Below are 57,127 nucleotides of genomic sequence, written 5' to 3'. Positions count from 1 at the left end.
TGGTCCCCACCCTGGAACGCCCGGACGTCGAGGCCGCCAAGGGCGCGACCTGTTTCGGCATCGTCGACTGGTCCGACGGCGCCGACCCCTACGCGGTGGCCGGCCGGCTGCTGCAGCCGGACGGGCGCTTCGGGATCTCCGACTCCACCTGGTCCATGCACCTGCTCGGGCTGCAGGAGGCGCTGCCGGACACCCGGTACCGGGCGCTGAGCCACAGTCTGCCCATGCTGCGCGCGGTCAAGGACGCCAACGAACTGGGCCGGCTGGCCGCGGCCGGTGCCGCCGCGGACGCCACCTTCGGCGAGATCCTGCACGTGCGCTTCGCCGGTCGGCGGGAGAACGACGTTGCGGCCGACCTGGCCCGGCTGCTCCGCGAGTTCGGCCACGAGCAGGTCGACTTCACCGTGGTCGGGTCCGGTCCGAACGGCGCGAACCCGCACCACGAGGCGGGTGACCGGGCAATCCAGCCCGGCGACGCCGTGGTGCTGGACTTCGGCGGCCTGAGGTACGGGTACGGCTCGGACACCACCCGCACGGTGACCGTGGGCGAGCCGAGCGCCGAGGTGCGGCGGGTGCACGAGGTCGTGCGGCTGGCCCAGCAGACGGCGTTCGAGGCGGTGCGGCCGGGCGTGTCCTGCGCCGAGATCGACCGGGTGGCCCGGGGCGTGATCACCGAAGCCGGTTACGGACCGCAGTTCATTCACCGGACCGGGCACGGCATTGGGGTGACAACGCACGAGCCCCCTTACATAGTGGAAGGGGAGGAGCTACCGCTGAAGCCGGGCATGTGCTTCTCCATCGAGCCCGGCATCTACCTCTCCGGCCGGTTCGGGGTGCGGATCGAGGACATCGTGACGGTCACCAGCGACGCTGGCCAGCGGTTCAACAACACCGACAGGAGCCTGCACGTCGTCGAGTAGCCGCGAAAAGTGACCGTTATCACTTCTGATCCCTGCATGGGTGCAGCTCGGTTGCGAACTATCGGGTTAACTCGGATGTGGCACTCCCGGTCCGATTCGTTGGACCATGTTCGCCAAAATCGTCGCGGTCGCCACTGCCGCCGCCGCAGCAGTGACCCTGTCCGCCACCACGGCTAGTGCCGCCCCGCGCAAGACCACCAAGGCGAAGGCCGTCAAGGTGGTCAGCTTCGAGCAGCGACTGAACGACGCCGTCAACCGGGTGCCGGGTGCCCGCTCGGCTACCTGGATCGTCGCCGACAAGGGCGCCTGGGGAGCGACCGACCTGTCCCGCGGTGTGGTCTACATCGCCCCGCGCACGCCGGCCACCCGGATCCTCGACGTGGTCCGGCACGAATGGGTGCACGTGCAGCAGGGCCGGATCTACGGCGGCATCGACGCCGCCCGAGCCGGCCTGGCCCACGTCGGCGGCATCGAGATCATCGCCGACTGCGGCGCCAAGGCGCTCGGCGCCAAGTGGACCCACTACACCAAGCGGTGCAACGCCGCGCAGGTCTCCGCCAGCAAGCGCGTGCTGGCCGGCCAGCCCGGCTGAGCCCGGTCCGGACCAACGCCCCGGTCGCCCTTCACGGCTCCCTGAGCCGAGCGGCGACCGGGACGTCGACCAGCGCCTGGTAGACGACCTGGCGCAACTGGGTGCGCAGCGGGTAGGTGCTCGACGGGCGGAGCTGGGTGAAGAAGACGGCGGTCAGCTCCTCGGCCGGATCCACCCAGAACGCGGTGCTCGCCGCCCCGCCCCAGGCGTACTCGCCGGCCGCCGACGGGGTACTGGCCGCGGCCGGGTCGAGCAGCACGGCGAAGCCGAGGCCGAAGCCGACGCCGCGGAACGGCATCTCGGCGTGCACCGGGCGGCCGTAGGTCTCCAGGTCGACACCGCCGGGCAGGTGGTTGCGGGTCATCAGGGCGAGGGTGCGGGTGCCGAGCAGCCGGGTGCCGTCGAGCTCACCGCCGCGGAGCAGGAACTGGGTGAACCGGTGGTAGTCGGCCGCGGTGCTGACCAGGCCGCCGCCGCCGGACAGGAAGGTGGGCGGGTGGTCCGGCGCCCGGCCGAGCAGCGGGTCGGGCACGGCGCGCCCGGACTCCGGGTCGGCGACGTAGAGGGCGGCCAGCTTGTCCTTGGCATCGGCGCCGACCCAGAACGACGTGTCGGTCATGCCGAGGGGTGCCAGCACGCGTTCGGCGAGGAACTGGTCGAGCGGCTTGCCGGACAGCACCTCGACCAGGCGGCCGAGAACGTCGGAGGCCACCGAGTAGTTCCACTCCGCGCCGGGCTGGAACAGCAGCGGCAGCTCGGCCCAGCGCGCGCAGCAGTCGGCGAGGGTGAGGCCGGTGCCCGCGCTCCATTCGAACCCCGCGGCCCGGTACATCGCGTCGACCGGGTGCGTGTGCAGGAAGCCGTAGGTCAGGCCCGCGGTGTGGGTGAGCAGGTGCCACACCCGGATCGGCTCGGTGGCCGGCACGGTCGTCGGGCGCAGCGCCGATCCCATGGTGTAGACCCGCATGTCGGCGAACTCGGGCAGCCAGCGCGCGATCGGATCGGTGAGCAGGAACGCGCCCTCCTCGTAGAGCGTCATGGCGGCCACCGAGGTGATCGGCTTGGTCATCGAGTGGATCCGCCACCGGGTGTCGAGCTCGACCGGCAGTCCCGCCGCCAGGTCCCGCTGTCCGTACCGGGTCAGGTGCACGATCTGGCCGCGCCGGGCGACGAGCATGAGCCAGCCGGGCAGCTGTCCGTCGTCGACATAGCGCGCGAGCAGCCGGTCGATGCGCTCAAGCCGTACCGGGTCGAACCCGAGCTCGGCCGGATCCACTGTGACCGTCAGCGCCGTCATCCGTTGCCTCCCAACCGTTGAAACTAGAATTGAATTCAACTACACATATGCCCGTGACGATCGCACCGGGAAACGGGTTGTTCGGCGTGCGCGGCAAGACCGTGCTGGTGACCGGCGGCACGCGCGGGATCGGACTGATGATCGCCCGCGGCTTCGTCGAGGCGGGCGCGACCGTGGTCATCTCCTCCCGCAAGCCCGACGCCTGCGCCAAGGCCGAGGCCGAGCTGGCCGAGCTGGGCAGCTGCGTCGCGCACCCGGCCGATCTGTCCACTGAGGACGGTCTGGCCGGGCTGACGGCCCGGCTGGCGGAGCTGACGCCGCGGCTCGACGTGCTGGTCAACAACGCCGGTGCGGCCTGGGGCGCGCCGCTCGGCGAGTTCCCCGACTCGGCCTTCGACAAGGTGCTCAACCTCAACGTGAAGGCGGTGTTCTCGCTGACCCAACGGCTGCTGCCGGCACTGCGCGCGGCGGCCAGCCCCGACGACCCGGCCCGCGTGATCAACATCGGCTCGATCGACGGCCTGGTCCGCTCCTGGTCGGACAACTACTCCTACGTTGCCAGCAAGGCCGCCGTGCACATGCTGACCCGGAAGCTGGCCGCCACCCTCGCGCCCGAACACATCACGGTCAACGCGATCGCCCCCGGTCCGTTCCCGAGCAAGATGACCGCATGGGCGCTGGACGATCCGGACCTGCGGGCGGGCGTGATCGGCGGTGTTCCGCTCGGCCGGCTGGGCACTCCGGAGGACATCGCCGGCACGGCCATCTTCCTGGCCGCGCGGGCCGGCGCCTACCTGACCGGAACCGTGATACCGGTCGACGGCGGCATCAGCGGCACCCGGTGACCCACCACAGGTTCGGGTGATCATGGCCCCCTTCAAGGAGATTCTGAGCTGCGACGAGCTCGGCCAGGACCGGTTCCGGTTCGCCGCCGTGCCCAGCGAGCTGCCGAGGACGTTCGGCGGCCAGGTCGTCGCCCAGGCCCTGATGGCGGCGGCGCGGACGGTGGCCGCCGAGTACCCGGTGCACTCCGTGCACGGCTACTTCCTCGCGCCGGGCCGGCCGGACGAACCGAGCGAACACCAGGTGATCCGGATCCGGGACGGCGGCAGCTTCCGGGTCCGGCAGGTCAACGTGGTCCAGGCCGATCGGCCGATCTTCACGATGACGGCCTCGTTCCACCGCGGCGACGAGGGTTTCTCGCATCAGATCGGCATGCCGCAGGAGCTGACCCCGGACGAGATCGCCGAGCTGGACCTGGTCAGTGGCCGGACGATGCGGCGGCTGCCGGACTGGCACGACTGGGAGATGCGGTTGGCGCCCCGCCCGGCGGACGCCGCACCGGTGCCGGCGGTGCAGCGGCTGTGGATCCGGCACGTCCCGCCACTGCCCGACGACCCGGTCCAGCACGCCTGTGCGCTTGCCTACCTCAGCGACATGGCCATGCTGCGCGCGGCCCGGCTGCCCCATCCCCGCCGGGCCATCCAGGGCGCCTCGCTGGACCACGCGATCTGGTTCCTGCGCCCGGTCCGGGTGGACCAGTGGCTGCTCTACGACCAGGCGTCGCCGTCGGCGGAGCTGGGCCGGGCGCTGACCCAGGGCCGGTTGTTCGACGCCCGCGGGGCGTTGGTGGCGGTGACCACCCAGGAGGGCGTGTTCCGCATCGACCGCACCGCACCTGCCGATATCCCCCAACGAAAGTAGCCTACCGTCATGTCCACTCAGTACCGTCTCGACGGGCGCATCGCGATCATCCGGCTGGACAACCCACCGGTCAACGGTCTCGGGCACGCCACCCGTGCTGGCATCGTGCGCGACCTGCGGCGGGCGCTGGACGACGATGGCGTCGACGCGGTCGTGCTCACCGGCCGGCCGGGTTTCTTCTCCGCCGGTGCGGACATCACCGAGTTCGGCACCGCCAAGGCCGGCGCGGAACCGAACCTGGGCCAGGTCATCGCCGCGCTCGAGGAGGCCGCGAAGCCGGTGGTGGCCGCGATCGACGGGAACTGTCTCGGCGGCGGGCTCGAGCTCGCGCTGGCCACCCACTATCGGGTGGCCGGCGAGGGAAGCAAGCTCGGGCTGCCCGAGGTGAACCTGGGCCTGGTGCCCGGGGCCGGGGGAACCCAGCGGCTGCCCCGGGTGCTGGCCGTCCGGGTGGCCGCCGAGATGATCACCAGCGGAAACCCGCGCACCGCGGCGGAACTCGGCGCCGTTGCGGGGCAGCGGCTGCTCGACCGGGTGGTGGCCGGCGACGTGGTGGCCGCCGCGGTCGGGTTCGCCACCGAGATCGCCGGCGTGCGGCCGCTGCCCCGGGTGCGGGACCGGGACGTCGAGCCCGGCGCGGCCGAGGGGCTGGCCGCCGTGCGCGACCGGCTGCACGCCCGGGCCCGCGGGTTCGAGGCCCCGCAGGCCGCGCTCGACCTGGTGGCGACCGCGACCACGGCGCCGGTGGACGAGGGGTTGACCGCCGAGCGCGACACGTTCCTCCGGCTGGTGGGCAGCGCGCAGTCGGCCGCGATGCGGTACGCCTTCTTCGCCGAACGGGCCGCGCGCAAGATCCCGGACGTGCCGGCCGGCACACCCGCCCGGCCGGTCGATGCGGTGGGGGTGATCGGCGCCGGCACGATGGGCGGCGGCATCGCGATGAACTTCCTCAACGTGGGCATCCCGGTCACGATCCTGGACGCCGACCAAGCCGCGCTGGACCGCGGGATCGGTGTGGTCCGGCGGAACTATCAGGTCCAGGTGGACCGGGGGAAGCTGACGCCGGAGCGGCTCGAGGAGCTGATGGGCCGGCTGACCCCGGCCCTGGACTACGCCGCGCTCGGCGGAGCCGACCTGATCATCGAGGCGGTCTTCGAGGACATGGCGGTCAAGCACGCGGTGTTCGGCCGGCTCGACGAGGTGGCCAGGCCGGGTGCGATCCTGGCGTCCAACACGTCCACATTGGACATCGATGAGATCGCCGCGCGGACCGGGCGACCGCAGGACGTGGTCGGAATGCACTTCTTCAGCCCGGCCAACGTGATGCGCCTGCTCGAGGTGGTGCGCGGGGCCCGGACCTCCGACGAGGTACTGGTCTCCGCGCTCGCGGTGGGGCAGCGGATCGGCAAGACCGGCGTGGTGTCCGGGGTGTGCGACGGCTTCATCGGCAACCGGATGCTGGCCGGCTACCGGGACGCGGCCATGGCCCTGCTCCGGGCCGGCGCCACGCCGTCTGATGTGGACGATGCGATCGAGGCTTTCGGCTTCGCCATGGGCCCGTTCCGGGTGGGTGACCTGGCCGGCAACGACATCGGCTGGGCGATCCGCAAGCGCCGCTACGCCGAGGATCCGGCACTGCCCCGGGACGAGATCGCCGACGCCCTGTGCGAGTTGGGCCGGTTCGGCCAGAAGACCGGAGCCGGCTGGTACGACTACCCGTCCGGCCGCACCCCGGTCGCCAGCCCGGTCGTGACCGAGCTGCTGGAGAAATACTGGCAGCAGAACGAAGTCCGGCCGACCACCCCCGATCCAGAGGAGATCGCCCACCGGCTGGTGTTCGCCCTGACCGACGCCGGCGCCCACATCCTGGCCGAGGGCATCGCCCAACGCGCCTCCGACATCGACGTGGTCTACCTGTCCGGCTACGGCTTCCCCCGCTACCGTGGCGGCCCCATGTGGTACGCCGACCACATCGGCCTGCCCACGGTTCTGGACTCGCTGCGCCGGTTCCACGGCGACGACGGCTGGACCCCTGCTCCCCTGCTGACCGAACTGGCCGGCTCCGGCGGCACCTTCACCGGCCAGCGCTGAACACCTACGGCAGCACCTTCCCGATCTTTGCCTGGATCTGCGCCGCACGGCCCGGGTTTCCGATGCGGTCGAACAGATCCGCGGCGAGCTGCCAGGCCGTGACCGCCTCGGCCGCCTCACCGGCCGCCAGGTGCACGTCGCCGAGCACGTCGCCGGCATGGGCCTCGGCGGACACGTTCTGCGTGTCGCGGCAGACCTGCACGGCCTGCCGCGCGTAGTCGACGGCGTCCGGTTGGGTCCGTTCGCTGGCGATCTCGGCCAGCGTCACCCACGCCTGCACGGTGATCTCCAGATCCGGGATCGCCTCGGCGATGAGCAACGCCTGCTGGGCATAGGCCATGGCGCTATGCAGCTCACCTTGGTCACGGTGGACCGCGCCGAATACGGCGAAGGTGCTGGCCTGGGCCGACTGGTCGCCGATGCGCTCGGCGAACCATTTGGCCTGGTGCAGATTGAACAGCGCGTCGCCGTGCCGCTGCAAGGTGCGCAGTGCCGCACCGATCTGGCAGTGCGACCAGGCCAGACCCGCCTCGTCACCTATCTGTCTGGCGATCTCCAGACAGCGCTCGTAGAGATCCACCGCGCCGGCCGGGTTTCCGCGTTGCATCTGGAGCCGGCCCAAGTGGTACAGCGTGGTGGCCTGCGCCCGCTCGTTCCCGTCGGCCTGCGCATGGCGCAGGCTGGTCTCCAGACAGCGCTGCGCTTCGGCGTGGTCGCCGAGAATCATGCACACCTTGCTGAGGCCCTCGAGCGAGGACATCTCACCCTCGCGATGCCCGGCGGCTCTGGCCGCCGCTACCGCCAGCTCGAGAACCGTTCGGCTGTCCTGGTAGAAGCCGTGCCGGTCGAAGTAGATCACCACGGTGTCGGCCAGCCGCCAGGCGTAGTCGTGGTAGTGGCCGGCGGCGAACTGGATCGCGGCGATGAGGTTGAAGCGCTCCCGGTCGAACCAGGAGGCTGCCTGTGCGGCACTGGTGAACCCGAGCGGCTCGACACCGGGCTCGGCCGGAAGTCCGTCGAGGGTCAACCGGTGTGGATAGAGCATCCGGTTGGCGTGCTCGGCGGAGTGCAGATAGAAGGTCAGCATCCGCCGCTCCGCGGCCGAGCGCTGCTCGGCCGGCTCGTCGCGCTCGGCGCAGCTGGCCGCGTACTCCCGGAGGAGATCGTGGAACCGGGAGCGGTCGAGGATCACGGGCCGTTCCAGCAGGTGCGCGCCGACCAGCGTGCCAAAGCTCTGCTTGGTCTCCATGGGCGTTCGGCCATCGCACGCGCGCGCGACGTCGATGCCGATCTCGGAGCCGGGGTGCAGACCGAGCAGGCGGAACAGCCGTCGTTCGGGCGGCGCCAAGCGTTGATAGGACAGGGAGAACACGGTGTGGACGGTGGCCGATCCGTCGCCGTGGTCGCCGATGTCCTGGAGCAGCGCGCGGCGGTCCAGGTGCCGGGCGAACCCGGGAATCTGCTGGACTCCCAGTGCGGCGATCTGGTCGGCCAGGATCGTGATCGCCACTGGTAGGCCGCCGCACAGGCGCACCAGGTGGTCCTGGTCCTCCGGACCGATGTGCCGGTCCTTGAGTGGGGCGGTCAGCAGTGCGGCGGCCTCGGCGTCCGGCATGGGTTCCACCCGGACCCGGCGGGTCGCGGTGCCGATGCTCAGGTTGGTCAGCCGCTGCCGGCTGGTCACGATGACCACGCAGCTGGTCAGCAGCGGGATCAGATCCTTCACCTGTTCGGTACCACGGGCATTGTCCAGGACCACCAACATTCGGCGGCGTCCGGTCAGCAGCCGGCTCAGCGCGAGCCTGCGGGACCGCGGGTCCACGCTGCGGTCGGGTGGGTGGCCGAGTGCGCTCAGGAACTCATCGACCACTGTGGACGGTGGGACCGGAGCATCGTCGGAGAAACCGTTGAGGTTGATGAAGAGCTGGCCGTCCGGGAACCGGTGCTGAGCGAGGTGGGCCCAGTGCACCGCGAGGGCGGTCTTGCCGACCCCGGGGATCCCGTCCAGGACCACCACGCAACCGGTGGATTCCTCGGCGGTTTTGGTCGTCGTCCTGAGATCCAGCTCCTGGAGCAGGCCGGCGCGGCCGACGAAGTGGTCGACGTCGTGCGGGAGCTGGCGGGGCGGCGCCGCCGGTTCGGGCAGGCTGAGCGGGTCGGGTTTGCCCGCCCGGTTGCGCAGGTTCTCCTGATGGCGGCGCAGGTGGTCGGCTGCCGGCTCGTCGCCGTTGTCGAGTAGCCAGCGGCGGAATTCGAAGTAGTAGGCGTCGGACTCGGCGGTGCGGGAAAGTCCATGGAGTGCGGTCATCCGCAGCTCCGCGAGGCTGATGGCGTGCGGGTACTCCTCCTGCAGGTCGTTGAGCCGGCCGAGCACCTCGCCGTACTCGTTCAAGGTCAGCTGTACCTCGAGCTGAAGCGTGTTGGCCGGCAGGTACTCGTCGTGCAGCAGCCGGATGCGCCGGGTCTCGGCTCGTGGTCCGGAAAGGTCGTCCAGCGGGCGGCCGCGCCACAGGTCGATCGCCTGCACGGCAAGGACAACAGCATCCCGGGACCGGCCGTCCTGCAGCACGGCACGGACATCGGCCATCCGATCACGGAACCGGTAGAGATCGATCTCTGCCCGGTCGACCTCGAGCCGGTACGCGCCGTCGTCTGCGGCCAGGACGGAGTGCGCTTCCGCGTTGGGAAGACACCGTCGGATGCGGGTGGCGTAGCTCTGCAGTGTCGCCATGGGATGGCGCGGCGCCGTCTCCTCGTCCGGCCATATCCATTCCTTCAGTGTCGCAACCGAAACCCGGCGGTTCGGGTGGATCAACAATGCGCCCAGGAATGCGCGCAACTGCGGCGCGCCCCAGCCCTCGTCGACGATGCCGTCGACACGTAAAGCGGTTCGTCCGAGAATGCCAAAAGCAGTGTCCACCACCATCTCCCCTGGCCGACCTGCACACAACCCCTCGAGTGTCTGGCACCGTGACCTGATCGTTTCACGACTTGTGACTTTCCGAAATCTCCTTGTTACCTTGCGTAGTTCGTTCGGAGTAATGACCGTCTCTTGCAAGGTGATTGAAAGTCCGGAGCACTTTGCTGATCTTGGGTTGGCACGGTCCGTCGGGCTGCCCAATTGTTGTCAAATTTCGTGATGAATTGACCGGTCCGCTGACCGGGAACAGTCCTGCGCGCGGAACGGTCGCCGTCAGGTCGCACCCCCATGCTGGTCGTAGGTACCCGACTGGAGACCTGTGGGGAGGTGGTCGGTGATGGGAGAGGCGGTCTGGCTGAACGGACCGGTAGGCGCGGGCTCGGAGCACCGTGTCTTACTTCTCGGACTGCGCACCGTCGTGGTGGTGGTGGTGTTCACCGTGCCGCCCGGCTTGAGCGGGGTGGCACCGGGTGGAGCGGCGATGGACGGAGCCGACGCGATGCCGGGTTCGGCGGCCGGGGACGGCGCAGCGGTGCACAATTCGGTGGCCGGGGCGGAACTGGGGACCACCGTTCAGGCCGGGGTGATCCACGGCGGGGTTCACGTGCACGTGACGCGGCGCGGGTCCTGATACGGAACGCAGTTTTTCGATTCCACGATATGTTGCCAAATACAGGACATTACGGCGTTATCGCTGCTCCGCGACCCGGCAGCATGATCGGAACTACAACGTTGGCATTTGTCCATTGTTCACAGTAGAGTGCCCCGGGTGAAACAAGCTACGTCACCGGGACGGACCGCCCGGACGCCCGCACACGCGGTGGCGTTGGTCGCCGTCCTCGCACTGTCTGTGTCACCTGCAAGCTCGTCCGATGGTGACCTCTTATACGCGTCCTACAACCGCGAAGACGCGCACGACTACCACGACGTGCGCCCGGTCGGCATCCGGACCAACGCACATGATTATCACGGAGTGCAATGTGCACCAGGCGGACCCGCTGCCGGCGCGGTGTCGGTGTAGGTCGCACATCGTTCCGTGTGATCCCGGCAGAAATGCCGTCAGGCCGCTGGCGGGGGGCGGCATAGCGTCGAAGGCGTGGTCGATTACATGACGTCCGGCGCCGGGGGCTTTCAGGTCGTGCAGGAGGAACTGCACGGCGCCGTTCGGGAACTGCCCAACCAGGCCAAGGTCCTCGACGACACCCGGCAGGCGCTGGTGGCCCGCCAGGTTCCGGCCAGTGCCTTCGCCAACGTCGATGCGTCCGCACAGGCCGGCGCCGCGCATGCTCGCACGGTGGAGGACAACGCCCGGGCGTTGGCCGCGTCGCGCGCCGAGCTCGACCGGATCATCAGCGAGATGCGGGGCACAGCCGCCACCGTCCGCGACTGGGACAAGGCCAAGGCCGACCAGCAGGTCGCCCAGGGCGCCGACCGGATCCAAGCCGGCGGCGACGGGAGTGCCGGGGATGGCTCGGCCGGTCGGCCCACCCCGGCCATGCTGAACGAGGCGAACCGGCAGAAGGTCGCCGACGCGCGCGATCAGGAACGGCAGGTGCTGGACGAGCTGCGCCAGGGGATGTCGCTGCACCACCAGGGATCTGAGGCGGACCGCGCCCGGGCCATCGCTGATTCCGAGCAGCGGATCCAGGTGTACGACCACCTGCTCGCCGGCGACGCCAAGATCCTGCGGTTCGATCCCGCCGGCGACGGCCGGATCGTGACCGCCGTCGGCGAGCTCAACGCCGACACCCGCAACGTCGCGGTGTTCATGCCCGGCGCCGACAACAGCATGAACACGTACCCCTACCAGGAGGAGATGGCCCGCACCTTCGTCGACCGCGGCGACGCGGCGGGCGGGATCACCTCGGTCGTCTGGATGGACGGCAGCTTCCCACCTGTGCGTGACCCCGGCTCCCTGCGGCCGCTTCATCTGGACGGTCTCATGCTCACGTCGGCCGAGCAGCTCGGCGCGGATGTGCGCCAGTTCGTCAACACCGAGCTGCGCCCCATGGTCGGAGCGGACACCCGGGTCTCGGTGATCGCGCACAGCTACGCCGGCGCCGCCCTCGGGTTCGCCGATCGGGCCGGTCTGAACGCCGATGCCGCCTACTATCTCGCGGTTCCCGGCATCGGAATTCCCGATCCGGCCAACCTCAGCAACGACTATGGCACCGTCCGTTATGCGACGGTCGCGCCGAACGACCCGGTCGGGCTTTTCCAGGGCGGGTGGTTCCACGGCGCGAGCCCGGCCGACATCCCAGGCGTAGTAGTTCTCGATGCCGGTCGGGACCGGGAAAACAACGTGGTGAGCATGTGGGACGTGCACAACAGCATGTACGACCCGGGCTCCGAATCATGGGTCAACGTCTACAACGTGATCACCAACTGGCCGGACGTCACGGCCACACCCTGAGCGCCCCTGGTGGGGACGGCGCTAGGACGGTGAGCCGGCTTCCAACTGGGCGAGGAGGGCCTTGGCTTGTTCGGCGTGCGGGGGTTCGGAGAGCACGTCGTAGCGGGTGGCGACGATCTGGGTGGTTGAGGTGAAGTCGCGCTGGCCGCGGAGGGAGGCGTAACCGGCGGCGGCGAAGGCCATGCCGAACAGGGCGCCGGTGACGAGGCCGATCAGCAGCGGCGTGAAGAAGTCGCCGGTGCTGAACAGCGCGAGCAGGAGGCCGACCCAGAGGCCGAGCCAGGCGCCCGACGCGGCGCCGCCGGCGAGGACCCGGGCCCAGGTCAGGCGGGCGGTCACGCGTTCCACCACCATCGGGTCGACGCCGACGATGGTCACGTGCCGCACCGGAAAGTCGTTGTCGGCCAGGTAGTCCACCGCACGCTGCGCTCCGGCGTAGGTGGCGTAGGAACCGACCGGCCAGCCGCTCGGCGGCGTCGGCAGACCGGCCAGGCCCGGGGAGGCGAACTTGGTCCTCGTGGTCGTCGGTGTAGTCATGGTGCGGTACCTCCAGACGATGTCCGTTCGACAAGTACCCACCCCGGACCCGGTCGAATCCTCTACGCGTCCCCGCGGACTCCGCGGATCAGGTTCCGGAACCACAGCGCGCTGGACTTCGGGGTCCGCTCCTGCGTCTCGTAGTCGACCCGGATCAGGCCGAACCGCTTGGCGAAGCCGTAGGCCCACTCGAAGTTGTCCATGAGGGTCCAGACGAAGTAGCCGCGGATGTCGGCACCGTCCTGCCGGGCCTTGGCCACCGCGGCGATGTGTGCGGACAGGTAGGCGATCCGCTGCTCGTCGTCGATCGAGCCGTTCTCGTCCGGTACGTCCTCGAAGGCGGCGCCGTTCTCGGTGACCACCAGCGGAATCCCGGGGTAGTCGCGGCTGAGCCGGACCAGCAGGTCGGTGAACCCCTCGGGCACGATCTCCCAGTTCATCGCGGTCACCGGGCGCCCGGTGGTGACCGATCGTTCCACCGGGAGACCGGCCGCGTCGAACCGGTTGCCCGCACTGTCCACACCGGACACGTAGGAGGCGAAGTAGTAGTTCACGCCGAGCACGTCGAACGGGGTGGCGATGATGTCCAGATCGCCGTCCTGGACCGGAATGTGCACCCCGCGCGCGGCCAGGTCGTCGAGCACGTCGGCCGGGTAGCGGCCGCGGGTCAACGGGTCCAGCCAGATGCGCACGCCGAGGCCGTCGGCCCGGCGGGCCGCGTCCCGGTCGGCCTCGCTGTCGGTCGCCGGGAGCACGTGGCCGGTGTTCAGCGTGATGCCCAGCTCGACCGGCCGGCTCGCCGCCTCGCGGATCCGGCGGGTGCCGAGGCCATGGCCGAGCAGCAGGTGGTGTGCCGCGTGGATCGCGGCCGAGAAGTCCTGCCGGCCGGGAGCCTGCCGGCCGATGTGGTAGCCGAGCATGGCTGAGCACCATGGCTCGTTCAACGTGGTCCAGCAGCGCACCCGGTCGCCAAGCCGGTCGAACACCAGCATCGCGTAGTCGGCGAACCGGTAGGCGGTGTCCCGCACCGGCCAGCCGCCCGCGTCCTCCAGTTCCTGCGGCAGATCCCAGTGGTAGAGCGTGAGCCACGGGTCGATGCCGGCGCCGAGCAGCTCGTCCACCAGCCGGTCGTAGAACGCCATCCCGGCCGGGTTCACCGGGCCCTTGCCGCCCGGCTGCACCCGCGGCCAGGCCACCGAGAACCGGTAGGTGTCGATGTCCAGCTCGCGCATCAGCGCGACGTCCTCGGGCATCCGGTGGTAGTGGTCGCAGGCCACGTCTCCGATGTCGCCGCCGTCGATCGCGCCCGGCACCCGGCAGTAGGTGTCCCAGATGGACGGTCCGCGGCCGTCCTCGTCGACGGCGCCCTCGATCTGGTATGCCGACGTGGCCACCCCCCACCGGAAGGACGCCGGCAGGCTCGCGATCAGCTCGCGCTCGGCCTCGGCACCCACCAGTGCAGCAGTCGTGTCCAAGATCCCATCCTCCTCCGTGTCGACCCTACGACAGGGCACCCCTCCGCACGCGTTCGGCGTGCAGCCAACAGGCGACGGTCCGGCCGGGCCCGGCGTCGTCGGCCGGCACGGCCAGCTCCGGAACCGACACCGCGCACGGGTCGAACGCGCGCGGGCAGCGTGGATGGAACGTGCACCCGGTCGGCATGTTGCGCAGGTCCGGCGGCGAGCCGGGAATCCCGACCCGCTCGCGGCGCGGGCCGCGCAGCGCGGGGAACGAGCTCAGCAGCCCGGTGCTGTACGGGTGCAGCGAGTCGCGGTACAGGTCGGCGGCCGGGGCCGTCTCCACGATCCGCCCGCCGTACATGATCGCGATCCGGTCGGCGAACTCCACCAGCAGCGACAGATCGTGCGTGATGAACAGCACGGAGAACCCGACGTCCGCCCGCAGTGCGCGCAACTGGGCGAGAATCTGCCGCTGTACCACCACATCCAGCGCCGTGGTCGGCTCGTCCAGCACCACGACCCGCGGTTCGAGGGCCAGCGCCATGGCGATCATCACCCGTTGCCGCATCCCGCCGGAGAGCTGGTGCGGGTAGGCGTCCAGCCGGTCGGCGCTGATCCCCACCAGATCCAGCAGCTCCCGGGCCCGCCGCCTGCGCCCCGCCCCGGTGGTCCCTGGCCGGTGCGCGGCCAGCACGTCGCACAGCTGCATGGCCACCGTGTGCACCGGGTTGAGCGAGTTCATCGCGCCCTGGAACACGATCGACACCTCGGCCCAGCGCAGCCGGCGCAGTGCCGCGGGGGACAGGGTGAGCACGTCCACCGGCGCTCCGGCGCCCGGGTGGTAGGTCACCGTGCCGGACCGGATCACCCCGGGCGGCGGGAGCAGCCGCAGCATTGCGTAGGCCAGCGTGGACTTTCCGCTGCCGCTTTCCCCGGCCAGGCCCAACACCTCGCCGCGGTGCAGGGTGAGGTCGACCGACCGGACGGCCCGGACCGCCTGCTCGCCGAGCCCGTAGTCCACGGTCAGGTCGCTGATCTCCAGCACCGGCGCGCCGATCACGCCTTCACCTCCGGAATGACCGGGGTGAGCCCAACCTTGCCGGTGGACACGTTGCGCAGCCGCGGGTTGACGAACTCGTCGATCCCGAAGTTCAACAGTGCCAGGCCGGTGCCGAGCAGGGCGATGGCAAGACCGGCCGGCACGAACCACCACCAGGCGCCCTGGGCGAGCGCCTGCTGGCTCTGCGCCCAGAACAGGATCGTGCCCCAGTTCCATTCGGAGACACCGGAGATCCCGATGAACGCGAGGGCGATCTCGGACAGCACCGCGAAGATCACTGTGTCGACGAACCGGGCCGCGATCACGGCGGTCAGGTTCGGCAACAGCTCGAAACCGATGATCCGCCAGGTCGGCTCGCCGACCGCGCGGGCCGCCTCGGTGAAGTCCCGGCGGCGCAGGGACATCGTCTGCGCACGCAGCACCCGGGCGCTCCATGGCCAGGTGGTTGCGCCGAGCACGAGTGCGATGGTCAGGTCGTCGGCGTCTTCGATGATCGTGGCGATCATGATCACCAGCAGCAGCACCGGGATGACCAGGACCACGTTGGACAGCACGGAAAGCAGCTCACCGGCCACGCCCGGCAGATAGCCCGACGTGACGCCGATGACCACGGCGAGCACGGTGGCGACCAGGCCGGCGACCAGCCCGACGAACAGCACGCTGCGGGCACCGACCAGCATCTGGCTCAGGATGTCCTGTCCGAGGTGGGTGGTGCCCAGCCAGTGCGCGGCCGACGGCGGGGCAACCAGGTCGGGGCCGCGGGCCGACGGGTCGTAGGGCGCGATCATCGGCCCGATCGCCGCCAGCAGGCCGAAGCACCCGAGGATCACCAGGCCGATCCCGGCCTTCCGGTTGGCGATGAACCGCAACCGGCGGCGCCGCACCGGCGGGACCACGGCGCTGGGCGGCTCGGGTGCGATCGCGGCGATGTCCGCGGTGGGCAGGGCCATCGGTTAGCCCTCCCTGCGGGTTCGGGGATCGAGCAGCATGTACACGAGGTCGGCGAACAGGTTCGCGACCAGCACGGACAGCGTGAGGATCAGGAAGATGCCCTGCAGCAGCGGGTAGTCCTTGGCGCCGACCGCCTGGAACAGCTGGTACCCGACCCCGGGGTAGGAGAACACGATCTCAACCAGCAGCGTGCCGCCGACGATGAGGCCGAGCTGCAGCGCGAAGCCGGACACGTTGGGCAGCAGGGCGTTGCGCGCGGCGTAGCCGACCATCACCCGGCGCTCGGGCAGCCCCTTGGCGTGCGCAACGGTGATGTAGTCCTCGGCGTTCACGGTGATCATCATGTTCCGCATCGAGAGCACCCAGCCGCTCATCGAGGTGATCAGGATGGTCAGCGCGGGCAGCAGGGTGTGCTGGACCGCGCTGCCGATGAACGCCCAGTCCCAGGACGGAATCACACCCGGGTCGAACCCGCCGGAGGCCGGGAACGGTCCGCCCGGGCCGGCCAGCAGCGCGATGGCGATCAGGCCGAGCCAGAAGTACGGGATCGAGGAGAGGAACGTGGTGACCGGCAGCAGCGCGTCGGTCCAGGAGCCGCGCCGCCACCCGGCAAGTACGCCGAGTCCGGTGCCCAGCAGGAAGGCCGTCACGGTGGTGAAGCCGACCAGAGCGAGCGTCCACGGCAGGCTGTCCGAGATCACCTCGGACACCGGGGTGGGGAAGAACGTGAAGGACAGCCCGAGATCGCCGCGCAGCAGCTGGCCCCAGTAGCCGGTGTACTGCTCAAGTAGGCTCTGTTCCTTGTCCAGGCCGAACAGGATGTACAGCGACTGGATGGCGTCGGTGTCCAGTTGCCCCTGCGCCCGGCTGATCAGCGACTGCACCGGGTCGCCCGGCATCAGCCGGGGGATGAGGAAGTTCAGGGTTATCGCGGCCCACGCGGTGAACAGGTAGAAACCTAGGCGGCGCAGGACAAAACTCACGAGCGGTCCGCCTCCCCGTACAGCCAGCAGGCGGCCCAGTGGCCGGCCTGGTCCGGGAGATCGAACCGGGGCGGGACGTCGGTCCGGCAGATCGCGAGCACGTGCGGGCAGCGCGGGTGGAACCGGCACCCGGCCGGCGGGTCGATCAGGCTGGGCGGCTCGCCGACCGCTTCCTCGGCGGGACCGGTGGTGTGGCCGGCGATCCGGTCCGGGTCCGGCGCGGAGTCGATCAACAGCCGGGTGTACGGGTGCGCCGCGTGCTGGGTGACGGTCTCGCTGTCGCCGCCCTCGACCACCCGGCCGGCATACATCACCAGCATCTCGTCGGCGAAGTAGCGGGCGGAGGCGATGTCGTGGGTGATGTAGAGGATGGCCAGGTTCAGCCGGTTTCGCAGGTCCTGCAACAGGTTCAGCACACCGAGCCGGATCGACACGTCCAGCATGGAGACCGGTTCGTCGGCCAGCAGCACCTCCGGCCGGGCGGCCAGTGCCCGGGCGATGGCCACCCGCTGCCGCTGCCCGCCGGACAGCTCGTGCGGGAACTTGTCCAGGTACCGCTCGGGCGGGGTGAGCTGCACCTGGGTCAGCAGGTCGCCCGGCGTCGCCGCGGACCGGTGGATGCGCAGCGCCCGGATCAGGTGGTAGCCCACGGTGTGCGCGGGGTTGAGCGAGGAGAACGGATCCTGGAAGACCAGCTGCACCTTCCGGCAGTAGGCCCGGAACCGCCGGCCGCCGCGGACCGACACCGGGCGGCCGTGCAGCCGGATCACGCCGGAGGTGCTGTGCTGGAGCTGGGCGAGCAGGCGCGCGACCGTGGACTTTCCCGAGCCGGACTCGCCCACCATCGCGGTGACCCGGCCGCGGCACAGCTCCAGGTCCACGTCGTCGACGGCGTGCACATGGCGGTGCCGCCGGGCGACCAGCTCGCTGACCCGGCGGCGCACCCGGAAGTGCTTGGTGAGACCCGCCGCGTCCAGCACCACGTCGGTGGTGCCGGACGCGGCGGGGGCTTCCGTCACCGTCATGCCGGCCGCAACTGCAGGATGATGTCCACCGCGTTGATCAGGGTCGGCTGGGCAGGGGCGTACGGGTTCGCGTCGTCCGGCCACCCGACCCAGTTCTTCGTGCTGTACACGCCGCCGCCGTTGGCCGCGGAGGTCGGGATCATCGGCATCTGCTCGATCATGATCTTCTGCAGCCGGTTCATCGCGACGGTTCGGGCCGCGTCGTCGGTCGCGTTGGCGTACTGCTCGAGCGCCGCCGTCGCCTCGGCATTGCGGTAGCGGCCCCAGTTCCCGTTCACGCCGGACGTTCCGACCGGCTTGTACAGGGCACCGTCCATGACGGACTGGTAGATGTCGTACGGGGTGGCGCCGTTGTTGGTCCAGTGCATGGCGCCCTCGAACTGGCCGGTGTCGATGTTCTCGGTCCACACGTCCTGGTTCGCCTTGTCCACCTTGGCCTCGATGCCGATGGTGGCCAGGTTCTCCTTGATGATCTCAAGGTCGGTGATGTAGTCCGACCAGCCGGCCGGGTTGGACAGGGTGATGGTGACCGGTTTGCCGGTCGGGTCGGTCAGCTTGTTGCCGTCGAGCTTGAACCCGGCGGCGGTCAGCTCGCGCTTGGCGCCCTCGACGTCCACCGTGACCGTCTTGCCCTTGTACTCGGGGGCGATGAACTTCTCCCCGGCCGGCGTGGGGATGCCGGTGATGTTGTCCACCTTGGGGTAGAAGTACCCGGCCTCGCCCTGCACGAAGATGTCGTCCCGGTTGATCACCATGGCCATCGCCCGGCGCAGCGCCGGGTTGTCGAACGGCGCGCGTTCGGTGTTGAGGAACAGGCCGTGCACACCGAGCACCGCGGGGAACCAGATCTTGTGGTTGGCCGGGTCCTTGTCCACGTAGACGGCCTTGTAGTTCGGGATGAACACGAAGCTCCACTCGGCCGACCCGTTGGCCAGCGCGGTGGTCTGCGCGTTGTTGTCGGTGTAGGAGGTGTACCGCAGCTCCCGGACCTTCGGCAGGTCCTGCCAGTACTCGTCCCGGCGGACCAGCGTGGTGGTCTGCGGGGTGAACGACTTCAGCGTGTAGGGGCCGGTGCCGACCGGCTGCTTGATCGGATCCTTGGCCGGGTCGGCGATCTGTGACCAGAGATGCTGCGGCACCACGGTGCTGGACAGGATCTTGACCTGGTTGACGTACTGCGGCTTGGTGAAGCTGACGGTGACCTGGTTGCCGTTCTGCGACACGGCGTCGAACGGGATCGCGTCGACGTTGATCGCGGGCGTCCGCTTCAACAGGTCGAAGGTGTAGGCCACGTCGGCGGCGGTCATCGGCTTGCCGTCGGACCACTTCACGTTGTCCCGGATGGTCAGGGTGACCGACTTCCAGTCGGCCGACCACTCCCACTTGGTGGCCAGCCACGGCTTTCCGGGCTGGTCCGGCTTGACCGCGTTGGTCATCACCAGCGGCTCGTAGATCACCCGGCGGTAGCCGAGCGAGGCGCCGGCCGACGAGCCGAGGAACGGGTTGTGGTTCTCGGTCTGCGGACCGTTCGGCATGCCGATGTTCAGCACGTCGGTGGCGGCTTGCTGCGGGTCGTCACTTCCGCTGCCGCACGCGGCGAGGATCGTGACACCCAGGGTGGCCGCGGCGGCGAGCGCGGCGAGACGGCGAATCCGCATCGATTCCTCCTCGGAGACAGGGAGAGGAGAGAGGTCTGGCCGGAGCCGAGTCAACCGGGGTGAGCCAGGTCACGTCAATAACGTCTCGATAACGAAACCAAGTCTTAGTTTAAGACGAAAACTAAGTCGTGTGGCAAGGGGCGACGATCCAGGGCCGACCTGGTTGAATCTCCGCCATGCAGTCCAAGCGCGCCACCGTCCGCGACCTGCGGCGCCACAACCGGTCGACGCTGCTGTCCACGCTGTTCTTCGACGGCCCGCTGAGCCGGTTCGAGCTGGGCGAGCGAACGGGGCTGTCCGCCGCGACGGTCAGCAACGTCACCGGCGAGATGGTGGACGAGCGGTTGATCACCGAGGCCGGCTTCGTCGAGTCCGACGGCGGCCGGCCGCGGGTGCTGCTGCGCGTCGATCCCGGGTACAGCCGGGTGATCGGGGTGGACGTGGGGGAGACCGGGGTGACCATAGAGCTGTTCGACCTGGCCATGGTCCGGCTGGCCACGGTGGACCGCCCGCTGGCCGACACCCACCCGGACCCGGTGGTGGTGTCCGCCGAGATCACCGCGGGGGTGCGGGAGATCCTGGCCCGGTCCGACATCGCCGACGACGACGTGCTCGGGGTCGGCCTGGCCGTGCCCGGCACCGTCGAGCAGGGCGACACGGTCCGGGTGCACGCGCAGACGGTCGGCTGGGACGGCGTGCCGCTGGTCGAGCTGCTCTCCTCGGCCGGGCTGGAGCTGCCGCTGTTCGTGGAGAACGGCGCGAAGACCCTCGGCCAGGCGGAGATGTGGTTCGGCGCCGGGCGCGGGGCGCGGCATGCGGTGATCGCGCTGATCGGCTCCGGCGTCGGCGCCACCGTGGTCACCGACGGAAGCACCTACCGGGGAGTCACCAGCAGTGCCGGCGAGTGGGGGCACACCACGCTGGTCTACGGCGACCGGCCGTGCCGGTGCGGATCCCGCGGCTGCCTGGAGGCCTACGTCGGCGCCGAGGGAATCCTGGACCGGTACCGCAGGGCGCGCGGCGGCCGGGCCATCCCCCGGCCGGACGAGCAGTCCCAGCTGGACTTCCTGATCGCCGCCGCGGACCGCTCGCGCACCGCCGCACGCATCCTCACCGAGACCGTCGGCTACCTCGGCGCCGGGATCGCCAACCTGATCAACCTGTTCAACCCCGAGCGGATCGTGCTCGGCGGCTGGGCCGGCCTCGCCCTCGGCACCCGGCTGCTGCCCGACATCCGCACCGCCACCGCGGTGCACGCCCTGCGCTACGCCTACGAGCAGACCTCCATCGAGCTGGGCACCCTCGGCCCGGACGCGGTCGCCGTCGGCGCCGCCACCCTCCCGGTCGCCGCCCTGCTCACCGCGGGCGCCGACCCCCGCGACCGGACGGTCCGGCGCGGCGCACCGCTATCCTGATCAGATGCGTGTGACCATCGCGGAGGTGGCCAGGCGGGCGCGGGTCAGCAAGGCGACGGTGTCGCGGGTGCTGAACAACAAGGGGGATGTGGACGCGAGCACGGCGATCCGGGTGCGCGAGGTGATCGCGGCGACCGGATACACGCCGAGCGCGCGGGCGGTGGGTCTGGCCAAGGGGCGGGCGCAGACCGTCGGAATGCTGGTGCCCAGCCTGACCTGGCCGTGGATGGGCGACGTGCTGCAGGGCGTCGCGGACGTGGTGGAGGCCAGGGGATACGGGCTGCTGCTCAACACCATGAACCGGGGCGGGGACTCGCTGACCCAGTTCGCCCGGCACGTCTCGGCCAACGCGTTCGACGGGCTGCTGCTGATCGAGCCGCCCGACACGCTGAGCTACATCACCCGGCTGCACGAGAACGGCCTGCCCGTGGTCATGATCGACGACCGGGGTCATCATCCCGGCTTCCCGTCGGTGGCCACCAGCAACCGGGAGGGCGCCTCGGACGCCGCCGCGCACCTGCTCGGCACCGGCCGGCGCCGGCTGGCCATGATCACCGGACCGGCCGAGTTCGGCTGCACCCGGGACCGGATCGACGGGTTCCGCACGATCCTGGACTCGGCCGGCGTCGAGTTCGACCGGCGGTTACAGGTGGAGGGCGACTTCACCCGGGCCGGCGGGGACGTGGCGATCCGGCACATGCTGGCCACCGGGATCGAGTTCGACGCGGTGTTCGCGCACAACGACCTGACCGCGGTCGGGGTGCTTGACGCGCTGCGCGCGGCCGGCCGGACCGTGCCGGACGACGTGGCGGTGGTCGGCTTCGACGACATTCCGGTGGCCGCGCACACCCAGCCGGCGCTGACCACGGTTCGCCAGCCGTCCAGGGAGATGGGCGAGAAGGCGGCCGCGATGCTGCTGTCCCTGTTGGCCGGCGAGACCCTGCCGGAAGAACCCTGGATCGTGCCCACCTCCCTGGTGATCCGGGAGTCCACCGCCTAGCTGGGCTTCTTGACGGTCCGATTTCGGGTCTGTTAAATGCCTCACACGGGGCTCCGGAACCGGTTCCGGAACCGGTTCCGAATCTCCCGTCCCCTGCACCCTCTCTGACGGGCAAACGACCATGAGACTCCTTTCCCCTGCCCCACGCCGTCGCTGGGGCCCCTCGACCGTGCGCCGGACCCGTGGCTCGCTGGCAAGCTCGCTCGCGGTGGCCGCCGTGACGCTGTCCGGTCTGGTCATCGCAAGCCCCACCGCGTATTCCGCGCCGCTCGCCTGCGGCACCGCCAACGTCGCGCTGAACCGGCCGGCCACCGCGTCGTCTGCGGAGAACGCGGGCTTCCCGGCCGGCAACGCCGTCGACGGCAACGCCGGCACCCGCTGGTCCAGCCAGTTCAGCGACCCGCAGTGGCTCCAGGTCGACCTCGGCAGCTCCCGGCCGGTCTGCCGGGTCGGGCTCAACTGGGAAGCCGCCTACGGGCGGGCGTTCCAGATCCAGGTCTCGGACAACGCGAGCACCTGGACCACGATCTTCTCGACCACCACGAGCACCGGCGGCAACCAGAGCCTGGACGTGGTCGGCACCGGCCGCTACGTCAGGGTGCTCGGCACCGCGCGGGCAACCCAGTGGGGCTACTCGCTGTTCGAGCTGTCGGTCAACGTGGACGACGGCGGCGGCCCGGGACCGGGCCCGGTGCGGCCGACCGACCCGCTCAACCCGGACCTCGGCCCGAACACCTTCGTGTTCAGCCCGAGCACGCCGGCCAGCGAGATCCAGAGCCGGGCGAACACCATCACCGCCCAGATGCGCACCAACCAGTTCGGCCTGCAGCGCTACGCGATGCTGTTCAAGCCGGGCACCTACACCGCCAACATCGACCTCCGGTTCTACACCCACGTGGCCGGGCTCGGCCTGTCCCCGGACGACACCAACATCAACGGGCACGTGCGGGTCGAGGCCGACTGGTTGCAGCAGGGCGACAACCCGAACAACCTCGGCAACGCGACGCAGAACTTCTGGCGGGCCGCGGAGAACATGTTCGTGCACCTGCCGGGCACCCAGATCGAGCGGTGGGCCGTGTCCCAGGCCGCGCCGTACCGCAGGATGCACCTGTCCGGTCAGGTGCAGCTGTGGAACGGCGGAGACGGCTGGTCCAGCGGTGGCCTCATCGCCGACTCCAGAATGGACGGTGTGGTCGTTTCCGGTTCACAACAACAGTTCCTGACCCGCAACAGCGCGCTGAACGGCGGCTGGAACGGTTCGGTGTGGAACATGGTGTTCGTCGGCTCGACCGGCTCGCCGGCCCAGAACTTCCCGAACCCGTCGCACACCGTCGTGGACAGCGCGCCGAAGATCCGGGAGAAGCCGTTCCTGTACGTCAACAGTGCGGGCAGCTACAACGTGTTCGTCCCGGCCATCCGGCAGAACGCCCGGGGCACCTCGTGGGGCGCCGGAACCCCGGCCGGCCAGTCGATCTCGCTGTCCCAGTTCTTCATCGTCCGGCCGTCGGACAGCGCGGCCACGATCAACGCCGCGCTCGCCGCCGGCCGGCATCTGCTGTTCCAGCCCGGCATCTATCACCTCAACGACACGATCCGGGTCACCAGACCGGACACCGTCGTGCTCGGCATCGGCCTGGCCACACTGATCCCGGACACCGGCCTGCCGGCCATCACTGTGTCCGATGTGGACGGTGTGAAGCTGGCCGGTCTGCTGATCGACGCCGGACCAGTGAACTCGCCGGTGCTGGTCGAGCTGGGCCCGGCCGGTTCGTCGGCCAGCCACGCCGTCAACCCGTCGTCGCTGCACGACATGTTCTTCCGGGTCGGTGGCGCGCACGCCGGGCGGGCCACGGTCAGCCTGCGGATCAACAGCCACGACGTGATCGGCGACCACATGTGGGTGTGGCGCGGTGACCACGGCACCGGTGTCGGCTGGACGGTGAACACCGGCGCCAACGGCGTGGTCGTCAACGGCAACAACGTGTTGATGTACGGGCTGTTCGTCGAGCACTACCAGCAGCACAACGTGATCTGGAACGGCAACGGCGGCCGTACGTACTTCTTCCAGAACGAGCTGCCCTACGACCCGCCCAGCCAGGCGGCCTGGGGCAGCAGCGGCGGCGGTGCGCTCGGCTGGGCCGCGTACAAGGTGGCCAACTCGGTCACCAGCCACGAGGCCTGGGGCGTTGGCGGCTACTCCTTCTTCAACGTCAACCCGGCGGTGGTGGCCAGCCGTGCCTTCGAAGTCCCGAACACGCCCAACGTCCGCTTCCACGGCCTGGTCGCGGTCTCGCTCGGCGGCGTCGGCACGATCAACCGGGTGATCAACGACACCGGCGCGACCGCCAACCTGGCCAACCAGGTGTCCTACGTGCCGAACTTTCCCTAGCCCCTGACGGGATTTCGTGAAGATGGTCCCCGGCAGCCCTCCGGTTTCCCTGGTTTGGGAACCGGAGGGCTGCCGGGGTCTCCCCAGCGTCGTCTGCTGCCATTCCGGTGCCGTCCGCGGTGGCGGTCCGGCTAGGCGCGCACCGGCGCCGTGCACCGACAGGGGGCCGGGCGGGCCCGGACCGGGGCGGCGGGGATCGCCGGGCGGCGTCGGAACAGCCGGAGGAGGAAGGCGGGCCTCCGGTCCGGTTCGACCGGGGCGTGGGGCAGCGCGGACTCGGCGAGCCGGCGGGTGGCCTCGACCCCGGTGGCGGGTATGAACATGACTGCTCGATTCGTGCTGTGTGGACGTTTTCGGATGCCGGCACCATCGACGGTAGGCCGGTGCAGTTCATACGTCCAATGCAATGGTGTACCGGATTTCATGCGTTGCGCGCATGATGTGCGGCATGGAGCTACGGCACCTGCGGTCGTTCGTGGTGACCGCCGAGGAGTTGCATGTCGGGCGGGCGGCGGGTCGACTGCACCTGACGCAGCCGTCGCTGAGCCGGCAGATCGCCGCGCTGGAGCGGGATCTCGGGGTGGAGCTGTTCAGCCGGGTCCGGCGGCGGCTGGGGCTCACCCCGGCCGGGGAGATCTTTCTGGCGTCGGCCAAGGATCTCGTGCGTCGCGCGGACCAGGCGGTCACCGACGCGCGCACGGCCGAGCGCGGTGAGCTGGGGACGCTGCGGCTGCGGTTCGTGCAGTCGGCGACCCATGATGCGCTGCCGCGGCTGCTCGGCGCGTTCCGGCGGGCCCACCCGGGGGTGGTGCTGAACCTGGAGACGATGACCACGCTGCGGCAGATCGCGCTGCTGCGGGCCGGTGAGATCGACGTCGGGCTGCTCCGGCTGCCGATCGACGAGCCCACCGTGGCCACCCGGGTGATCTCCCGCGATCCCCTGGTCGTGGCCCTGCCGGCCGGCCATCCGCTGGCCGCCCGAGCCCGGCTGCCGCTGCGCGCGCTGGCCGGCGAGCCGTTCGTGCTCTACACCCGCGCCTCCGGCCCGTCGGTGCATGACGCGATCGTCGGGCACTGCGTCGCCGCCGGCTTCACGCCGCGGATCATCCAGGAGGCGGCCGACGTGCAGACCATCGTCTCCCTGGTCGCGGCCGGTCTGGGCGTCTCGCTGCTGATCGCGCCGACCCCGCCGAGCGCCCAGGACGCGGTGGTGTACCGCCCGCTCACCGACCGGCTGCCCCGCTGGGACCTGGCCCTGGCCTGGCCGGCGGCCAGCACCGCTCCCGTACTTGTCCGGTTCCTCGCGGTGGCCGGCGAGGCATACTGAGGGTGACCGAGGGGAGGGCGGATGACGACCGAGTTGACAGTGCTGGGCGCCTGCCCACTTGACTGCCCCGACACCTGTAGCTGGGTGGTGACCGTGCGCGACGGCCGGGCCGTCGACCTGCGCGGTGACAGCGGTCACCCGTTCACCCGCGGCTCGCTGTGCACCAAGGTCAACCGGTACCTGGAGCACGCGGCGGCGCCGGACCGGATCACCCACCCGCTGCGCCGGGTCGGCCCGAAGGGCTCCGGCCGGTTCGAGCGGATCACCTGGGACGCGGCGCTGGACGAGATCTCCGTGCGGCTGCGGGAGATCATCGACCGGTACGGCGGCCAGGCGATCTGGCCGTACTGGGGCACCGGCAGCCTGGGATTCGTGCAGGGCCTCGGCGGCAGCCCCGGCCGGCGGTTCTTCAACGTGCTCGGCGCCTCCGACCATGCCATGACCATCTGCTCCATCGCCGGCAGTGCCGGCCTGACCTACACCACCGGCACTTCCGCGGGCATCGACCCGGAAGACCTGAGCCGGGCCAAGCTGATCATCCTGTGGGGGACCAACACGCTGACCACGGGCCACCACCTGTGGAAGTTCATCCAGGCCGCCCGGCAGGACGGCGCGCACGTGGTGGCCATCGACCCGTTGCGGACCCGCACCGCGAGCCAGGCCGACGAGCACCTGGCGCCGATCCCGGGCACCGACGCGGCGCTGGCTCTCGGGCTGCTCAACGTGGTCGTCGGCCTCGGGGCGCAGGACCGGGAGTTCCTCGCCGAACACACCCTGGGCTGGCCGGAGTTCCGGGAGCGGATCGAGCAGTACCCGGCCGACAAGGTCGCCGAGCTCACCGGTGTGCCGGCGGAGCGGATCGTCGCCCTCGGCACCCGGATCGCCACCACCCGGCCGACGGCCATCCGCGCCACCATGGGTATGCAGCGGCACGCCGGCGGCGGCACCGCACTGCGCACGCTGGCCTGCATTCCCGGTGTGACCGGCGACTGGGCCCGGCCGGGCGGGGGGCTGTCCTACTCGACGACCGCGCACTTCCCGCTGGACCGGGCCGCGCTGTACCGGGACGACCTGCGACCGGGACCGGTGCGCACGCTGTCGATGACCCTGCTGGCGCACATTTTGTCCACTGTGGACGATCCGCCGGTGCGGGCGCTGATCGTGCAGGCGGCCAACCCGGCAGCCAGCACGCCCGACCAGAACGCGGTGCGCCGGGAACTGGCCCGGGAAGACCTGTTCACCGTCGTGGTCGAGCAGTTTCCCACCGACACCGTGGACTACGCCGACATCGTGCTCCCGACGACCATGCAGACCGAGCACGCGGACCTGCACAACGGCTATGGCCACATGTACCTGGCGTGGAACGAGCCTGCGGTGGCACCGCCGGGGGAGTGCCTGCCGGCCACCGAGATGTTCCGCCTGCTGGCCGGCCGGATGGGCCTGACCGAGCCCAGCCTGTACGACTCCGACGAGCGGCTGGCCGAGCAGGCGCTCGGCTCCGGGGACCCGGCGCTGTCCGGCATCACGCTGGACCGGCTGCGCGCCAACGGGTATGCCCGGCTGGCCGTGCCGAAGCCGTTTCTCCCGTTCGCCAACGGGTTTCCCACGCCGTCGGGCCGGCTGGAGTTCCGCTCGGCCCGGGCCGAGGCGGACGGCCTCGACCCGCTGCCCGGCTACCTACCGGCCGCCGAGGTGGTCAGCGACCGGCTCGCCGCCCGCTACCCGCTGGTCCTGATCTCCATTGCGTCCCACCACTTCCTCAACACGGTGTTCGGCAACAACGCCGAGCTGCGCCGCCGGGCCGGGCGGCCCCGGGTGGTGCTGCACCCGTCCGACGCGGCCGCGCGCGGCCTGGCCACCGGCGCGGAGGTGCGGGTGACCAACGACCGCGGCGCTTTCCACGCCGAGCTGGAGGTCGGCGACTGGGTCCGGCCCGGAGTGGCGGCCACCACCAAGGGCCACTGGGCAAAGCTCACCGGCGGGTCCAGCGTCAATGCCACGGTGGACGAACGCGACGCCGACCTCGGCGGCGGCGCCGTCTTCCACGACAACCGGGTCGAGATCACCCCGGCCTGATCGCCGTAGCCGCGCCGATCGTGCCCGAACGGAGCCCGGCGCCGGGGGTGCCGGGCTCCGTCCCGTTCAGATCCGTCCCGGCCCGGCCCCGGCCAGGACCAGGGACTTGACGTTCGCCCCGGGGTCGAGGGTGTAGCCGTACGGGATCGGATTGACGCTGCCGGCCGACTCCGGTGCGCCGGAGTTGACGAACACGTTGCCGCGGTGCACCAGGTTGCCGCCCGGAGACTCGAACACCCCGACGGCCAGCGGACGCACCACGTTCTCGTAGTAGTTGTTCTCCACCAGCACACCGGCCTCGACGGTGGACGCGACCCCGTAGTCGGCGTTGGCCACGTAGTTGTTGTACACGTGCACCGGGTTGCCGAACCGGACCCGCGGGTGGCGTTCGGCCGTGCCGTCGTACCAGTTGTGGTGGTAGGTGACCCGAAGGTGGCCGCGGTCCTGCCCGCCGTTGTCGTCGTCGTGGCCGAGCAGCATGTCCTTGGTCTGCCCGAAGGTGTGGTTCCAGGACACCGTGATGAAGTCGGCGCCGCGCTTGATGTCGATCGTGCCGTCCGAGGTGCCGGAGATGGCGTTGTGGTCGATCCACACGTGGTGCGCGCCCTCTTCCACGTTGACGCCGTCGTCGTCCGAGCCGCGGAAGTTGAGGTTGCGGATGATCACGTTGCTGGACCCCTCCTCCAGGGTCAGCCCGCCGCCGGTGAACCCGGAGTTCGCCCCGACGCCGATGATCGTCTTGTTCGACCCGACCTCGACCATGCCGTCGATCGCGATCGTCCCGGTGACCCGGATGGTCTGCCGGGTCGCGGTCTCGACCACGGCCAGGAACTCCGACTCGGTGTCGACGTCGACGGTCGTGCCGCCGGTGCCACCGGTGGTTCCGCCGCCCTGCGTCGCCCAGCCGACCAGCGGGCCGGGCGGGGGCGGCGGACCCGGGCTCGTGGTGGTGGTCGGGACGGGCAGGGTGGTGGAACCCGGCGGCCCGCCGACGGTTTCGACCAGCACGTCGTCGAACGAGGCGCTGGCGTTGAACGTGGCCACTCCGGCCCGGCCGGAGCCGAACTGGGTGTCGGTGGCCTGGCCGACCTGGGTGCCGTTGACGAAGCCGCGCAACGTGCTGCCGTTGACCTCGAGGCGCAGCGTGTAGAAGGTGCCCGTCGTGACGGCGATGTTGGCGGTGGCCAGGGTGGTGGCGGAGCCGCTGACCAGCTTCCTGAGCTGCACGGTGTTGCTGGAGCGCAGCGTCAGGTAGTAGTAGCTGGTGTTGCTCTGGGCCCTGGCCAGCACCGCGGCGAACCGGTCGGATCCGTTGAACGACAACGCCTTGACCCGCGCCTGCACCGCGTAGTTGGCCCAGGTGCTCTGGCCGGCCAGGGCACGGGCGTCACTCGAGGTGCTGGACTGGCGGGCCACCTGGGAGCCGTCGGCGGTGACCGACCAGGAACCGCCGGAACGGGTCCAGCCGTCCAGGTTGCCGTCCTCGAAGTTGTCCGACAGCAGCGTGTCGGCGCGCGCGGTCGGCGCGTTGGACACCGAGACCAGCGCGAACACCATCGCGCTGACCGCCACCAGCGGTGCCGCGACCGACCAGAATCGTCTGCCGAACTTCCCGGCCGATGCTGTTGGGGGCATGGCGAAACCTCCCGGGACAGGGTGTGGGCGTGGCTGTACGCAGGATGGGTCCGATGTGGACCAACAGAGAGCTCCTGCCAAGCAGGGTAGGCAGCACGCCGTGGACAATCGCGCACACCGTGTGGACATTGGAGCGTCAACGGACGCCGAAAGTCTCCCGCTCCTCCGGGGTGAGGGTCCGGGTTGCCCGGGTCCTGGCCAGGGCCAGCACGTCCGGCAGCGGCGCGCAGGCCTCGCACCGCTGGACGCGGACGGTGCCGTCTTCGTGCGTGGTGAGCAGGTCGTAGCCGCCGGGGGCGAAGACGACGCTCTCCACCGAGGACTGGTAACCGTTGAACACCACCGGCTCCGTGTCGCCGGTGCTCGACCAGACCCGCAGGGTGGCGTCGTTGCCGCTGGTGGCGATGTAGCGACCGTCCTGGCTGAACGCGATGCCCCACACCAGGCCCTGATGACCGTGCAGCACGATCGGCTCGCCGGAGCCGTCCGCCGGCCAGATCCGGGCGGTGCCGTCGTGGCCGCCGCTGGCCACCCGCCGGCCGTCCGGGGAGAACGCCACGCTGAACGCCTGCCCGTGATGCCCGCGCAGCACCACCGGTTCCCCGCCGGCGGCCGGCCAGATCCGCACGGAGCCGTCGCTGCCCGCGCCGACCACCCGGCCGTCCGGGCCGACCGCCACCTGCCGGAACACCCCGTTCCCGGTGCTCAGCACGACCGGTTCCCCGCCGGCCACCGGAAACCGCCGTACCGAGCCGGCGGCGTCGCTGACCACGACGGACCTGCCGTCCGGGGTGAACGCGACGCTCCATACCAGGCCCTCGACCCGGCTGAGCACCACCGGCTCGGCCACGCCGAGCGTCCAGACCCGCGCGGTGCCGTCCTCCCCGGCGCTGGCCACCTGCCGCCCGTCCGGGCTGGCCGCGACGTCGAGCACCTCGCCGGTGTGCCCGCGCAGCACAACGGGTTCGCCGCCGCCGGTGTCCCAGAGCCGCACCGTCCCGTCCGCGCCGCCGCTGACGATCCGGGACCCGGCGAACCGGGCCGCCCAGGACGCGCCGTCGTGCCCACGCAGCACGGTCGGCTCGCCGGGGGGCATCGCCGACCACAGCCGCAGCGTGCCGTCGGTGCCGACGCTGGCCACCCGGCGCCCGTCCGGGCTGAACGCCACGCTCCAGACCTCGCCGCGATGCCCGTGCAACTCGACCGCGTTGGCGCTGGACTCGGGACCGTGCACCCGCACCTTCCCGTCCTGGCCGCCGCTGGCCACCATGTGCCCATCCGGGCCGAACGCCGAGGTCAGCGACCGGCCCTGGTGACCGGGCAGCTCGACGGTGGGCCGCTGCCCGGTCGGGTCCCAGATCCGGACCGCGCCGTCGGTGCTGGAGCTGACCAGGAGGGAGCCGTCCGGGCTGAAGGACAGATGCCCCTGGCTGCCCGGTTCGGCCCGCACCACCACGGGATCCCGCAGCCGGGCCCGATCCCAGACCTGGAGCACACCGTCGGAGTGCCCGCTGGCGGCCAGGTAGCGCCCGTCGGGGGAGAACGCCACGCTGTACGGCTTGCCGGTGAAACCGGTCAGCAGGACCGGTTCGGTGCCACCGGCGAGGTCCCACACCCGCACCCCGTCCTCGCCTGCGCTGGCCAGCGTCCGCCCGTCCGGCGCGAAGGCGATCTCGGAGACCTCACCGCGGTGGCCGCGCAGCACGACCGGCTCGCCGCCGTCCAGCGGCCAGACCCGGACCGTGCCGTCGTAGCTCCCGGAGGCCACCGACCGCCCGTCCGGGCTGAACATCGAACTCCACACCTTGTTGGTGTGCCCGTGCAGCACGACCGGCTCCGGCCAGGCCTGGCCGTCCTGCGGCGGCTGCCAGATCCGCACCGTGCCGTCGTCGCCGCTGGTCACCAGCCGCCGGCCGTCCGGGCTGAACCCCACGCACAGCGCCCGGCCGTGGCCGGTGGGCACGGAGGCGCGCACCCGGGAGTCCGACACCGCCTGGCGCAGCGCCGTCTGCGCCTCCGGGGTCGGCCGGGTGTCCACCGCCCTGGTGGCGAGCAGCAGGGCCAGCTCAGGGTCGAACTGGAGCTGACTGCGGGCGCTCGCGGCCAGTTGGCGGGAATAGGCCAGCTCGCTCGCCTCGGCCGAGGCCGCGGCCTGGATCAGCGCGTACCCGGCGAGCAGGCTCACCACGGTCAGCAGCACGCCGAGGACGGTCACCGTCAGCCGCACGGCCCGTCTTCGTCCGGCCCGCTCCCGGTCCCGGCGCGCGATGCTGGTCGCCAGAAAGGCCCGCTCAACGTCGTTGAGCGCGTCGCGATCCCGGTCCTGCCAGCTGGCCAGCAGGACACCCTGGTACAGGTAGGCCTCGTCGCGACCGGCGCGGTCCCACTCGGCGGCGGTGTCGGTGAGCCGGCGGTGCGCGCGCAGTGCGTCCCGGTCCGCGGCCAGCCATTCGCGCAAGGTCGGCCAGCCGGCGATGAGCGCCTCGTGCGCGATCTCCACGGTGCTCTCGCCGACGGTGATCAGCCGGGCCGCGGCGAGCCGGTCGAGCACCGTGCGGGTGGTCGGATCGCTGCCCAGCTCGGTGCGGGTCACCCGACGCCGGGTGTCCTCGGTGCCCTCGCCGAGCGCGGTCAGCCGCACCATGATGTCCCGGGCGGCGCGTTGCTGCTCCGGGGTCAGCTCGCCGTACACCCGCTCGGCGGACTGGGCGATCGCCCCGCCGAGCCCGCCTGCCGCCGCGTAGTCGGCCAGCCGCAGCGACAGACCCTTGCGCCGCCGCCAGGTCTCCCACAGCGCGTGCGACACCAGCGGCAGCGCCCCCTGCCGGCCGTCCGCCTCGGTGAGGATCGTGGTGACCAGCGTCTTCTCGACCATGAACCCGGCCCGTGCGGCCGGCTCGGTGACCGCCGCGCGCAGCTCGTCCGCGCTCATCGGCCCGACAAGGACCTGCGCGTCCTGCAGCGCCCGCACCAGCCGGGGGTGCCGGGCGCAGTGGGTGAAGAAGTCGGCCCGCAGGCCGAGCACGACCCGGGTGCGGTTGTCCGGCTCGGCCGCGGTGTCCAGCAGCGCGTCGATGAACCCGTCCCGTTCGGCCGGGTCGGGGCAGAGCGTGAACACCTCCTCGAACTGGTCGACCACCAGCAGCAGCTCGGCCTCGGCCGGCGCATCGGCGAGCAGCGTCCGGGCGGCCAGGCCGAGGTTGCGCGGCTGCGCGGCCAGCTCGGCGGCGAGCTGCCCCGGCGACACGCGCAGCAGCGCGCCGAGCCGCACCGCGCACTCGTCCAGCGGGTGCGTTCCCGGGGTGAGCAGCAGGGTCGACCAGCGCGCGCGGTCGGCCCGGGCCGCCGGGATCAGCCCGGCCCGCAGCAGCGACGACTTTCCCGACCCGGACGCGCCGACCACGGCCACGAACCGCTGCCGGGACAGCCGTTCGGTCAGCAGGGTAACCAGCCGGTCCCGGCCGAAGAACCGGTCGGCGTCCTCGACGCCGTAGGCAGTCAACCCCACGTACGGCGCCGGCTGCTCGTCGTCCGGCCCGGCCGCCTCGGGCCCGTCCACCGCGTCCAGCTCGGTGCTGGCCGCCCGCCACCGGGCCTCCCAGGCTTCCGGATCGCCGCCGCACGCCCGCACGTAGGCCAGCGTCACCGGCAGGCTGGGCAGCGCCTCACCGCGCGCCGCCTGCGCCAGGGTGGTCGGCGAGTAGTGCGCCACCCGGGCCAGCTCCCGGTAACCGGGGCTGCCCGCCCGGTGCCGCAGCTCGCGCAGTGCGGCGGCGAACCGTTGCGCCACGCCGGCATCGGGATCGAGCGGTCGTTCCGGACGCGGCATCGTCGATCACCCCCAGCGGTACGGACGGTGCGGCGCAGAACCTAACCGAGGCAGGCGATCGTTGTCGATGCCGGGGTCCTCCGGCCGGGGTTGTGCGGAGTTGTTTGTGCGGCGGGAGATCCGGGAACCGGACAACCCGGAATCGGTTAGACCTGCAGTGACGATCGTGCTGGCGGCCGTACTGGGGGTGGTCAGCACGATCCACGGTTGTCCGGCCGGCGGGTGCCCACGATGCCGCGGGGTCGCCGACCGGCACCCGGGTGACCGCCGGCACGGCGGCCGGTTGCGTCCGTGACCGTCCCACGTCGCCGCCCACCGGATTCGGTGACCCGGTTGTGAGGTTCGGTGCGGGTCCAGGTTCGGCCTCCGGTTCAGGCCGGGCCCGGCCCGCACCGGACCGACCGGTAACGTGGCGGCCCATGACCTGGGGGCGGCTGGGGGCGGGAGTCGCGGTGCTGGCGCTGACCGGTGCCGTGCTGGCCGGCGACACGGAGTCGGTCACGCTGAGTACCGGGCCGATGATGGAGCGGGCCCAGGAGTGGTTCCGGCTGGCCCCGGAGTACTCCCAGGACGCGTGCTTCCGGGCCGACGGCGGGTATCAGGGCACCGACTGGTCGGCGGTGCTCGGCGGCTGCCGGTGGCCCTACTACCGGACCGACTGCTCGGGGTTCGTGTCGATGGTCTGGGGACTGCCGTTCAGCTACGCGACGCCACGGGCCGGGTTGGACAGCGACCTCACCGACGTGTCGACGGTGATCACCAAGGACGAGTTGCGCACCGGGGACGCGCTGCTCGCCTGGGGCCGGCACGTCCGGCTGTTCGTGCGGTGGACCGACGCCGCCCGGACCCGTTACCTCGCCTTCGATTTCGGGGCAACGCCGGTCAAACACCAGGTGTACGTCTGGGCCGGGGCGGGCGAGTACGACTACGTCCCCATCCGCTACCGGGCGCCGGTGTAGCGGCCGGCGAGCTCCGCGCCGATCCGGGCCAGCTCGGTTCGCACCGAGAGCGGTTCGAGCACCTCGACCTGCGCGCCCCAGCCGGCCAGGTTCCTGGCGATGTCCAGGGCGGTCGGGGCACCCAGCCGAACCCGGGACCGGCCGTCGTCCAGCGTGGCGTCGGTGTGGCAGTGCCGGCCGAAGTGGTCGCGCAGGATGGGCACGAACCGGGTCTCGATGAGCACGGTGGCCCAGGTGCGTGAGCGCCGCCGCTCCACCTCGGCGACCACCTGTTCCCAGGCGGTGTCCAGGCGGAAGTCGGCCGGGAGCTGGAAGGTCCGCGCGGTCGGCTCGGCGGCGGCGATCCGGTCCACCCGGAACGTCCGCCGGCCGCGGTCGGTGCCGGCGACCAGGTACCAGACGTCGTCCTTGTCCACCAGACCCCACGGGTCGGCCAGCCGCTCGGTGCGCCGCCGGGCGTTGTCCAGATAGGTCAGCCGGACCGTCCGCCGGCCGATCACCGCGGCCTGCAACAACTCCACCAGCTCGGGCCGGCGCCGCCCGCGCTCGCCCCACCGGGTCGGGTCGATCACCGTCGCGCTCGCCGCGGCCTCGGCATCGGCCCGGAAGGTCGTCGGCAGCGCCCGGACCAGCTTGCGCAGCGCCGCCTTGGCGTCCCCGGAGATCGCCGCCGCCGGACCGGCGAGCAGGAACAGCGCCCGGGCCTCGGGCGCGGACAACCCGCTCAGATCGGTCCGGGCGCCGCCGACCAGCGACCAGCCGCCGCCGCGCCCAGGTTGCGGGTAGACCGGGATGCCGGCCGCGGACAGCGCATCCAGGTCGCGGCGCGCGGTGGCGACCGACACCTCCAGCTCGCCGGCCAGCTCGGCGGCCGTCACCCGGCCCCGGGACTGCATCAGCAGCAGGGCGGCGACAAGACGATCGGCACGCATGTTCTCGATCTTTCCCGAAAAAGCGCTCAATTGATGAGCACTTTAGTCCGCAGGATGGTCTCTGTCAGCCGAGAAGAGCGAGAAGGGACCGAACTGATGTTGCGAGGAATGACCACTTTCGTGCTCGTCGCCGACGACGTCGCGGCCGCCGCGGCCTGGTACACCGAACTGCTCGGCGTTGAGCCGTACTTCCGGCGCGACGCCGGGGGCAAGCCGGCCTACGTCGAGTTCCGGATCGGCGACTACCAGCACGAGCTGGGCATCGTGGACAGCCGGTTCGTGCCGCCGCGCGGAACCGGCGGGGCGGTGGCCTACTGGCACGTCGACGACATCGAGGCCGCGTTCGCCCGGCTGCGCTCCCTCGGCGCCACCGAGCACGAGCCGGTGACCGAGCGCGGCGAGGGGTTCGTCACGGCCTCGGTGACCGACCCGTTCGGCAACCTGATCGGCGTCATGTTCAACCAGCACTACCTGGACATCCTCGGCGCGCGCCGGGCTGCGTGAGGAGGTTGCCGCGGTCAGCCGACCGGCGGGGTGCCGTGCGTGTGGAACGACTCGATGGTCTGCAGGCCCCACGCCTGGCCCTTGGCCCGCTCCGCCTCGGTCCAGGTGATCGTGCGCCAGTCGGGGGCGAACACCAGGCGGGCGACCGGGTTGCACAGCTCGATCCGGTTCCCGCCGGGCTCGTAGACGTAGAGGAAGAACGTCTGCTGGATGGCGTGCTTGTGCGGGCCGGTCTCGATGTGCACGCCCCGGTCCAGGCAGATGTCCGCGGCCCGCAGGATGTCCTCGCGGGTGTCGGTGGCGAAGGCGATGTGGTGCAGCCGGCCGGCGGTTCCGGTCCGGTCCCGGGTGTACACCAGGTCGTAGGACTTCTGCTGGAAGTGCAGCCACTGCGCGCTGATCTCCCCGCTGTCCAGTTGGATCTGCTCGGTCACCCGCCCGCCGAGCAGGTCGCGGACGAAGTCGCCGTTGGGTTCGGTGGCCACGGCGAGAAAGTTGACGTGGTCGATCCGGCGCACGCACACGCCCCGCGCCGGGTAGGCCTGCGCCTGGTTCTTCAGCGCCGGGCGCAGCTCGACCGGCGGGTCGAACCACTCGGACTCCCAGTACAGCGCGTACTCGTGGCCGTCAGGGTCGGTGCACAGGTACGCCGGCCCGATGCCCGGTTCGCCGTCCATCCAGCCGATCCCGCGGCCGGTCCGCTCGATCGCGGCCACCCGGCGGTCCAGTGCCGCCTGGCTCGCCGCCCGCAGCCAGGTCCGGCGCAGGCCCGAGGTGTGGTGCGCGGTCAAGGTGAGGCTGTGGTGCTCGTAGTCGTCCCAGCAGCGCAGGTATACCGAGTCGGCGTCCCGGCCGTTCTCGGTCAGCCCCAACACTTCGGTGAAGAACCACAGGCTGCGCTCGGGTTCGGGGGTGTGCAGCTCGACGTGGCCGAGATGGGCGATGTCGTGCAGCAGGGCCATCGTGGACGCTCCTAGGGGCGGGGGAAGACCAGGCCGTCGAACAGCTTGCGGGCGGTGCGGAGCACGCCGGAGCGGCGCACCACCGGAACCGGACGGTGGTCGAGCTCCACCGTGACGTCGAGGTGCCCGGTCGGGTGCTCGATGCGCAGCGGCCGGTCCGGGCCGGGCGGCCGGGCCAGGTCGTGCGCCGTGGTGCCGTCGAGCAGCGCGGCGGTGCCGACGCTGATCGCGCCGAGCACGCCGATCGAGTCGTGCGGCCGCACGGGGATGAACGTCCGGGTGCACAGCGTCCCGCCGCTCCGGGCCGGCGCCACGAGCGTGACCTTCGGGATCGACGCGGTCTCGACATCACCGAGCCCCATCAGGGTTCCGGCGCGCAACCGCAGCGACCGGACCCGCTCGGCCAACTCCGCGTCGGCGGCGAGCTCCGCCACGGTTTCGTAGCCGGTCACGCCGAGCTCGCTCGCGGCGGCGACCACCACCGGCATGCCGTTGTCGACGCAGGTGACCTCCACGCCGTCGATGACGTCGCACCGCGATCCGGTCGGCAGCAGGGCACCGCAGGCCGATCCGGCGGTGTCGGCGAAGTCCAGGGTCACCGGTGCCGCGGTGCCGGGCACGCCGCAGATGGCGGTGTCCCCGGCGTAGTCCACCGCGCCGTCGGGCGTCGGAAACGTCGCCACCGCAACGGACTTCGAGTTGACCATGCGGATGCGCACCGTGGTCCGCTCGGCGCCCGCGGCCACCAGACCGCGTTCGACGGCGAACGGCCCGACCCCGGCAAGCAGGTTGCCGCAGTTCTGCCGGTCGGACACGGTGGCCTGCTCGACACCCAGTTGCAGGAACAGGTAGTCCACGTCGACGTCCGACTCGGCCGAGGGGGAGATCACGGCCACCTTGCTGGTCAACGGATGCGCGCCGCCGATCCCGTCGATCTGTCGCGGGTCCGGGCTGCCGAGCACGCGCAGCAGCAGGTCGTCCCGGACGGCCGGGTCCGCCGGCAGGTCGTCGGCGAGGAAGTAGGCGCCCTTCGACGTGCCGCCGCGCATCAGCAGGCACGCAATCCCTGTGGTCATTGGACTTCCGCCGCGTACTGCTCGGCGGTCAGGTACCGCACGCCGAGACCTGCCAGCCGCTCGCGCAGCCCGTACCGGTCCAGGCCCAGCTCGCCGGCGACGAACGCCGCGCGGGCGGCCTCCTCCTTGGCCACCCGGGACCTGGCCGCGTCGAGCACCGCGGCGACCTGCCGGCGTGGCACGCACAGCACCCCGTCGTCGTCGGCAAGGACCGCGTCGCCCGGACCCACCGGCTGACCGCCGAGCACGACCGGAACGTTCACCGCGCCGGCCGTGGCCTTCACCGTGCCCTGCGCGCTGACCGCGGCCGACCACACCGGAAATCCCATCGCCCGCAGCTCCGCGACGTCCCGCACGCCGGTCCCGGTGACCAGGCCGCGGACCCCGCGCACCCGCAGCGCCGTGGCCAGCAGCTCACCGAAGAACCCGTCCGTGCTCGGCGAGGTGGTGGCCACCACGAGCAGGTCGCCGGCCGCGCACTGCTCCACCGCCGCGTGGATCATCAGGTTGTCGCCCGGGGCGCACAGCGCGGTCACGGCGGTACCGCCGACCCGGACACCCTGCTGCACCGGGCGAAGTGCGCTACCGAGGTAGCCGGCGCGGCCCATCGCCTCGTGCGCGGTGGCCACCCCGAGGGCGGCCAACTCGTCCACTGTGGACAGATTGGCGCGGGGCGGGCCGGTGACAACGACCGGTGTCATGCCAGGACCTCCGTGGTTTGGGGGAAGAGGCGGACGTAGGCCTCGGCCCTGGTGCCGTGGGTCCGGCCGAGGTTGGGCCCGGCGTTGCGGTTGAGCTGCACGCCGCGGCGCACGGCCAGATCGGTGTAGTAGTCCCACATGTGCCGCTGGGCCGGCAGGCACTCCATCGCCTGACGTTTGACCTCGAACACCGGGGTGATGTCCAGCAGCAGGTTCGGCCGGAAGTCGCACTGCTCGGGCTGATGCGGCTCGAAGAAGAACACCGGGGGAGCGCCGAGCGGATCGCCCGGTGCCTCGTAGCCGATGGCCTGGGCGAGCACCCTGGCCTGCAGCGCCATCCGGGAGGCGGCCGGATGGTCGCCGTTGTACGGGTCGGCGGGCGGATGGGTGAGCACCACCGCGGGCTCGACGTCCCGGTAGACCCGGACCAGGCGGTCGACCAGTTCCGCGCTCTCCGGCAGCGGGTAGTCGCCCGCGTCGAAGAACTCGATCTCCGCGCCGAGTACCGCCGCCGCTGAGGTGGCCTCGGACCGGCGCAGGTGTTTGATCTCGTCAAGGGCCAGCCCGTCCCGCCAGGCCCTTGCCGACTCGCCGCGCTCGCCGTAGCTCAGGCAGACGACCTTGGCGCGCTCGCCGCGGGCGGTGGCCAGCGCGATGGCGCCGGAGGCACGCCAGACGAAGTCGCCCGCGTGCGCGCTGATCACCAGCAGGGATCCCGGCATGAAACCGCTCCTTCAGCTGTCGGACTCGCGCAGCGCGTCGATCACGCTGCGCAGGTGGGCGCGGGTGGCCGCCTCGGCCGTGCCCGGGTCCCGGCCGGCGATGGCGGCCACGATCGCCAGGTGCTCCTCGAGCGAGCGGGCCGGCCGGCCGGGGCGCAGCGCCAGCCGGTACTGGTGCCGGACCAGCTGGCCCTGCAACCGTTCCAGCAGCTCGTTCGCCACCGGCTGGGCGGCGATCTCGCGCACCCGGGTGTGCAGTACGCGGTTGAGCGCCGAGTACTTCATCGGCTCGCCGTCGGTGACCGCAAGGCGCATCGCGTCGCCGAGCCCGGTCAGCTCGTCGATCTCGGCGTCGGTGGCCAGTTCGGCGGCCTTGGCCGCGCACAGTCCCTCCAGCACCATCCGGCATTCGGTGATGGCCACCGCCTCCGGGACGGTGACCAGCCGGACCCGGGCGCCGCGGTTGGGGATCCGCTCGACCAGGCCGGCCGCGGTCAGGTCGATCAGCGCGGCCCGCAGGCTCGCCCTGGTCACCCCGAACAGCTCGGCCAGCTCGGACTCGACCAGCCGCTGCCCGGGAACCATGTCACCCTCGGCGATCGCCGCACGGAGCGCGGCGATCGCCGTCCGCTTGCCGGTTTCGCCTTCGTGCGGTCGCATGCCGCGGACCCTAAAACGGTGTGACAGAATCGTCAACAATATTCGCGGCAATCTTGTCGACAGGATTCGCCAGCAGGCCCAGCTACAGGCCGAGGATGCCGCGGCGGACGTCTTCGCGGTCGCGCAGTTCGGCTGCGGGCGCGCCGGCCACGATTCGGCCCTCGATCAGCAGGTAGCCGCGCGTCGAGATCTCCAGGGCGCGGTCGATGTCCTGTTCGACCAGGAGCACGCTGACGCCGCGCGCGTTGATCGCGCCGATCGCGGCGAACACCTCGTCCAGCACCACCGGGGCCAGGCCGAGGGACGGCTCGTCCAGCAGCAGTAGCCGCGGGTCGGCCATCAGCGCCCGGCCGATGGCGAGCATCTGCTGCTCCCCGCCGGACAGCGTGCCGGCCGGCTGCGCGGACCGGGCGGCCAGCCGCGGGAACAGCTCGAGCACGCCGGCCATGGTGCGCCGGTACCGCTCGCGGACCCCCCGGCGGTAGGCGCCGAGAACCAGGTTCTCGTGCACCGACATGCTGCCGAACACCCGCCGGCCCTCCGGCACGATCGCCACGCCCCGGGCGCAGACCCGGTGCGCGGGCAGCCGCAGCACGTCCTCGTCGTCGACCGTCACCTGGCCGCGGACCGACGGGTGCAAACCGGCGATCGCCGCCACGATCGTCGACTTCCCGGCGCCGTTCGGGCCGATGATGCTCACCGTCTCGCCGGCGCCGACCGTCAGCGACACGCCCCACAGCGCCCGCGCGTCGCCGTACCAGGCGTCCAGCTCGCTGACCTCAAGCATGGGACCGCTTCCCCAGGTAGGCCCGGACCACGGCCGGGTCGGCCAGCACCGTCGCGGGGTCGCCGTCGGCCAGCACGGACCCGCGGTCGAGCACCACCACCCGGGTGGCCACCGCCCGGACGACCCGCAACAGGTGCTCGACGATCACGATGGCCACACCGGAGGCGTGGATCCGGCGGATCACCTCGACGGCGTTGTCGATCTCGGCCGGGTTGAGCCCGGCCAGCGCCTCGTCGAGCAGCAGCACGGCCGGCGCGGTGGCCAGCGCCCGGGCGATCTCCAGCAGCTGGCGCTGGTGCAGGTTGAGCGCGGCCGGGGCGGCGTGGGCCAGTTTCTCCAGCCCGACCATGGCCAGGTGCCCGGTGGCCACCCGGCGTGCCCGGGTCAGGCTCCGCTCGGGCTCGCGGCCGAACATGATGGCCATGGCCACGTTGTCCCGCACGGTCATCGACGCGAACGGCCGGGGGATCTGGTAGGTGCGGGCCACGCCGAGGTGCGCGATCCGGTGCGGCGGCAGCCCCGTGGTGTCCCGGCCGGCGATCCGCACGGTTCCGCCGGTCGGGCGCACGCTGCCGGCCAGCAGGCTGACCAGGGTGGTCTTGCCGGAGCCGTTCGGACCGATCAGGCCGACCAGCTCGCCGGCCCGGATGCGCAGCGAGAGACCGGCAACGGCCCGCACCCCGCCGAAGTTCTTGGTGAGCTCGTCGCATTCGACCAGAGCGGTTTCCGCACCGTCCACAGGGGACATTCGAATGTCCAGTTCGGACGGATCGACCGGGCGGGCCCGCCGGGACGCCGGCAGCAGCGCGCGCACCCGGGGGTAGAGCCCTTCCGGCGCGGCCAGCACCATCGCGATCAGCACGCCGCCAAGGATCACCGGCTGCCAGCCGAGCAGATCGGCCGCGGTCAACCGGTCCTGCAGCAGCACGACCAGGACGGCGCCGAGCACCGGGCCGATCCAGTGCGTGCGCCCGCCGAGCACGCTCATCACGATCACGAACAGCGGCACGGTCAGGGTGAACACGCTGTCCACCGTGACGAAACCGATCTGCAGCGCGAAGATGCTGCCGCCGACCCCGCCGATCACGGCGCTGGCCACCAGAGCCGTCAGCTTGTACCGGAAGGTCGCCACGCCCAGCGCCTCGCCGACGTCCTCGGCGTCCCGGATCGTGGCCAGCGCCCAGCCGGACCTGGTCCGGGCCATCAGGAACGCCACCGCGACCGCCGCCCCGGCGACCAGCAGGTTGACCAGGTAGAGGAAATCCTGGAAAAGCCCGATCGAGGCCGGGAAGTCCGGGACGGCGACGATGATCCCCTGACCGCCGTCGATCGAGCCGTTGATCCTGGCCAGCGCGGCCAGGATGAACGGAACCGCAAGGGTGAGCAACGCGAAGATCTCGCCGCGCAGCGAGCGCAGCCGGAACGCGAGCACCCCGATGCCGAGGGCGAGCACCGCGCACAACCCGGCCGCGATCAGCACGGTGAGCCCGAAGTCCAGCCGGTGCCGGCCGAACAGCACCGCGGTGGTGTACGCGCCGACGCCGACGTAGGCCGCCTGACCGAAGCTGAAGTAACCGCTGTACCCGGACAGGATGTTCCAACTGGTCGCCTGCGTGACCCAGAACAGCATGGTGGTCAGCAATGCCAGCACGGAGACGGGAACCCCGAGGGTCTCCCGGTACAGCGACAGCACGGCCAGCGCGCCCACCGCGAGCGCGATGCCGGCCAGCCCGCGGACGATCACCGCACGGCCCGGACGAACAGCCCGCGCGGGCGTACCAGCAGGGCCAGCACGATCGCGGAGAACAGCACGAACGGCGCCGCGGCGGGGGAGAGCAGCACCGAGACCAGCCCGGACAGCGCGCCGACGAACAGCCCGGCGGCCAGCGTGCCGAGCAGGTGGCCGATGCCGCCGAGGATCACCACGGCGAACACCGTGCCGAACCATTCGTACGCGGTGGCCGGGGTGAGCGCGTTGGCCAGCGCGAACAGCATTCCGGCCACCGCGGCGGTGGCCCCGCAGACCGCGCCGAGCAGCACGCCGAGTCGCCGGTGGTCGATGCCGAACGCGCCGGCGATCGTGCGGTCCTCGGCCAGCGCGCGCAGGGCCCGGCCGGCGAAGGTGCGCCGCAGCGCCAGATGCGCGCCGGCGATGAGCGCGATGGCGATCAGAAACGCCAGCAGCGTGGTGATCGGAAAGACCAGCCGGCCGGTGTCGAGGGAGGCCGTGGCGTACGGGTTGACCGCCGCGCTCATCCGCTGGAAGTCCGCGCTCCAGATGTTGCTGACCAGCTGCACGGTTGCGATCAGCAGGCCGAAGCTGACCAGCAGCGAGTTGAGCTCTGAGACGCCGAGCCGGTCGTAGGCCCATTGCAGCGCGCCGCCTGCGACGAACATGACCGGCACGGTCAGGCCGAGGGTCAGGATCGGGTCGATGCCCCACTCGGAGGCGAACTGGAACGTGAGGTAGGCGCTGATCAGGATCAGGCCGAAGTGCGCCAGGTTGATGATCCGCAGCACGCCCCAGGTGACCGAGACGCCCGCGGCCATCAGGGCGTAGAGCCCGCCGAGCAGCAGTCCGGCTACGGCGGACTGGACTGCGATCACAGCTACCTCACCCGGTCGGGCGGCGCAGCGGTGCGGCGGCCCGGTCGGTCGGCCACACGGTGACCCAGTTGGAGCTCTGGATCTGCTTGAGGGCCTGGGTCGGCGGCCAGAAGTTGTTGACGTTCGGGTCGAAGGTGAGTTGCCCGTTGAACGTCGTGTCCGTGCCGGACTTGTGCAGCTCGTCGCACATCGCCTTCTGGTCCGTACCGTTGCTGCCCTTGACCGCGGCGGCGAGGATCTCCCACGCCGTCCAGGACGCGGCGGCCTGCGTCTCGAACACGGTGTACGGCAGCTTCGCCGCGGTGGCCCGGTTCTTGAACTCGTCGACGATCTCGGTGGCCTCCGGGCCCAATCGGTCCAAAGTGGACTTGTCGGGCTCGAACTGGGTGACCGAGAGCATCCCGTCGGATGTGCCGCCGAGGCCGAGCGGGGGCCCGGGCGCGGGGAACAGGCTGAACATCAGCGGTGGCTTGTAACCCAGCTGCGCCATGGCCTGCAGCAGGTTCACCGGGTCCACGCCGAGACCGTTGTTGACCACCAGGTCCGGCGCCGCGTCGCGCACCTGGGCGGCGATCGGGGCCCAGTCGGTGGTGGCCGGCGGATAGCGGACCTCGGCGACCACGGCCAGACCGCGTTGCTTGGCGATCGACACCGCGCCGGTCGGGTCGGCCTCCGACCCGTAGGAGATGAAGTCCGTGGACCCGTTGCGGTTGGTCAGGATCGCCACCTTCGCCGGCGGGTTGGGCAGGGTGGCCACCGCGTCGAAGAGCTGGTTGGGCACGAACTCGTTGGGCTTGGGGCCGATGGACCAGCCGGGGAACTGGCAGTCGTAGTTCATCAGCGGGGCCAGTACCGCGGTGTGCTGCGGCAGCGTGTAGCCGTGCCGCTGGGCGACCGCCATCGCGGACAGGATGTTCGGCGTGGCGTACGGGCCGATGATCAGGTCCACCCGGTCCTGGGTGATCAGCTGCTCGTAGAGCGTGCTCACCTTCGCCTGGTCGGACTCGTCGTCCCGGACGGTCCAGCGGACCTGGCGGCCGAGCAGCCCGCCGCTGGCGTTGAGCCGGTCGACGAACTGCTCGCCGGCGATCTTGTGGATGGCGCCGGTGGCGGCGAACGCGCCGGACAGCGACAGCGTCGAACCGACCACGATGGGTTCGCCGCTGCTCGGCTGCGCCCCGGAGTCGCTTCCGGACTTCGCCTCGCACGCGACCGTGAACAGCAGCAGAATCGTTGCCACCAGAGCGGATCCGCGCCGGCTGAGGTGTCTGTTCGCCCGCATCGCCCGACACCGCCCTTTCCGGGCACGACGGCTTTGTCGGGCAGGAGTGTATGCCTCTGCTTTACAAGTGTGCAATAACACTTAACGCTTACAGATCGTCGACCGGTGCCGCGCCAGTCAGCCAGTTCAGCTCGCTGTCGATCATGAACTGGCCGCCCCAGCCGGCCACCAGCGGCGGCCAGTCCCGAAAGTTTCGGACCGCTTCGTAGAACTCGGTCACCGACTTCTCCGACGGTTCCTCGTGCAGCCGCCCGATCAGATCGAACAGTCCCGGCGGCCGCTCCTCGACCCGCCCGAGCACCTCGAGGAACCACTTGTGGTACGGGTAGAGCGCCCGGTTGTGGGCCAGGATCAGCCGGCCGCCGAACAGCACCAGCTTGCTCACCGCGAGCCCGAGCAGGTAGCGGTTGTTCCGCCGCAGCGCCTCGTTCGCGTACCAGTGCCAGGCCTGGAGTTGGGCGTGGAACCGGCGCATCCGCTCGATCCGGCCCTCCTCCGGGTACCGGGCCGCGGCCCGCACCGACTCGGGCAGCCCGTCGAGGCGGCCGAACAGCACCCGGGCGTCGGCGAAGGCGAACCGGGCCGGTTCGCTGCCGCGCGCGGCCACCTCGGCCAGGAAACCGGGCCGCAGGTACTTCCCGTCGACGTAGCCACCGGGATAGGTGCACAGGTCCGCGGTGACGAAGGTGCGCTGCCCGGTCGCCACCCGCCGCGCGTGTTCCTCCTCGGTCACCAGGATCAGCACGTCGACATCGGAGTCCGGGCCGGCGAACCCGTGCGCGAGCGAGCCGGCCAGCAGCAGTCCGAGCACATCGGGCTGAGGCTCGAAGTACTCGACGATCCGCCGGATCGACTCCTCATGATGTTGGTGCATTCGGCAATGCTATGCAGGATTTCCGTTTGTTCGGACATCTGCCGCTTGTGGTGGGCCCGGTGCGCGGCGGAACATCGGTGCACACAACCCAAACCCACCTCCACGCGCCGGAAACCCCGGCGCTCCCTGCGGGAGGCAGTGTGAACCGCAAACGCTTGTCGGTGGTGGCCGGCGCCCTGATCGCCTTCGCCACGACCCTGTCCGTCAGCGCACCCCCGGCGACCGGTGACCAACCGGCGCCCGACGTACCCACCTTCGCCGAGTACCGGGTGGAGAACGTCAAGACCGCCGAGCAGCGCAGCGCGATCGCGCGCACCGGCGCCTCGGTGGACGCCGTCGAGCACGGCGGCCTCAACATTACCGCCACCCCGGCGGAGGTGGCGCGGATCCGCGCGCTGGGCTACCAGGTCGAGCGGCAGGAACTGCTGGCCCCGCCGAGCGCGGGAGACGTCACCCCGCTGGACTTCCCCTCGGCGGACGCCCGGTACCACAACTACGCGGAGATGACCGCCGAGATCAACCAGGCCCTCGTCGACCATCCCACGCTGATCAGCAGGCGGGTCATCGGCCGGTCGTTCCAGAACCGGGAGATCGTGGCCCTGAAGATCTCCGACAACGTGGCCGTCGACGAGGCCGAGCCCGAGGTCCTGTTCACCGCCCACCAGCACGCGCGCGAACACCTCACGGTCGAGATGGCGCTGTATCTGATCAGCCAGTTCACCGACTCCTACGCCACCGACGCCCAGATCCGCACCATGGTCGACAACCGCGAGATCTGGATCGTCCCGGACGTCAACCCGGACGGCGGCGAGTACGACATCGCCACCGGCTCCTACCGGTCCTGGCGCAAGAACCGCCAGACGAACTCCGGCTCCTCGAACGTCGGCACCGACCTCAACCGCAACTGGAACTACAACTGGGGCTGCTGCGGCGGATCCTCCGGCAGCACCAGCAGCTCCACCTTCCGCGGCAGCGCGGCCGAGTCGGCCCCCGAGGTCCGGGTCGTCGCCGACTTCGTCCGCACCCGGGTCGTCGGCGGCGTCCAGCAGATCAAGACCCACATCGACTTCCACACCTACGGCGAACTGATCCTCTGGCCCTACGGCTTCACCTTCAACGACCTGGCCCCCGGCCTCACCCAGGCCCAGCGCGACACCCACGCCCGGCTTGGCCAGATGATGGCGGCAACGAACAACTACACCCCCCAGCAGTCCTCGGATCTCTACATCACCGACGGCACCATCGGCGACTGGCTCTGGGGTGTCCAACGTGTCTACACCTACACGTTCGAGATGTACCCGCGCAGTGGTGGCGGCGGCTTCTACCCACCCGACGAGGTGATCAGCCGCGAAGTCTCCCGCAACCGTGCGGCGGTCCTGCTGCTCCTCGACTTCTCCGACTGCCCACCCCGCGTCATCGGCCTCACCTGCTGAGTCCCTGACCCGGCGGCCGCGCCGCTGCGCGGCGCGGCCGCCACGCGGGAGTCGGGATCAGGGCAGGGTGCGCCACCAGGCGATGAGGTCGGCAAGGCCGGTGCGCAGGTCGATGGTGGGGGTCCAGTGCAGGTCGCGTTCGGCGGCGCTGATGTCGGCGAGGCGGCGGGTGACGCTGCTGACCGTGCGCTCGGGACCGAACTCGAGGGTGTCCGGGACGCCCATCTCCTCCAGCAGGGTGCGCGCCAGGTCGAGCAGCGAGGTCTCCTCGCCGGACGCGATGTTGTAGACGCGGTCGGTGCGGTCGCTGCGCGCGGCGAGGAGGTTGGCGCGGGCGACGTCGGAGATGTGGACGAAGTCGAAGCTCTGCTTGCCGTCGCCGTGGATCAGCGGAGGCTGTCCGGTGGCGATGCGCTCCATCCAGCGGATCAAGACCTCGGTGTACTTGCCGTGCGCGTCCATCCGGGGGCCGTACACGTTGAAGTAGCGCAGGGCCACGTAGTCCAGGCCGTGTGTGGCGTGGAAGGCGCGGAGCAGGCCCTCGTTGAACGCCTTGCCGGCGCCGTAGAGGGTGTCGTTGTTGTAGGGGTGGTGGCGCTCGGTGGTGGGGAACGTCTCGGCGAGGCCGTAGACGGATGCCGTCGAGGAGAGCACGAACCGGCGCACGCCGGTGGCCGCGGCGGCCTCGACCAGGTTGAAGGTGCCGTCCACCAGTACTTCCAGGGCCTCCCGCGGCTGCTCGGCACACCGGGTGATCTTGGTGGCGGCCAGGTGGAACACGATGTCCATGCCGGCACACAGCTTGTGCATGCGCGCCGCGTCGCGGATGTCGGCCTCGATCAGCTCGACCCGCTGCGGGGCCCGGGCCAGTGCGGTGGCCAGGTTGGTCACCAGGCCGCGGCTCAGGTCGTCGACGACTCGAACGCGGCGCACGCCGGACTCGACGAGCTGATCCACGACGTGCGAGCCGATCGCGCCGGCTCCCCCGACGACCATGACGTGCCGGTCGACCAGATCCATGGGCCATTCCTCCTGATTTTCGGAAATTGTTGGATGTGCCATTTCGCGGCGGAGTGGACATGTTATCTGATGATCTGCGCCGGGCATCCTCATTTAGCCGCCGTTTCAGCACAACCACTCCAAAGTGTCCACTGTCGTCACGGGATCGGGGCTATCCCGGGAGGTCGGGCACGGTAGGTGTGCAAAATGCCGCGATTATCCCTCGTTCGGGCTACTGCGGGAGCGGTGCGCTATTCTCGGCGCCGCTTCGCTGCGAAAACTGGAGACAAAGAATGGCCGACTGGCCGGATGCCTGGCTTATCGTCCCCGTCTTCAACGAGGAACGGGTGGTTGCCGACGTCGTTCGGGATATCTGCGCGACCTTCGCCAACGTCGTGTGCGTCGACGACGGCAGTTGCGACGGCTCCTCGGCCGCGATCCGAACCACCGGCGCGCACCTGATCCGGCATCCGGTGAACCTGGGCCAGGGCGCGGCGATCCAGACCGGACTCGAGTACGCCAGGATGCAGCCGGGAGCGCGCTACTTCGTCACGTTCGACGCCGACGGGCAGCACCAGCTCGAGGACGCGATCGTGCTGCTGGAGCGGCTGCGGGCCGAGGCGGTGGACATCGTGGTGGGGACCCGGTTCCACGGCGACACCACGCACATTCCGTGGCCGCGGCGGGTCGTGCTCCGCGCCGTCGCCCGGCTCGGCTCGCACAGCAGGCGGCTCGGGCTGACCGACGCACACAACGGGTTGCGCGCGTTCAACCGAACCGTCGCGGACCGGATGGACATCACGTTGAGCCGGATGGGCCATGCGTCGGAGATCGTCGAGATGATCGACCTCGAAGGCTGGCGGGTGGTCGAGGAACCGGTGACGATCCGGTACACCGACTACTCCATCGCAAAGGGACAGTCGCTGGTCAACGGCGTCAACATCCTGTTCGAGACCATGGTGCGCGGGAGGTGAGCGGGTGGCCGTCGCGGTAGCGCAGTAGTTGGTCGGTGGGCAGCACGGCGCCACGGGCGTGGGGCGTGGTAGGCCAGGCTGGCCGCGAGGGCGGGGCTGATGGGTTGCCAGCGCACGGTGTGCCATTCTCGCGGAGCTGGATGAGGCATTGGTGCGGGTCGAGGTCGGCCAGGCGGAGGGAGAGGACGCCGCCGCGGCGGCAGGCGGTTTCGGTGTGCAGGCGCAGCAGGACGGCGTCGAGGATGGTGTCGTTGCCGCTGAAGCGGGCGGTGGTGTTGATCTCGGCGAGTTCGTCAGGGGTGAGTGCGCGGCGGGTGTTGGGCAGCCGCCGCGGCCGCCGCGACCGATCCGCCAAACCCTTCATCCCGTCCTGTTGGAGCGGTGCCGCCACGCATGCGGCGACTGCCGCGAGGTCCCGTACCGGGCCGCCACCTCCCCGATCGGCGACCACCCAGCACCTCGCACACCGCGCGGTAGCGGTACTCCACCAACGCTTCCGACTCCACCCAGACCCCCACAGTCCGCCGTGATCAACAACCGGACGAACAGGATCACCTACCGCCCAAGATCGTCAAGCAAGTCCCGATAACGATCAGTCAAGGAAGTCCTGAGACCGCACATTGACAGTGGGTATCGGAAGAACCTGGGCGGGGTGAAGCGCGTTCATCCGTGTGTTGGGGTCATGGTTGTGTGGTGGTGCGGCGTAGGAGCCAGTCGGGTTTGGTGTGGATGAGGGCGTATCGCACGGCCTGGTGTCTGCCGTGCAGGGTGAGGATGATTCGGCGTTCGGTGCGGTCGTGTTCTTCCCACCAGCCGATGTCGGCGATCTCTTTGTGTTCGTCTTCGTAGGTGAGGTGGTCGATGCTGTGGTCGGGTACAGCGATGGCGAGCCGGCTTTCGCCTGGCTGGGTGGGTAGGCCGCGGGGGACTGCCCAGGAGCGAAGGACGCCGTCTTCTTCGAGGCGGAGGTCGAAGTGGTGGCGTGGGCGGTGGTGCTCGTGCAGCACGAACGCCGGCCGTGCGTCCGCCACCATCGTCCGCCTTCCGTCGCCGCGATACCACAGTATTACGGGCGCCGGTAGGGCGTGACACCGTTCGCCGGGCAGCTCGTTGAGGCCTGCTGCCGTCGGGAGTCCGGTTCACGAGCACAGGAACGCCCGGCGTCACTCCGGAGCAGTTCGAGTTGCTCGGCTATGTCGCTCAGTGTGGCGCAGCCAGCGGGTGGAGATGCCGTGGGCGGTCACCGAGGGCAGTTCGTCACCGAGCCGTTTCCACAGGTCATCACACCCGCACCGTACTTCCACCGACTCGCGCAAGCCGGACTGCACGTACAGATTTCCGGACCGGTCACAGCGACCTGAGCGGCCGAGGCAAGTGGGCGTGGTGGCCACGTCGATAGCCGTCCCAGCTAGGACGATCGCGTCGACCCGCACCGGGAACGTGCCCATTCGCCATACAGCCGAATTACCGGACCGACCAAACACGGAGCAAGCAACACAGACGCGTGTGATCTCACCGGATTCGCGGGATTTCACTAAGACCGGTGTCCGAGGGGGGATGATCATGAAAACCCCTGTAATCCCCGGGAATCCCGGAGATTTCATGCTCCAGAGTGTACAGACGGCGGGTCGGTGGTGGTCAAGTCAGACACGCCGAGGGCGTCTGCGGCGGGGACTGTGGGGTGGCGTTGGGTTTGTCCGGTCATGGCGGCCAAGGCGGTGGCGACTTCTTGGAGGCTGGCTTTGATGTAGGTGGTGGTGGCTGGTCCGGTGGTGTCGGTGTGGCCGGCGTAGGCGCGGGCGATGCGGTAGCCGAAGTGCCGTTCCACCCAAGTCAGCGTGGTGTGCCGGAGCCAGTGGGTGGAGATGCCGTGTTCGGCGACCCAGGGCAGGTGTTGGCCGAGGCGTTTCCAGAGGTGGTCGTAGCGGCGGGACGTCAAGGCGCGGCCGTCGCGGTAGCGCAGCAGCGGATCGGTGGGGAGCACGGCGCCGCGGGCAGTGGCGTGCTCGGTCAGGCAGGCGGCCAGGGTGGGGCTGAGGGGTGGCCAGCGCGCTGGTCGAGGGTGGTTGGTCGTGCGGGCTCATGCGCAGCATCGAACGCGACGCCTTCACCCCGGCCACCGGCTACCCACCCGGCATCCGCATCGACGGCATCGATCTACACGACCGGGGTCTGGCTGGACTACCACCTCACACCCGATCCTGATGCCCGTTTTGACAATGGATTGGTCGCGCCTTAGTGGTCGCTTTCGGAAGTTCTTCGGGGTGATCATGCTGCGTGTGGGAGTTCGGTAGGGATGTCTTAGCGTTCGTGCTCGCTGATCCTGGCCAGGAGGTCGTGCAGGTCGCGACGTGTGAACTTCCACTGGAAGGGCTTGGCTGTCGCGTTGTATCGCTTCTCGAACTCGGCAAGTCGTTGTTTGACCTCGTCGAGGTTGGTGAAGTCGTTGGGTGATACGACTTTGCGTTGCACAACGGAGAAGAAGATCTCCACCTGGTTCAACCATGAGGCGTGTACCGGGGTGTGGACCATGACCGCGTTGCCGAACCGTGCGGCCAGCCGATCGATCGCTGCGTTGCCGCGATGGGAGGATCCGTTGTCCACCACCCAGAACACCCGCTTCGCCGAGGCATACGGCTCACCTGTCATGACCTGCTCGACCAACGCCATGAACGGCACGATCCCTGTCGAGGGTGCGCACCGCCCGAACACCCGAGCCCTGCTCACGTCGTAGGCGGCCAGGTACGCCACCGCCCCGCCCCGGTCGTACTCGTGGTTGACCCGCATCATCCGCGCCTGCCCCGGCGCCAAGCTCGGATGGCAGCGGCACCGTGCCTGGATCGAGGTCTTCTCATCACTGGAGATCACGTACTCCCCGCGCCCTAGCTGCTTGCCCTCCCAGCGACGCTCATAGAGGTCCAGCACCCGTCCGGCCTTGGTGGCGAAGTCCGGGTCACGCGGAAACAGCCAGGAGCGGTACTGCCAGGGTTTGATCGCGTCCCGGGCCAGCCACCGCCACACCGTCGAGGCCGACATCGCCTCGGCCACACCGTGGGTCACCGCCTCCCGGGCCAGTTCCGGACACGACCATCGCGACAACGCCACCCCCCGCACGGGCCGGTATCTGACACGCCAGCGCCTTGACCTGCGCGACTTGCACCGCGGTAAACCGCGGCGGCCGACCCGAGCGGGCACGATCGGCCAGGCCCGCCAACCCCTGCTCCGCGAACCGGCCACGCCAGGTCCGGACCGTGTCCACTGTGACTCCCACCTGCACCGCGATCGCCGTGTTGGACCACCGGCGGGCGGCCAGCAGCACGATCTGCGCCCGGACCTTGTCCCGATACGGCGTCTTGTGACCTCGGGACCGCCGGATCAGCACTCGTCGGATCGCGCCGGTCACCGTTACTGGGCAGGCCTGGGCCACGGGCATCGGGACGGGGCTCGTTTCATGATCGACAGTTCGGGGCGGCGCCCAGGATGCCGGTCAGGCACGATGTCGGTCATGACTACCCCACCGGAGTCCACCAAGATCTCTGTCGGGCAACGGTTGCGCACCCACGCCGAAACCCACTGGCCGCAGGCGGGCGACCTGGAGTTTCGCTACCGCGGTGCGTTCGTCTACGTCCAGGCACACCTGCCCGACGGCACCCTGCAGCCCCTGATCCGGCTGCGCTACGCAGGCTCAGCCCGACACTGGGGCTGCGGGCTCTACCTCGCCAGCAGTGACCGCTACGAAAACCAGATCCTGCCCTCCGGGTTCCCCAGCGGTAGCCCCGAAGAAGCCCTCGACTGCGCCTGCCGCCTCTACCTGGACAACCCATCCTGATCGAGTCCGCACAACCCCCGAAGAACTTCCGAAAGCGACCACTTAGCGTCGGCGTTCCGGCGGACTCATCCGCGGCGGCCGCCTCGACCCCCAGTCGGATCCGAAACAACTCGGCGGCGGCATCGACATCGCCCGCGAAGTCCGCAACGCCATCAAGAACAGCTGAGCAGCGGGTCCCTGCGTCCTCCTGACACCGCCCTCAACGCCATGCCCCTCAACGCCTTCGACGTCGTCTTCGGGGACGCTACCAGGGCTGATCACTACCAGCGCTGCGTCCGGGCGGGCGATGTCGCGCAAACGGGTCGGCTGTCGGAGCGCTGTCTCCTCGGTTGGCTGAGACCAGTTCCGGCCCTGGCGGACGGGCGACGACGATCAACCGAGTTTCGCGAGGTAGACGGTGTTGCCTGAGTCGCGGTTCTGCAAAGGGTTGGGGAAGCTGACGACCTCGGTGCGGACTTCGGTGAAGATCGACGACATGGCGGCGGTGAACTCGTCGTCGGGCGGGTCGTTGGACCACAGCGCGAACACCCCGCCGGGATGCAGCAGTCCGGCGAGGCGTCGCAAACCCTCGGGCTGGTAGAAGTCAGCGTTGCTGGGGTGTAGCAGGTGACGTGGCGAGTGGTCGATGTCGACGATGATCGCGTCGAACAACCGGCCGGGGGTTGCCGGGTCGAAACCCTGCCCGGAGCGGAGCATCGCGAAGAAGTCGCCGTGGACCAGTCGGCAACGCCGGTCGGCTGCCAACGCTTTCCCGCCGGGGATGAGTCCCTGCCGGTGCCATTCGATCACCTCGTTGAGGGCGTCGACGACCAGCAACGAGCCGATGTTCGGGTGCTCCAACACGGAGTGCGCGGTGTAGCCGAGTCCGAGGCCGCCCACGACCACGTGCAAAGGTTCCTGTGCCACTTCCGCGAGCGCGAGGCGGGCCAGTTCGACCTCGGCGACGGTGAACATGCTGGACATCAGGAACTCGTCGTTGAGCTTGATCTCGTGGATTTCCTTGCCGCTGCTGGGATCGCACCGTCGGCGCAGGGTGAGTTCACCCAGTGGCGTCTGGCGCCAGTCGAGTTCCTGGAAGCGGGCACTCATGCGTTGGTCAGCTCCGGGGCGGTGGGTCCGGCGAGTTGGTCGGCGCGCCGACACAGTGTGCCGGTGGTGTGGAATCGGCGCAGCCAGGGACGGGGGACGGGGGCAGTGCGTCGGCGCCGGTGCGGGCGCCGGCAAGTGCTCCGGCCCAGTGTGGGCGGTGCGGCTCAGGGCTGTTCGACAGTCTCTCGCCGCGCCATTTCGGTGAATGCGGCTTCCAGGTAGCCGCGTAGCGGGCGGCCGCGCACTGATAGCAGGTCGGCGAGGATGACGACGGCCTGCTGTGTGACGGCGGCTGCCGACGGTCGCGGTGGGACCGCGTCCCACGGGTCGTCCAGCTCCGGCGCCCGCTCCTCCCCGGTGACGGGGCCTGGCGGAGTGTCCGGATGGATCCCGAGCGCCCCGCTGAGGACGACGACCATCACCCCCGGGTCGACGCCGGGAAACCACGGTGCCGCCGACCGGGCACTGCGGCCGATGATCTCGCGGAGATCGTCGCCGTCCACACCGTCCGGGAGCACCTCCTCCAGCAGCAGCCGAACGGCGTCGCCAAGGATGACGCGCGCATGCTCGGGGTCGATGAGGAGGCAGCTGCAGGCCTCGTCGAACGCGGCCATGTCGCCGACCTGCGCGGCTGCGATCGCGTCGGTCGTCGCCGACGCGATCACCCGCGCAACCGGCGGCAGCTCGCCGAGCGTGAGCCGGGGTGCGGGTGCCATGCCGAGAACGCTACCGCCGACCGTTCCCGGCTCAGGAGATGGCGGACGGTGACGGCGCGTGCTCGTCCCACTCCAGCAAATCCTCGGCGCGCTGAGCAGCGTAACCCCACAGAGAACTTGCCCACGGCAGGTCAGGGGCACCGATCCACAGCGCTACTGTAATGCTTTCCCCGTTGCGGCCAGCGTGTTCGACCTCGATACGACGTGGGCTGACGAGCCTGACCCAGGCGAAGTCGTCGTTCGGCTTCTACCGTAATAGACATGCCAGAAGCACGTCGCTCTGGAACCGACTGCCCACCGCCGCCCTGTTCGGCGCCTCAGGCGCAACGTGCTGGCGGCGGCTGACCGAATGGCACGAGGCCAGCGGGTGGCAGCAGTTGCACGAGCGGCTGCTCGCCGTGCTGCGCGCGCTGCAGCGGGCTGATGCCCAGGGCGCCGAAAAGGTTCCGCTTTCATCGGTGGTCGCGGCCACGGCACAGAGGAGTGTCCGCTTCACGAGGACTTTCGCCCCTTCAGCGAAAGGTTTGCGGCACTGTCCGGGTGGGGTTGCCTCTCGCCATGCTCACCTACCATCGCAACGTCTGCTCCAGCATCGGGCCACGTTGATGACCAGGCGACTCGACGCCTCGCAACGGGGTTCGGCTGCACTTCCACGACCGTCGGCCATAGTGAGATTTCGCGAGAATCGCGGCATTACACCAAGACTGGTGTCCGAGGACGATCTTGCTCGTTAACTACACGCTTCGCTCTCGGAACGTGACTATGGCGCAGCAGATCGCATGGCATGCTCAGCGAGCGGAGCACCGGCGGTGGATCGAGCACGCGCATGGCACCTGGTCTCACCGAGGGTAGCCTCAGATGAAACCAGCCTGCGTCCTACTCTCGCCGTTGCCGTTAATCCGTAGCGGGCCCTTGATGCTGGTCATCCGGGTGGGATGCGTGCCTGCGGCGGGACGCACTCGCTGATAGCGGAGAAGACGGGAGGTGCGGCGTGCCTATGGTGTCGTTTGCCGGGACCGTTCTGGTGAGGCGAGTCGGGGCGGACAGGTAGAGGTCGAGGACGGTGTCCAGGCCGGTGACCTGTAGTGGCCGCAGCGTGGTTCGGCTTGGTGCGACGATGAATACCGCGGTGTGCGGCGCGGCGCGTTGGTGTGTTTCCAGCAGCACGGAGATCCCGGCGGACCTCATGAACGGCACGGCCGACAGGATTGGCCGACGCCCTCGACGTCAAGCCCATCGAACCGGTCCGAGGCGACCCCACCACCGCAGAACGGCACCCGTCGACAACGCCCGTCGGCCGGCACCGAGATGGTCAGTGATGGTCGAAATGTCGGCCTGAAGAACGTCTAGCCGGTGGATGATCTCGTGCAGACGCTCATCGACCGTCTACGCCCAGGCGTGATCCTCGACGGCAGCCGGCACCGCGGGGATGGGCTGGCCGTGCAGGACAGCCGACAAGTGCTCCGGATGTCAGCCCAACGCCGTCGACAGGGCCGCCAGCGTGCGCGGACTGCGGCGGCGCTCCACGGTGTGGTGCTGCAACTCCCGCACGACTGCCTGCGACACATGCGGGCGCTGCGCCACCTGATGCTGCCGCCAACCCAACTCCCGCACCCGCCGCCTTATCGCAGCCGCAACAGCAGCCCAGTCCTCTTCAGACACTGTGTTCCCTCCGCCATCGACAGCGCTGATATTAGCTGCGACGGACTCCGCCACGGGCGCAACTCGCCGGCGGGAAGCCGCACCCGACTCCGAGCCGAGCGATCGTCCCGAGCTAGCGGTCGAGGCGCCGCACGAATCGATGTGGCCAGCAATGGCGCGGACAGCTGCGGGGGAGTGAGCCGGTTGTCAGCTACAGCTCGCCACACGAGTGCCCAGACGACATCGAGCAAGGCCCACGAGCGACGCAGGCCGGAGCAGGCGACGAACGCAACAGACGTAGTGACGCGAGGTTAGTGGCCGGCCGTCGCGATAGCGCAGCAGCGCATCGGTGGGCAGCACGCTGTCGTAGCCCGGAGTTACCGACATCCCCGGTCGTCGGTGCGCGGGCTTGACATGCAGGCGTATGACTGCATAACGTGGGGTGTGCAACCGGACATGGATCTTGTCTTCAAGGCACTCGCCGACCGGACCCGGCGGTACCTGCTGGACCAGCTGCACGAGCACAACGGACAGACGCTCGGCGAGCTGTGCGCGCGGGTCGACATGACCCGTCAGTCCGCGACACAGCACCTGGCCGTACTCGAGGCGGCCAACCTGGTCAGCACGGTGCGCCGCGGACGGGAGAAACTGCACTACCTCAATCCCGTTCCGCTGCAAGAGATTCAGGAGCGCTGGATCGACAAGTTCGAACGTCCTCGGTTGCGGGCACTCAGCACGATCAAACGACAAGCAGAGGACGACATGACTGACAAGCCGAACTTCGTCTACGTCACCTACATCGAGAGCACGCCGGAGCGGGTCTGGCAGGCCCTGACCGACGCGGATCTCACCGCACAGTACTGGGGCCACAGCAACGTTTCCGACTGGCGGCCCGGATCGAGGTGGGAGCATCGGCGCCTCGACGGTTCCGGCATCGCCGACGTCGTCGGCACGGTTGTCGAAAGTGTGCCGCCGGCACGGCTGGTGACCACCTGGTCGGTGCCGGACCGAGAGGGCGTCGACGAGCCGTCCAGGGTCACCTTCGACCTTGAGCCGCACGGCCCGATCGTCCGGCTCACCGTCACCCACGAGAACCTT

The 57,127-nt window shown here is 70.3% G+C and carries 50 protein-coding genes and 1 pseudogene (1 of these 51 cut by a window edge); 19 read left to right on the top strand and 32 right to left on the bottom strand.

What is annotated here, in order from left to right; translation table 11 throughout:
• Together VFV67_RS07425 and VFV67_RS07420 are read left to right on the top strand one after the other, a co-directional pair.
• Positions 1-920: the 3' portion of an aminopeptidase P family protein gene (locus VFV67_RS07425; RefSeq protein WP_326468258.1), read on the top strand. Its footprint begins 214 nt before the window's first position; the window shows 920 of its 1,134 coding nt (coding positions 215-1,134); the start codon falls outside the window, past its left edge; the stop codon is at positions 918-920.
• A gap of 106 nt (positions 921-1,026) precedes the next feature.
• Complete coding sequence (locus VFV67_RS07420; RefSeq protein WP_326468256.1) at positions 1,027-1,512, top strand: hypothetical protein; 486 nt, start codon at positions 1,027-1,029, stop codon at positions 1,510-1,512.
• A 31-nt stretch (positions 1,513-1,543) separates the two neighbouring features.
• Here the strand turns inward: VFV67_RS07420 and VFV67_RS07415 are convergent, their stop codons facing one another.
• Complete coding sequence (locus VFV67_RS07415; protein ID WP_326468255.1) at positions 1,544-2,809, bottom strand: serine hydrolase domain-containing protein; 1,266 nt, start codon at positions 2,807-2,809, stop codon at positions 1,544-1,546.
• 53 nt (positions 2,810-2,862) lie between these two features.
• Between VFV67_RS07415 and VFV67_RS07410 the strand changes: the two genes are divergently transcribed.
• Genes VFV67_RS07410 through VFV67_RS07400 form a run of 3 tightly spaced genes read left to right on the top strand, consistent with a single transcriptional unit; the run spans position 2,863 to position 6,604 of the window.
• A complete protein-coding gene (locus tag VFV67_RS07410; protein ID WP_326468254.1) occupies positions 2,863-3,654 on the top strand; it encodes an SDR family oxidoreductase in 792 nt (263 codons plus the stop codon).
• Positions 3,655-3,676: 22 nt separating this feature from the next.
• Positions 3,677-4,513: an acyl-CoA thioesterase II gene (locus tag VFV67_RS07405; protein WP_326468252.1), complete on the top strand. Its 837-nt coding sequence runs from the start codon at positions 3,677-3,679 to the stop codon at positions 4,511-4,513.
• Between the two features lie 9 nt (positions 4,514-4,522).
• Positions 4,523-6,604: a 3-hydroxyacyl-CoA dehydrogenase NAD-binding domain-containing protein gene (locus VFV67_RS07400; protein WP_326468251.1), complete on the top strand. Its 2,082-nt coding sequence runs from the start codon at positions 4,523-4,525 to the stop codon at positions 6,602-6,604.
• A gap of 4 nt (positions 6,605-6,608) precedes the next feature.
• Here VFV67_RS07400 and VFV67_RS07395 read toward each other — a convergent pair whose 3' ends face one another.
• Entirely contained in the window at positions 6,609-9,524 is a 2,916-nt protein-coding gene (locus VFV67_RS07395; RefSeq protein WP_326468249.1) for an ATP-binding protein, read from the bottom strand.
• Positions 9,525-9,861: 337 nt separating this feature from the next.
• Here VFV67_RS07395 and VFV67_RS07390 point away from each other — a divergent pair, with 337 nt between their 5' ends.
• Positions 9,862-10,155 (top strand): hypothetical protein, encoded by a 294-nt coding sequence (locus tag VFV67_RS07390; RefSeq protein ID WP_326468247.1) that lies wholly within the window; start codon positions 9,862-9,864, stop codon positions 10,153-10,155.
• 465 nt (positions 10,156-10,620) lie between these two features.
• Positions 10,621-11,937, top strand: coding sequence for a hypothetical protein (locus VFV67_RS07385; RefSeq protein WP_326468246.1), 1,317 nt, complete (start codon positions 10,621-10,623; stop codon positions 11,935-11,937).
• Between the two features lie 21 nt (positions 11,938-11,958).
• Here the strand turns inward: VFV67_RS07385 and VFV67_RS07380 are convergent, their stop codons facing one another.
• From VFV67_RS07380 to VFV67_RS07350, 7 genes are all read right to left on the bottom strand, one after another.
• Positions 11,959-12,474 (bottom strand): general stress protein, encoded by a 516-nt coding sequence (locus VFV67_RS07380; RefSeq protein WP_326468244.1) that lies wholly within the window; start codon positions 12,472-12,474, stop codon positions 11,959-11,961.
• A gap of 62 nt (positions 12,475-12,536) precedes the next feature.
• On the bottom strand, positions 12,537-13,952 hold the full coding sequence (locus VFV67_RS07375) for a GH1 family beta-glucosidase (protein ID WP_326468284.1): 1,416 nt from the start codon (positions 13,950-13,952) through the stop codon (positions 12,537-12,539).
• A gap of 22 nt (positions 13,953-13,974) precedes the next feature.
• Complete coding sequence (locus VFV67_RS07370; RefSeq protein ID WP_326468242.1) at positions 13,975-14,994, bottom strand: ABC transporter ATP-binding protein; 1,020 nt, start codon at positions 14,992-14,994, stop codon at positions 13,975-13,977.
• Positions 14,991-15,944: an ABC transporter permease gene (locus VFV67_RS07365; RefSeq protein WP_326468241.1), complete on the bottom strand. Its 954-nt coding sequence runs from the start codon at positions 15,942-15,944 to the stop codon at positions 14,991-14,993. The genes VFV67_RS07370 and VFV67_RS07365 overlap by 4 nt, the downstream gene beginning before the upstream one ends.
• Positions 15,945-15,947: 3 nt before the next feature.
• A complete protein-coding gene (locus VFV67_RS07360; protein WP_326468240.1) occupies positions 15,948-16,928 on the bottom strand; it encodes an ABC transporter permease in 981 nt (326 codons plus the stop codon).
• Positions 16,925-17,953, bottom strand: coding sequence for an ABC transporter ATP-binding protein (locus tag VFV67_RS07355; RefSeq protein WP_326468239.1), 1,029 nt, complete (start codon positions 17,951-17,953; stop codon positions 16,925-16,927). Before VFV67_RS07355 ends, VFV67_RS07360 begins: the two co-directional genes overlap by 4 nt.
• Positions 17,950-19,611 (bottom strand): ABC transporter substrate-binding protein, encoded by a 1,662-nt coding sequence (locus VFV67_RS07350; RefSeq protein ID WP_326468237.1) that lies wholly within the window; start codon positions 19,609-19,611, stop codon positions 17,950-17,952. The genes VFV67_RS07355 and VFV67_RS07350 overlap by 4 nt, the downstream gene beginning before the upstream one ends.
• A 176-nt stretch (positions 19,612-19,787) precedes the next feature.
• On the opposite strand from VFV67_RS07350, the gene VFV67_RS07345 reads away from it, so the two are divergent.
• The 3 genes from VFV67_RS07345 (at position 19,788) to VFV67_RS07335 (ending at position 24,415) form a co-directional block, all read left to right on the top strand.
• Positions 19,788-21,026 carry an ROK family transcriptional regulator gene (locus VFV67_RS07345; RefSeq protein WP_326468236.1) on the top strand — a complete coding sequence of 413 codons (1,239 nt, stop codon included), beginning with the start codon at positions 19,788-19,790 and terminating at the stop codon, positions 21,024-21,026.
• A gap of 4 nt (positions 21,027-21,030) precedes the next feature.
• Positions 21,031-22,026, top strand: coding sequence for a LacI family DNA-binding transcriptional regulator (locus tag VFV67_RS07340; protein WP_326468235.1), 996 nt, complete (start codon positions 21,031-21,033; stop codon positions 22,024-22,026).
• A 208-nt stretch (positions 22,027-22,234) separates the two neighbouring features.
• Positions 22,235-24,415, top strand: coding sequence for a discoidin domain-containing protein (locus VFV67_RS07335; protein ID WP_326468234.1), 2,181 nt, complete (start codon positions 22,235-22,237; stop codon positions 24,413-24,415).
• A gap of 131 nt (positions 24,416-24,546) precedes the next feature.
• On the opposite strand, the gene VFV67_RS07330 is transcribed toward VFV67_RS07335, so the two are convergent.
• Positions 24,547-24,738: a hypothetical protein gene (locus tag VFV67_RS07330; protein ID WP_326468233.1), complete on the bottom strand. Its 192-nt coding sequence runs from the start codon at positions 24,736-24,738 to the stop codon at positions 24,547-24,549.
• A gap of 125 nt (positions 24,739-24,863) precedes the next feature.
• Between VFV67_RS07330 and VFV67_RS07325 the strand changes: the two genes are divergently transcribed.
• Both VFV67_RS07325 and VFV67_RS07320 read left to right on the top strand, forming a co-directional pair.
• The gene (locus VFV67_RS07325; protein WP_326468232.1) at positions 24,864-25,742 is read left to right on the top strand and encodes a LysR family transcriptional regulator; all 879 of its coding nucleotides are present in this window, start codon (positions 24,864-24,866) and stop codon (positions 25,740-25,742) included.
• A gap of 21 nt (positions 25,743-25,763) precedes the next feature.
• On the top strand, positions 25,764-27,818 hold the full coding sequence (locus VFV67_RS07320; RefSeq protein ID WP_326468230.1) for a molybdopterin oxidoreductase family protein: 2,055 nt from the start codon (positions 25,764-25,766) through the stop codon (positions 27,816-27,818).
• 66 nt (positions 27,819-27,884) lie between these two features.
• Here VFV67_RS07320 and VFV67_RS07315 read toward each other — a convergent pair whose 3' ends face one another.
• Both VFV67_RS07315 and VFV67_RS07310 read right to left on the bottom strand, forming a co-directional pair.
• On the bottom strand, positions 27,885-29,453 hold the full coding sequence (locus VFV67_RS07315; protein ID WP_326468229.1) for a family 16 glycoside hydrolase: 1,569 nt from the start codon (positions 29,451-29,453) through the stop codon (positions 27,885-27,887).
• 136 nt (positions 29,454-29,589) lie between these two features.
• The gene (locus tag VFV67_RS07310; protein ID WP_326468228.1) at positions 29,590-33,282 is read right to left on the bottom strand and encodes a hypothetical protein; all 3,693 of its coding nucleotides are present in this window, start codon (positions 33,280-33,282) and stop codon (positions 29,590-29,592) included.
• 419 nt (positions 33,283-33,701) lie between these two features.
• On the opposite strand from VFV67_RS07310, the gene VFV67_RS07305 reads away from it, so the two are divergent.
• The gene (locus tag VFV67_RS07305; RefSeq protein WP_326468227.1) at positions 33,702-34,241 is read left to right on the top strand and encodes a hypothetical protein; all 540 of its coding nucleotides are present in this window, start codon (positions 33,702-33,704) and stop codon (positions 34,239-34,241) included.
• On the opposite strand, the gene VFV67_RS07300 is transcribed toward VFV67_RS07305, so the two are convergent.
• The gene (locus VFV67_RS07300; protein WP_326468226.1) at positions 34,223-35,173 is read right to left on the bottom strand and encodes a YafY family protein; all 951 of its coding nucleotides are present in this window, start codon (positions 35,171-35,173) and stop codon (positions 34,223-34,225) included. The genes VFV67_RS07305 and VFV67_RS07300 overlap by 19 nt on opposite strands.
• A gap of 96 nt (positions 35,174-35,269) precedes the next feature.
• On the opposite strand from VFV67_RS07300, the gene VFV67_RS07295 reads away from it, so the two are divergent.
• A complete protein-coding gene (locus tag VFV67_RS07295; protein WP_326468225.1) occupies positions 35,270-35,677 on the top strand; it encodes a VOC family protein in 408 nt (135 codons plus the stop codon).
• A gap of 14 nt (positions 35,678-35,691) precedes the next feature.
• On the opposite strand, the gene VFV67_RS07290 is transcribed toward VFV67_RS07295, so the two are convergent.
• From VFV67_RS07290 to VFV67_RS07245, 10 genes are all read right to left on the bottom strand, one after another.
• Positions 35,692-36,639 (bottom strand): VOC family protein, encoded by a 948-nt coding sequence (locus VFV67_RS07290; RefSeq protein WP_326468224.1) that lies wholly within the window; start codon positions 36,637-36,639, stop codon positions 35,692-35,694.
• An 11-nt stretch (positions 36,640-36,650) separates the two neighbouring features.
• Complete coding sequence (locus VFV67_RS07285; RefSeq protein WP_326468223.1) at positions 36,651-37,715, bottom strand: 4-oxalomesaconate tautomerase; 1,065 nt, start codon at positions 37,713-37,715, stop codon at positions 36,651-36,653.
• Positions 37,712-38,416: a 4-carboxy-4-hydroxy-2-oxoadipate aldolase/oxaloacetate decarboxylase gene (locus VFV67_RS07280; protein ID WP_326468221.1), complete on the bottom strand. Its 705-nt coding sequence runs from the start codon at positions 38,414-38,416 to the stop codon at positions 37,712-37,714. The genes VFV67_RS07285 and VFV67_RS07280 overlap by 4 nt, the downstream gene beginning before the upstream one ends.
• The gene (locus tag VFV67_RS07275) at positions 38,413-39,138 is read right to left on the bottom strand and encodes a PIG-L deacetylase family protein (RefSeq protein ID WP_326468219.1); all 726 of its coding nucleotides are present in this window, start codon (positions 39,136-39,138) and stop codon (positions 38,413-38,415) included. The genes VFV67_RS07280 and VFV67_RS07275 overlap by 4 nt, the downstream gene beginning before the upstream one ends.
• A 12-nt stretch (positions 39,139-39,150) precedes the next feature.
• Positions 39,151-39,798, bottom strand: a complete 648-nt coding sequence (locus tag VFV67_RS07270; RefSeq protein ID WP_326468217.1) for a GntR family transcriptional regulator — start codon at positions 39,796-39,798, stop codon at positions 39,151-39,153.
• An 82-nt stretch (positions 39,799-39,880) separates the two neighbouring features.
• Positions 39,881-40,585 carry an ABC transporter ATP-binding protein gene (locus tag VFV67_RS07265; RefSeq protein WP_326468216.1) on the bottom strand — a complete coding sequence of 235 codons (705 nt, stop codon included), beginning with the start codon at positions 40,583-40,585 and terminating at the stop codon, positions 39,881-39,883.
• Entirely contained in the window at positions 40,578-42,329 is a 1,752-nt protein-coding gene (locus VFV67_RS07260) for a branched-chain amino acid ABC transporter ATP-binding protein/permease (protein WP_326468215.1), read from the bottom strand. Before VFV67_RS07260 ends, VFV67_RS07265 begins: the two co-directional genes overlap by 8 nt.
• Positions 42,326-43,192: a branched-chain amino acid ABC transporter permease gene (locus VFV67_RS07255; protein WP_326468214.1), complete on the bottom strand. Its 867-nt coding sequence runs from the start codon at positions 43,190-43,192 to the stop codon at positions 42,326-42,328. Before VFV67_RS07255 ends, VFV67_RS07260 begins: the two co-directional genes overlap by 4 nt.
• A gap of 7 nt (positions 43,193-43,199) precedes the next feature.
• Positions 43,200-44,432: an amino acid ABC transporter substrate-binding protein gene (locus VFV67_RS07250; protein ID WP_326468213.1), complete on the bottom strand. Its 1,233-nt coding sequence runs from the start codon at positions 44,430-44,432 to the stop codon at positions 43,200-43,202.
• Positions 44,433-44,562: 130 nt separating this feature from the next.
• Entirely contained in the window at positions 44,563-45,348 is a 786-nt protein-coding gene (locus tag VFV67_RS07245; protein WP_326468212.1) for a nucleotidyltransferase domain-containing protein, read from the bottom strand.
• Positions 45,349-45,488: 140 nt separating this feature from the next.
• Here VFV67_RS07245 and VFV67_RS07240 point away from each other — a divergent pair, with 140 nt between their 5' ends.
• A complete protein-coding gene (locus VFV67_RS07240) occupies positions 45,489-46,781 on the top strand; it encodes a M14 family metallopeptidase (RefSeq protein ID WP_326468211.1) in 1,293 nt (430 codons plus the stop codon).
• Between the two features lie 57 nt (positions 46,782-46,838).
• Here the strand turns inward: VFV67_RS07240 and VFV67_RS07235 are convergent, their stop codons facing one another.
• Positions 46,839-47,801 (bottom strand): NAD-dependent epimerase/dehydratase family protein, encoded by a 963-nt coding sequence (locus tag VFV67_RS07235; protein ID WP_326468210.1) that lies wholly within the window; start codon positions 47,799-47,801, stop codon positions 46,839-46,841.
• A gap of 272 nt (positions 47,802-48,073) precedes the next feature.
• Between VFV67_RS07235 and VFV67_RS07230 the strand changes: the two genes are divergently transcribed.
• Positions 48,074-48,754 carry a glycosyltransferase family 2 protein gene (locus tag VFV67_RS07230; protein WP_326468209.1) on the top strand — a complete coding sequence of 227 codons (681 nt, stop codon included), beginning with the start codon at positions 48,074-48,076 and terminating at the stop codon, positions 48,752-48,754.
• Here the strand turns inward: VFV67_RS07230 and VFV67_RS07225 are convergent.
• From VFV67_RS07225 to VFV67_RS07215, 3 genes are all read right to left on the bottom strand, one after another.
• Positions 48,717-49,118 (bottom strand): hypothetical protein, encoded by a 402-nt coding sequence (locus tag VFV67_RS07225; protein WP_326468208.1) that lies wholly within the window; start codon positions 49,116-49,118, stop codon positions 48,717-48,719. The genes VFV67_RS07230 and VFV67_RS07225 overlap by 38 nt on opposite strands.
• Positions 49,119-49,434: 316 nt before the next feature.
• Complete coding sequence (locus VFV67_RS07220; protein WP_326468206.1) at positions 49,435-49,788, bottom strand: DNA polymerase ligase N-terminal domain-containing protein; 354 nt, start codon at positions 49,786-49,788, stop codon at positions 49,435-49,437.
• Between the two features lie 566 nt (positions 49,789-50,354).
• Positions 50,355-50,738, bottom strand: a complete 384-nt coding sequence (locus VFV67_RS07215; RefSeq protein ID WP_326468205.1) for a hypothetical protein — start codon at positions 50,736-50,738, stop codon at positions 50,355-50,357.
• 56 nt (positions 50,739-50,794) lie between these two features.
• Between VFV67_RS07215 and VFV67_RS07210 the strand changes: the two genes are divergently transcribed.
• Positions 50,795-50,959 carry a hypothetical protein gene (locus VFV67_RS07210; protein WP_326468203.1) on the top strand — a complete coding sequence of 55 codons (165 nt, stop codon included), beginning with the start codon at positions 50,795-50,797 and terminating at the stop codon, positions 50,957-50,959.
• 96 nt (positions 50,960-51,055) lie between these two features.
• Here the strand turns inward: VFV67_RS07210 and VFV67_RS07205 are convergent, their stop codons facing one another.
• Both VFV67_RS07205 and VFV67_RS36735 read right to left on the bottom strand, forming a co-directional pair.
• Positions 51,056-51,859: an IS630 family transposase gene (locus VFV67_RS07205; RefSeq protein WP_326468202.1), complete on the bottom strand. Its 804-nt coding sequence runs from the start codon at positions 51,857-51,859 to the stop codon at positions 51,056-51,058.
• Positions 51,860-51,932: 73 nt separating this feature from the next.
• A pseudogene (locus tag VFV67_RS36735) lies at positions 51,933-52,187 on the bottom strand (helix-turn-helix domain-containing protein); the annotation flags it as partial.
• A gap of 72 nt (positions 52,188-52,259) precedes the next feature.
• On the opposite strand from VFV67_RS36735, the gene VFV67_RS07200 reads away from it, so the two are divergent.
• On the top strand, positions 52,260-52,583 hold the full coding sequence (locus VFV67_RS07200) for a hypothetical protein (RefSeq protein ID WP_326468201.1): 324 nt from the start codon (positions 52,260-52,262) through the stop codon (positions 52,581-52,583).
• Between the two features lie 372 nt (positions 52,584-52,955).
• On the opposite strand, the gene VFV67_RS07195 is transcribed toward VFV67_RS07200, so the two are convergent.
• The 3 genes from VFV67_RS07195 to VFV67_RS36730 form a co-directional block, all read right to left on the bottom strand.
• Positions 52,956-53,726: a spermidine synthase gene (locus VFV67_RS07195; protein ID WP_326468199.1), complete on the bottom strand. Its 771-nt coding sequence runs from the start codon at positions 53,724-53,726 to the stop codon at positions 52,956-52,958.
• A 110-nt stretch (positions 53,727-53,836) separates the two neighbouring features.
• The gene (locus VFV67_RS07190; protein WP_326468198.1) at positions 53,837-54,388 is read right to left on the bottom strand and encodes a hypothetical protein; all 552 of its coding nucleotides are present in this window, start codon (positions 54,386-54,388) and stop codon (positions 53,837-53,839) included.
• Between the two features lie 894 nt (positions 54,389-55,282).
• Entirely contained in the window at positions 55,283-55,585 is a 303-nt protein-coding gene (locus VFV67_RS36730; RefSeq protein WP_414636196.1) for a hypothetical protein, read from the bottom strand.
• Between the two features lie 900 nt (positions 55,586-56,485).
• On the opposite strand from VFV67_RS36730, the gene VFV67_RS07180 reads away from it, so the two are divergent.
• Positions 56,486-57,127: metalloregulator ArsR/SmtB family transcription factor (locus tag VFV67_RS07180; protein ID WP_326468197.1), on the top strand; the 642-nt coding region annotated here is incomplete at its 3' end.

The organism is Actinophytocola sp., from assembly GCF_035762905.1.
GTDB lineage: Bacteria > Actinomycetota > Actinomycetes > Mycobacteriales > Pseudonocardiaceae > DASYTH01.
This window is presented reverse-complemented; position numbering and strand designations above follow the sequence as displayed.

Bases quoted from the DNA above. Each gene is read 5' to 3' on its own strand.
- VFV67_RS07420 (WP_326468256.1), top strand. From the start codon at position 1,027: ATGTTCGCCAAAATCGTCGCGGTCGCCACTGCCGCCGCCGCAGCAGTG.
- VFV67_RS07415 (WP_326468255.1), bottom strand. From the start codon at position 2,809: ATGACGGCGCTGACGGTCACAGTGGATCCGGCCGAGCTCGGGTTCGAC.
- VFV67_RS07405 (WP_326468252.1), top strand. From the start codon at position 3,677: ATGGCCCCCTTCAAGGAGATTCTGAGCTGCGACGAGCTCGGCCAGGAC.
- VFV67_RS07400 (WP_326468251.1), top strand. From the start codon at position 4,523: ATGTCCACTCAGTACCGTCTCGACGGGCGCATCGCGATCATCCGGCTG.
- VFV67_RS07390 (WP_326468247.1), top strand. From the start codon at position 9,862: ATGGGAGAGGCGGTCTGGCTGAACGGACCGGTAGGCGCGGGCTCGGAG.
- VFV67_RS07380 (WP_326468244.1), bottom strand. From the start codon at position 12,474: ATGACTACACCGACGACCACGAGGACCAAGTTCGCCTCCCCGGGCCTG.
- VFV67_RS07365 (WP_326468241.1), bottom strand. From the start codon at position 15,944: ATGGCCCTGCCCACCGCGGACATCGCCGCGATCGCACCCGAGCCGCCC.
- VFV67_RS07355 (WP_326468239.1), bottom strand. From the start codon at position 17,953: ATGACGGTGACGGAAGCCCCCGCCGCGTCCGGCACCACCGACGTGGTG.
- VFV67_RS07350 (WP_326468237.1), bottom strand. From the start codon at position 19,611: ATGCGGATTCGCCGTCTCGCCGCGCTCGCCGCCGCGGCCACCCTGGGT.
- VFV67_RS07345 (WP_326468236.1), top strand. From the start codon at position 19,788: ATGCAGTCCAAGCGCGCCACCGTCCGCGACCTGCGGCGCCACAACCGG.
- VFV67_RS07340 (WP_326468235.1), top strand. From the start codon at position 21,031: ATGCGTGTGACCATCGCGGAGGTGGCCAGGCGGGCGCGGGTCAGCAAG.
- VFV67_RS07330 (WP_326468233.1), bottom strand. From the start codon at position 24,738: ATGTTCATACCCGCCACCGGGGTCGAGGCCACCCGCCGGCTCGCCGAG.
- VFV67_RS07325 (WP_326468232.1), top strand. From the start codon at position 24,864: ATGGAGCTACGGCACCTGCGGTCGTTCGTGGTGACCGCCGAGGAGTTG.
- VFV67_RS07320 (WP_326468230.1), top strand. From the start codon at position 25,764: ATGACGACCGAGTTGACAGTGCTGGGCGCCTGCCCACTTGACTGCCCC.
- VFV67_RS07315 (WP_326468229.1), bottom strand. From the start codon at position 29,453: ATGCCCCCAACAGCATCGGCCGGGAAGTTCGGCAGACGATTCTGGTCG.
- VFV67_RS07310 (WP_326468228.1), bottom strand. From the start codon at position 33,282: ATGCCGCGTCCGGAACGACCGCTCGATCCCGATGCCGGCGTGGCGCAA.
- VFV67_RS07305 (WP_326468227.1), top strand. From the start codon at position 33,702: ATGACCTGGGGGCGGCTGGGGGCGGGAGTCGCGGTGCTGGCGCTGACC.
- VFV67_RS07300 (WP_326468226.1), bottom strand. From the start codon at position 35,173: ATGCGTGCCGATCGTCTTGTCGCCGCCCTGCTGCTGATGCAGTCCCGG.
- VFV67_RS07295 (WP_326468225.1), top strand. From the start codon at position 35,270: ATGTTGCGAGGAATGACCACTTTCGTGCTCGTCGCCGACGACGTCGCG.
- VFV67_RS07290 (WP_326468224.1), bottom strand. From the start codon at position 36,639: ATGGCCCTGCTGCACGACATCGCCCATCTCGGCCACGTCGAGCTGCAC.
- VFV67_RS07285 (WP_326468223.1), bottom strand. From the start codon at position 37,715: ATGACCACAGGGATTGCGTGCCTGCTGATGCGCGGCGGCACGTCGAAG.
- VFV67_RS07280 (WP_326468221.1), bottom strand. From the start codon at position 38,416: ATGACACCGGTCGTTGTCACCGGCCCGCCCCGCGCCAATCTGTCCACA.
- VFV67_RS07275 (WP_326468219.1), bottom strand. From the start codon at position 39,138: ATGCCGGGATCCCTGCTGGTGATCAGCGCGCACGCGGGCGACTTCGTC.
- VFV67_RS07270 (WP_326468217.1), bottom strand. From the start codon at position 39,798: ATGCGACCGCACGAAGGCGAAACCGGCAAGCGGACGGCGATCGCCGCG.
- VFV67_RS07265 (WP_326468216.1), bottom strand. From the start codon at position 40,585: ATGCTTGAGGTCAGCGAGCTGGACGCCTGGTACGGCGACGCGCGGGCG.
- VFV67_RS07245 (WP_326468212.1), bottom strand. From the start codon at position 45,348: ATGCACCAACATCATGAGGAGTCGATCCGGCGGATCGTCGAGTACTTC.
- VFV67_RS07235 (WP_326468210.1), bottom strand. From the start codon at position 47,801: ATGGATCTGGTCGACCGGCACGTCATGGTCGTCGGGGGAGCCGGCGCG.
- VFV67_RS07230 (WP_326468209.1), top strand. From the start codon at position 48,074: ATGGCCGACTGGCCGGATGCCTGGCTTATCGTCCCCGTCTTCAACGAG.
- VFV67_RS07225 (WP_326468208.1), bottom strand. From the start codon at position 49,118: ATGAAGGGTTTGGCGGATCGGTCGCGGCGGCCGCGGCGGCTGCCCAAC.
- VFV67_RS07220 (WP_326468206.1), bottom strand. From the start codon at position 49,788: ATGGTGGCGGACGCACGGCCGGCGTTCGTGCTGCACGAGCACCACCGC.
- VFV67_RS07200 (WP_326468201.1), top strand. From the start codon at position 52,260: ATGACTACCCCACCGGAGTCCACCAAGATCTCTGTCGGGCAACGGTTG.
- VFV67_RS07190 (WP_326468198.1), bottom strand. From the start codon at position 54,388: ATGGCACCCGCACCCCGGCTCACGCTCGGCGAGCTGCCGCCGGTTGCG.